General features: G+C 75.1%; 50 protein-coding genes and 3 pseudogenes (1 of these 53 cut by a window edge). 29 read left to right on the top strand and 24 right to left on the bottom strand.

The window, feature by feature from the left end; translation table 11 throughout:
• On the top strand, positions 1-254 hold the 3' portion of the coding sequence (locus tag ACFW6A_RS12040) for a LuxR C-terminal-related transcriptional regulator (RefSeq protein ID WP_386640226.1). 2,425 nt of this gene lie to the left of the window's left edge; the window shows 254 of its 2,679 coding nt (coding positions 2,426-2,679); its start codon lies off the left edge, out of view; its stop codon occupies positions 252-254.
• Positions 255-288: 34 nt separating this feature from the next.
• On the opposite strand, the gene ACFW6A_RS12035 is transcribed toward ACFW6A_RS12040, so the two are convergent.
• Positions 289-1,893 (bottom strand): CAP domain-containing protein, encoded by a 1,605-nt coding sequence (locus tag ACFW6A_RS12035; protein ID WP_386640224.1) that lies wholly within the window; start codon positions 1,891-1,893, stop codon positions 289-291.
• A 442-nt stretch (positions 1,894-2,335) separates the two neighbouring features.
• Positions 2,336-3,256 (bottom strand): NAD-dependent epimerase/dehydratase family protein, encoded by a 921-nt coding sequence (locus ACFW6A_RS12030; RefSeq protein WP_351856887.1) that lies wholly within the window; start codon positions 3,254-3,256, stop codon positions 2,336-2,338.
• Between the two features lie 235 nt (positions 3,257-3,491).
• Here ACFW6A_RS12030 and ACFW6A_RS12025 point away from each other — a divergent pair, with 235 nt between their 5' ends.
• The 5 genes and pseudogenes from ACFW6A_RS12025 to ACFW6A_RS12005 all read left to right on the top strand — a co-directional run bounded on the left by ACFW6A_RS12025 (position 3,492) and on the right by ACFW6A_RS12005 (position 7,980).
• Entirely contained in the window at positions 3,492-4,067 is a 576-nt protein-coding gene (locus tag ACFW6A_RS12025) for a TetR/AcrR family transcriptional regulator (RefSeq protein WP_386640221.1), read from the top strand.
• Positions 4,068-4,171: 104 nt separating this feature from the next.
• Positions 4,172-4,829: pseudogene (locus ACFW6A_RS12020) on the top strand (acetoacetate decarboxylase); the annotation flags it as partial.
• A 208-nt stretch (positions 4,830-5,037) separates the two neighbouring features.
• A complete protein-coding gene (locus ACFW6A_RS12015) occupies positions 5,038-5,748 on the top strand; it encodes a type 1 glutamine amidotransferase domain-containing protein (protein ID WP_386640218.1) in 711 nt (236 codons plus the stop codon).
• Positions 5,749-5,938: 190 nt separating this feature from the next.
• A complete protein-coding gene (locus ACFW6A_RS12010; RefSeq protein ID WP_386640215.1) occupies positions 5,939-6,880 on the top strand; it encodes a hypothetical protein in 942 nt (313 codons plus the stop codon).
• A 74-nt stretch (positions 6,881-6,954) separates the two neighbouring features.
• A complete protein-coding gene (locus ACFW6A_RS12005; protein WP_386640212.1) occupies positions 6,955-7,980 on the top strand; it encodes a serine hydrolase domain-containing protein in 1,026 nt (341 codons plus the stop codon).
• Positions 7,981-8,324: 344 nt separating this feature from the next.
• Here ACFW6A_RS12005 and ACFW6A_RS12000 read toward each other — a convergent pair.
• Both ACFW6A_RS12000 and ACFW6A_RS11995 read right to left on the bottom strand, forming a co-directional pair.
• Positions 8,325-9,263 (bottom strand): annotated as a pseudogene (locus tag ACFW6A_RS12000) (MFS transporter); the annotation flags it as partial.
• 80 nt (positions 9,264-9,343) lie between these two features.
• Positions 9,344-9,970 carry a hypothetical protein gene (locus ACFW6A_RS11995; protein WP_386640209.1) on the bottom strand — a complete coding sequence of 209 codons (627 nt, stop codon included), beginning with the start codon at positions 9,968-9,970 and terminating at the stop codon, positions 9,344-9,346.
• Between the two features lie 205 nt (positions 9,971-10,175).
• On the opposite strand from ACFW6A_RS11995, the gene ACFW6A_RS11990 reads away from it, so the two are divergent.
• Both ACFW6A_RS11990 and ACFW6A_RS11985 read left to right on the top strand, forming a co-directional pair.
• Positions 10,176-11,669, top strand: a complete 1,494-nt coding sequence (locus ACFW6A_RS11990) for a PQQ-binding-like beta-propeller repeat protein (protein ID WP_386640206.1) — start codon at positions 10,176-10,178, stop codon at positions 11,667-11,669.
• A gap of 96 nt (positions 11,670-11,765) precedes the next feature.
• Positions 11,766-12,797, top strand: a complete 1,032-nt coding sequence (locus ACFW6A_RS11985) for a LacI family DNA-binding transcriptional regulator (RefSeq protein WP_351856987.1) — start codon at positions 11,766-11,768, stop codon at positions 12,795-12,797.
• Positions 12,798-12,813: 16 nt separating this feature from the next.
• Here the strand turns inward: ACFW6A_RS11985 and ACFW6A_RS11980 are convergent, their stop codons facing one another.
• Positions 12,814-15,612 (bottom strand): glycosyl hydrolase, encoded by a 2,799-nt coding sequence (locus tag ACFW6A_RS11980; RefSeq protein WP_386640203.1) that lies wholly within the window; start codon positions 15,610-15,612, stop codon positions 12,814-12,816.
• A gap of 335 nt (positions 15,613-15,947) precedes the next feature.
• Here ACFW6A_RS11980 and ACFW6A_RS11975 point away from each other — a divergent pair, with 335 nt between their 5' ends.
• From ACFW6A_RS11975 to ACFW6A_RS11960, 4 genes are all read left to right on the top strand, one after another.
• A complete protein-coding gene (locus ACFW6A_RS11975) occupies positions 15,948-17,252 on the top strand; it encodes an extracellular solute-binding protein (RefSeq protein WP_351856991.1) in 1,305 nt (434 codons plus the stop codon).
• 442 nt (positions 17,253-17,694) lie between these two features.
• Positions 17,695-18,642 (top strand): carbohydrate ABC transporter permease, encoded by a 948-nt coding sequence (locus ACFW6A_RS11970; protein WP_386640201.1) that lies wholly within the window; start codon positions 17,695-17,697, stop codon positions 18,640-18,642.
• On the top strand, positions 18,639-19,550 hold the full coding sequence (locus ACFW6A_RS11965) for a carbohydrate ABC transporter permease (protein WP_351852671.1): 912 nt from the start codon (positions 18,639-18,641) through the stop codon (positions 19,548-19,550). The genes ACFW6A_RS11970 and ACFW6A_RS11965 overlap by 4 nt, the downstream gene beginning before the upstream one ends.
• A 96-nt stretch (positions 19,551-19,646) precedes the next feature.
• On the top strand, positions 19,647-21,047 hold the full coding sequence (locus tag ACFW6A_RS11960) for a GH1 family beta-glucosidase (protein ID WP_351852669.1): 1,401 nt from the start codon (positions 19,647-19,649) through the stop codon (positions 21,045-21,047).
• A gap of 27 nt (positions 21,048-21,074) precedes the next feature.
• On the opposite strand, the gene helR is transcribed toward ACFW6A_RS11960, so the two are convergent.
• The 3 genes from helR to ACFW6A_RS11945 all read right to left on the bottom strand — a co-directional run bounded on the left by helR (position 21,075) and on the right by ACFW6A_RS11945 (position 24,709).
• The gene (gene helR, locus ACFW6A_RS11955; protein WP_351852682.1) at positions 21,075-23,234 is read right to left on the bottom strand and encodes an RNA polymerase recycling motor ATPase HelR; all 2,160 of its coding nucleotides are present in this window, start codon (positions 23,232-23,234) and stop codon (positions 21,075-21,077) included.
• 221 nt (positions 23,235-23,455) lie between these two features.
• On the bottom strand, positions 23,456-23,737 hold the full coding sequence (locus ACFW6A_RS11950) for a hypothetical protein (RefSeq protein WP_351852679.1): 282 nt from the start codon (positions 23,735-23,737) through the stop codon (positions 23,456-23,458).
• Between the two features lie 375 nt (positions 23,738-24,112).
• Positions 24,113-24,709 carry an HD domain-containing protein gene (locus tag ACFW6A_RS11945; protein ID WP_386486107.1) on the bottom strand — a complete coding sequence of 199 codons (597 nt, stop codon included), beginning with the start codon at positions 24,707-24,709 and terminating at the stop codon, positions 24,113-24,115.
• A gap of 192 nt (positions 24,710-24,901) precedes the next feature.
• Here ACFW6A_RS11945 and ACFW6A_RS11940 point away from each other — a divergent pair, with 192 nt between their 5' ends.
• Positions 24,902-26,473: a phosphodiester glycosidase family protein gene (locus ACFW6A_RS11940; protein WP_386640197.1), complete on the top strand. Its 1,572-nt coding sequence runs from the start codon at positions 24,902-24,904 to the stop codon at positions 26,471-26,473.
• Positions 26,474-26,568: 95 nt separating this feature from the next.
• Entirely contained in the window at positions 26,569-28,611 is a 2,043-nt protein-coding gene (locus ACFW6A_RS11935) for a SpoIIE family protein phosphatase (RefSeq protein WP_386640194.1), read from the top strand.
• Positions 28,612-28,626: 15 nt separating this feature from the next.
• On the opposite strand, the gene ACFW6A_RS11930 is transcribed toward ACFW6A_RS11935, so the two are convergent.
• Positions 28,627-29,463 (bottom strand): hypothetical protein, encoded by an 837-nt coding sequence (locus tag ACFW6A_RS11930; RefSeq protein ID WP_386486454.1) that lies wholly within the window; start codon positions 29,461-29,463, stop codon positions 28,627-28,629.
• A 203-nt stretch (positions 29,464-29,666) separates the two neighbouring features.
• Between ACFW6A_RS11930 and ACFW6A_RS11925 the strand changes: the two genes are divergently transcribed.
• A complete protein-coding gene (locus ACFW6A_RS11925; RefSeq protein ID WP_386486456.1) occupies positions 29,667-30,032 on the top strand; it encodes a YrdB family protein in 366 nt (121 codons plus the stop codon).
• Between the two features lie 21 nt (positions 30,033-30,053).
• Here the strand turns inward: ACFW6A_RS11925 and secD are convergent, their stop codons facing one another.
• Both secD and ACFW6A_RS11915 read right to left on the bottom strand, forming a co-directional pair.
• Complete coding sequence (gene secD, locus ACFW6A_RS11920; RefSeq protein ID WP_386640191.1) at positions 30,054-32,363, bottom strand: protein translocase subunit SecD; 2,310 nt, start codon at positions 32,361-32,363, stop codon at positions 30,054-30,056.
• 129 nt (positions 32,364-32,492) lie between these two features.
• Positions 32,493-32,870, bottom strand: coding sequence for a hypothetical protein (locus tag ACFW6A_RS11915; RefSeq protein ID WP_351852650.1), 378 nt, complete (start codon positions 32,868-32,870; stop codon positions 32,493-32,495).
• 194 nt (positions 32,871-33,064) lie between these two features.
• Between ACFW6A_RS11915 and ACFW6A_RS11910 the strand changes: the two genes are divergently transcribed.
• The gene (locus tag ACFW6A_RS11910; protein WP_351852648.1) at positions 33,065-33,772 is read left to right on the top strand and encodes a lysophospholipid acyltransferase family protein; all 708 of its coding nucleotides are present in this window, start codon (positions 33,065-33,067) and stop codon (positions 33,770-33,772) included.
• On the opposite strand, the gene ACFW6A_RS11905 is transcribed toward ACFW6A_RS11910, so the two are convergent.
• On the bottom strand, positions 33,732-34,808 hold the full coding sequence (locus tag ACFW6A_RS11905) for an enoyl-CoA hydratase/isomerase family protein (RefSeq protein WP_386479939.1): 1,077 nt from the start codon (positions 34,806-34,808) through the stop codon (positions 33,732-33,734). The two genes, ACFW6A_RS11910 and ACFW6A_RS11905, sit on opposite strands and share 41 nt — an antisense overlap.
• A gap of 152 nt (positions 34,809-34,960) precedes the next feature.
• Between ACFW6A_RS11905 and ACFW6A_RS11900 the strand changes: the two genes are divergently transcribed.
• Positions 34,961-35,179 carry a CsbD family protein gene (locus ACFW6A_RS11900; RefSeq protein WP_351852645.1) on the top strand — a complete coding sequence of 73 codons (219 nt, stop codon included), beginning with the start codon at positions 34,961-34,963 and terminating at the stop codon, positions 35,177-35,179.
• 73 nt (positions 35,180-35,252) lie between these two features.
• Positions 35,253-35,909 carry a GAP family protein gene (locus ACFW6A_RS11895; protein ID WP_351852643.1) on the top strand — a complete coding sequence of 219 codons (657 nt, stop codon included), beginning with the start codon at positions 35,253-35,255 and terminating at the stop codon, positions 35,907-35,909.
• A gap of 36 nt (positions 35,910-35,945) precedes the next feature.
• Here the strand turns inward: ACFW6A_RS11895 and ACFW6A_RS11890 are convergent, their stop codons facing one another.
• From ACFW6A_RS11890 to ACFW6A_RS11875, 4 genes are all read right to left on the bottom strand, one after another.
• Positions 35,946-36,362 carry a hypothetical protein gene (locus tag ACFW6A_RS11890; RefSeq protein WP_351852642.1) on the bottom strand — a complete coding sequence of 139 codons (417 nt, stop codon included), beginning with the start codon at positions 36,360-36,362 and terminating at the stop codon, positions 35,946-35,948.
• A gap of 100 nt (positions 36,363-36,462) precedes the next feature.
• Complete coding sequence (locus ACFW6A_RS11885) at positions 36,463-37,794, bottom strand: cation:proton antiporter (RefSeq protein ID WP_386640188.1); 1,332 nt, start codon at positions 37,792-37,794, stop codon at positions 36,463-36,465.
• Between the two features lie 219 nt (positions 37,795-38,013).
• Positions 38,014-38,697 (bottom strand): GNAT family protein, encoded by a 684-nt coding sequence (locus ACFW6A_RS11880; protein WP_351852637.1) that lies wholly within the window; start codon positions 38,695-38,697, stop codon positions 38,014-38,016.
• 287 nt (positions 38,698-38,984) lie between these two features.
• On the bottom strand, positions 38,985-39,686 hold the full coding sequence (locus ACFW6A_RS11875; RefSeq protein WP_351852635.1) for a ribonuclease H: 702 nt from the start codon (positions 39,684-39,686) through the stop codon (positions 38,985-38,987).
• A gap of 177 nt (positions 39,687-39,863) precedes the next feature.
• On the opposite strand from ACFW6A_RS11875, the gene ACFW6A_RS11870 reads away from it, so the two are divergent.
• The 4 genes from ACFW6A_RS11870 (at position 39,864) to ACFW6A_RS11855 (ending at position 42,494) form a co-directional block, all read left to right on the top strand.
• A complete protein-coding gene (locus ACFW6A_RS11870) occupies positions 39,864-40,403 on the top strand; it encodes a hypothetical protein (RefSeq protein ID WP_386640185.1) in 540 nt (179 codons plus the stop codon).
• Between the two features lie 72 nt (positions 40,404-40,475).
• Positions 40,476-40,751 (top strand): DUF6980 family protein, encoded by a 276-nt coding sequence (locus ACFW6A_RS11865; protein WP_386640182.1) that lies wholly within the window; start codon positions 40,476-40,478, stop codon positions 40,749-40,751.
• Positions 40,748-41,125 carry a hypothetical protein gene (locus tag ACFW6A_RS11860; RefSeq protein ID WP_386479918.1) on the top strand — a complete coding sequence of 126 codons (378 nt, stop codon included), beginning with the start codon at positions 40,748-40,750 and terminating at the stop codon, positions 41,123-41,125. Before ACFW6A_RS11865 ends, ACFW6A_RS11860 begins: the two co-directional genes overlap by 4 nt.
• Before the next feature lie 178 nt (positions 41,126-41,303).
• On the top strand, positions 41,304-42,494 hold the full coding sequence (locus ACFW6A_RS11855; RefSeq protein ID WP_386640179.1) for a YncE family protein: 1,191 nt from the start codon (positions 41,304-41,306) through the stop codon (positions 42,492-42,494).
• Between the two features lie 379 nt (positions 42,495-42,873).
• Here the strand turns inward: ACFW6A_RS11855 and ACFW6A_RS11850 are convergent, their stop codons facing one another.
• Positions 42,874-43,224: a DoxX family protein gene (locus ACFW6A_RS11850; protein WP_386640176.1), complete on the bottom strand. Its 351-nt coding sequence runs from the start codon at positions 43,222-43,224 to the stop codon at positions 42,874-42,876.
• A 96-nt stretch (positions 43,225-43,320) separates the two neighbouring features.
• Here ACFW6A_RS11850 and ACFW6A_RS11845 point away from each other — a divergent pair, with 96 nt between their 5' ends.
• On the top strand, positions 43,321-43,752 hold the full coding sequence (locus ACFW6A_RS11845; RefSeq protein WP_386479910.1) for a winged helix-turn-helix transcriptional regulator: 432 nt from the start codon (positions 43,321-43,323) through the stop codon (positions 43,750-43,752).
• 748 nt (positions 43,753-44,500) lie between these two features.
• On the opposite strand, the gene ACFW6A_RS11840 is transcribed toward ACFW6A_RS11845, so the two are convergent.
• The 4 genes and pseudogenes from ACFW6A_RS11840 to ACFW6A_RS11825 all read right to left on the bottom strand — a co-directional run bounded on the left by ACFW6A_RS11840 (position 44,501) and on the right by ACFW6A_RS11825 (position 46,518).
• Positions 44,501-44,884, bottom strand: coding sequence for a hypothetical protein (locus tag ACFW6A_RS11840; protein WP_386479908.1), 384 nt, complete (start codon positions 44,882-44,884; stop codon positions 44,501-44,503).
• Positions 44,885-44,932: 48 nt separating this feature from the next.
• Complete coding sequence (locus ACFW6A_RS11835) at positions 44,933-45,100, bottom strand: hypothetical protein (protein ID WP_386479905.1); 168 nt, start codon at positions 45,098-45,100, stop codon at positions 44,933-44,935.
• A gap of 136 nt (positions 45,101-45,236) precedes the next feature.
• Positions 45,237-45,458, bottom strand: a pseudogene (locus ACFW6A_RS11830) (IS701 family transposase); the annotation flags it as partial.
• 217 nt (positions 45,459-45,675) lie between these two features.
• Positions 45,676-46,518, bottom strand: coding sequence for a class I SAM-dependent methyltransferase (locus ACFW6A_RS11825; protein WP_351852616.1), 843 nt, complete (start codon positions 46,516-46,518; stop codon positions 45,676-45,678).
• A gap of 144 nt (positions 46,519-46,662) precedes the next feature.
• Here ACFW6A_RS11825 and ACFW6A_RS11820 point away from each other — a divergent pair, with 144 nt between their 5' ends.
• Positions 46,663-47,253 (top strand): TetR family transcriptional regulator, encoded by a 591-nt coding sequence (locus ACFW6A_RS11820; protein WP_351852613.1) that lies wholly within the window; start codon positions 46,663-46,665, stop codon positions 47,251-47,253.
• 91 nt (positions 47,254-47,344) lie between these two features.
• Entirely contained in the window at positions 47,345-48,913 is a 1,569-nt protein-coding gene (locus ACFW6A_RS11815) for an NAD(P)/FAD-dependent oxidoreductase (RefSeq protein ID WP_351852611.1), read from the top strand.
• Here ACFW6A_RS11815 and ACFW6A_RS11810 read toward each other — a convergent pair.
• Entirely contained in the window at positions 48,876-49,445 is a 570-nt protein-coding gene (locus tag ACFW6A_RS11810; RefSeq protein ID WP_351852608.1) for an NADPH-dependent FMN reductase, read from the bottom strand. The two genes, ACFW6A_RS11815 and ACFW6A_RS11810, sit on opposite strands and share 38 nt — an antisense overlap.
• A 68-nt stretch (positions 49,446-49,513) precedes the next feature.
• Positions 49,514-51,100 (bottom strand): TrkA C-terminal domain-containing protein, encoded by a 1,587-nt coding sequence (locus tag ACFW6A_RS11805; RefSeq protein ID WP_351852606.1) that lies wholly within the window; start codon positions 51,098-51,100, stop codon positions 49,514-49,516.
• A gap of 58 nt (positions 51,101-51,158) precedes the next feature.
• Here ACFW6A_RS11805 and ACFW6A_RS11800 point away from each other — a divergent pair, with 58 nt between their 5' ends.
• Positions 51,159-52,526: an NAD(P)/FAD-dependent oxidoreductase gene (locus ACFW6A_RS11800; protein ID WP_386640172.1), complete on the top strand. Its 1,368-nt coding sequence runs from the start codon at positions 51,159-51,161 to the stop codon at positions 52,524-52,526.
• A gap of 39 nt (positions 52,527-52,565) precedes the next feature.
• Here ACFW6A_RS11800 and ACFW6A_RS11795 read toward each other — a convergent pair whose 3' ends face one another.
• Positions 52,566-53,336: a L,D-transpeptidase family protein gene (locus ACFW6A_RS11795; protein ID WP_351852602.1), complete on the bottom strand. Its 771-nt coding sequence runs from the start codon at positions 53,334-53,336 to the stop codon at positions 52,566-52,568.
• Positions 53,337-53,489: 153 nt separating this feature from the next.
• Between ACFW6A_RS11795 and ACFW6A_RS11790 the strand changes: the two genes are divergently transcribed.
• From ACFW6A_RS11790 to ACFW6A_RS11780, 3 genes are all read left to right on the top strand, one after another.
• Complete coding sequence (locus ACFW6A_RS11790) at positions 53,490-53,951, top strand: GNAT family N-acetyltransferase (RefSeq protein WP_351852600.1); 462 nt, start codon at positions 53,490-53,492, stop codon at positions 53,949-53,951.
• 90 nt (positions 53,952-54,041) lie between these two features.
• Positions 54,042-55,121, top strand: a complete 1,080-nt coding sequence (locus tag ACFW6A_RS11785; RefSeq protein WP_386479896.1) for a dihydrodipicolinate reductase — start codon at positions 54,042-54,044, stop codon at positions 55,119-55,121.
• A complete protein-coding gene (locus ACFW6A_RS11780; protein ID WP_351852595.1) occupies positions 55,118-55,606 on the top strand; it encodes a carboxymuconolactone decarboxylase family protein in 489 nt (162 codons plus the stop codon). Before ACFW6A_RS11785 ends, ACFW6A_RS11780 begins: the two co-directional genes overlap by 4 nt.
• Positions 55,607-55,675: the final 69 nt, after the last annotated feature.

The raw sequence follows: 55,675 nt of genomic DNA, 5'->3' as shown, positions 1-55,675 counted from the left end.
AACTCCGCGCGACGGGCGCGGCGGGCGGGCGCCCGGCGGAGCCCGCCGCGCTGGCCGGACTGACCCCGCAGCAGCAGCGGATCGCCCGGCTCGTCGCGGACGGCGCCACGAACCAGGAGGTCGCCGCCCGCCTGTCGCTGAGCCCGCGCACGGTCGACCACCATCTGCGCGGGGTGTACGCCCGGCTCCAGATCCGCTCGCGGGTGGAGCTGTCGGCCCTGATGGCGGGGGTGGGGGCGGAAGCGCGGGCGTGAGGCGTCCGGTGGGCCGGCGGGCCCTCGGGGCGGGTCAGCGGGCGCCGAACACCTGCGTCCAGTAGGGGCCGCCGTCGGTGGTGACGCCGACGCCGAGTTCCTTGAAGTCGCAGTTGAGGATGTTGGCGCGGTGGCCCGGGCTGTTCATCCACGCCTCCATGACCTGTTCGGGCGTGCTCTGTCCCATGGCGATGTTCTCGCCGTAGGTGGACCAGGGGTAGCCGGCGGCGGTGACCCGCTCCCCCGGGCCGTCGCCGTCGGGGTTGGTGTGGTCGAAGAAGTCCCGGGCGGCCATGTCGTCGGAGTGGCCCTGGGCGGCGCGCGCGAGGGTCGCGTTCGCGGTGAGCGCTCCGCAGCCCGCCTTGGCGCGTTCGGCGTTGACGAGGGCCAGCACCTGGTCGGCCGCCGAGGCCCGGCCGCTGTCGTGCTGCGCGCCGCCGCCGGGGTCCGGGTCGGTGCCGGAGGTCGGGGACGCGGTGGTCGGGGCGGGCTTCGGGGCGGCCGTGGGCGCGGCGGTCCTCTTCGGCGGGGTGGCCTTCGGGCTCGCGGTGGTGCGCTGCGGGGCGGGGGCGGCCGTGGTCGGCCGCGCGGTGGCGGGCTTCCTGCCCGTGGGGGTGGCGGAGGCGGTCGCCCGGCCCGGCGCCGTGGTGGACGCGGAGGGGGTCGCGGCGACGGTGGCGGGGGTGGACGACAGGGAGTCGGGGGCGTGGGTGAGGGGGGCGTCGGGGGCGGGGACGGCGGCACGGTTCGCCTCCAGGAGTTCCTCCTTGCCGTCCCGCCCGCCGTAGAGGGAGAACGCGCCGCCGGTCACCGCGACGACCGCGATCCCGGCCGCGACGGCGGCCCGTCGCCGGGTGCGCTCCTGCGCCTGCCGCCGTCGGCGGCGGTCCCCCCGCCCGGGGCCTCCCGCGGCGGCGGGCGCCGGGGCGAGTCCCCCGAGGTCGTAGGCGCGCGTGGCGTCCTCGGCCTCGGCGGCGGGCTCGGCCGGCACGGCGGCGGGCTCGGCCGCGGCGAAGACGGGGCCGGCCGTCGCGGGGGCCGGCGCCACTCCGGCGCAGGCGCCGCACCGGCCGGTGTGCGCGGCCAGGTGGTCGCGCCACCCGGCGCCGGGGTGCCCGCCCCATCCGGCGGTCAGCTCCTGGAGGCCGGGGCAGCGCGGCCGCCGTGCCAGGGCGGCGCCGACGGACCGGGCCGCCTCGACGCGCGTCCGGACCGTCCGCATGCGCAGTTCGGTCTCCTCCGGCGTCCACCGGAGCGCGGCGGCCGTCTCGTACCTCAGGAGCCACCCCTCGGCCTCCAGCGATCCGAGCGACGCCAGCACCGCGTCCTGCGCGTCCAGCCATCCCGCGGCCCCCTCGGGCCCGGAGGCGTGGGCGAGGGTGGTGTCGACGGCCAGGGCGACGAGCCAGGGCCGGAAGGCCTCCGGGTACGGCAGGGTGTGGAGCGAGCCGTGGGCGCGGCGCAGGACGTCGTGCACGACGGTGTCGGCGACGGCGGGACGGGCGTCGAGGGCGCGGGACACCAGGGCGTGGAGGAGCGGCCGGTGGGCGCCGAGGACCTGGTCGCACGCCCAGGGGTCCCCGTACTGCGCCGCCCGTATCCACTCGGTCATCTGGTCCGCTTCCATGGTCCGCTGCACGCCGTCCGTCCTTCTCTCGCCCGTTCCCGGAGTTTCCTGCGCCTGGGAGAGCCTCGGCCGAGCGGGGCGATAACGGAAAGAGGGAAAGCGGAATCCGTGACGTGGGTCACAGGGTGGGCGGGGGGCTCGCAGAAGACCGGGGCCTGCCCTGCCGGTCCCGCTCGGCGCGCGTCGTGAAGGCACGCGCTTCGCCGGAGCCGACCGGCGAGGCGGTCGCCCGGGGCTCCCGCGATGTCGGCCACCCGGACGGGTCGGAGTTCCGTCGGCGCTTCCGGCTCGCCATGGGCGTCACTGGCGTCATGGGCGTCACTGGCGTCACTGACGTCATGGGCGTCACTGACGTCATGGGCGTTACTGGCGTCATGGGCGTCACGCCGTCGGAGTACCGGCGCCTGTTCGGCATCGCGGCACGGATCAGCCGGCGGGAGGGCCTGTCGGCGGGTCAGCCGGCGAGGATCCGTTCCACTCCCTCCCGATAGCTCGTGACCGGAAAGCCGGGAAAGCGGGCCGCGAACTTCGAGCTGTCGAAGACGTTCTCGTCACGGTAGCGGGCGATCAGCTCGAACATCTCGTCGAGCGGCTTGACGAAGCGGCGCCCGAGGCGGAAGGCGGACATCGGCAGCACCGTGTAGCCGAGCTTGCGGCCGGTGACCTCGCCGGCGATCTCGATGAGCTGGGCGTAGGACCGCCGGTCCGGGTCGACCGGCAGGTGCCACGTCTGGCCGTAGGCGTCCGGCGTGTTGCCGAGCAGGGCGAGGGCGCGGCTCGCGTCGGGGGTCCAGATCAGGGAACGCCCGGCATGGGCGTCGACCGGGACGAGCGGCCGCTTGCCCGCCTTGATCCGGTCGAACACCAACGAGTTCGTGTAGCTCTTCGTCCGGCCGGGACCGTAGAACTCGGGCGCCCGGCCGATCAGGGCGTCGACCCTGCCGGCCCGCACGGCCTCCAGCAGCATGGTGGCGATCTCCGCGCGGACCCGTCCCTTGCGTCCGCCCGGCGCGAAGGCCGTCGACTCGGTCTGGGGCGTCGGCGTTCCGGGATACATGTAGGTGTTGTCGAAGAAGACGAGCTTGGTGCCGTGTTCGGCGCAGGCGTCGATGACGTTGCGCATGAGGGCGGGGAACCGGCGCTCCCACAGCTCCGAGTCCAGGGGCAGGCCGACGGTGAGGTAGGCGATGTCGCTGCCCGCGACGGCACGGCTGGTGGCGCCGGCGTCGGTGAGGTCCGCGGCGACGAGCTCGTCGGTGTCGTTCACCCTCGACGGCTTGCGGCTGACGAGGCGGATGTCCCGGGTGTGGTTGCGGTGGAGCTCGTTCACGAGCCCGTCGGCGATCGGCCCGCCGGCGCCGAGAACGGTCTGCATGGGTCTGGATCTCCTCGAGGTGTTCGGGTGCCCGATCGCCGGCGCGGTGCCCGCGCGCTCCGAGAGAGAGGCGGGGGGTGGGGTACGTGCCGGCCAGAGCGCCGGTGAAGCCGGTGGCGCCAAGGGCCACGACGGCGGAGTAGCACGCCTGCACGCGGGGGACATCGAGTTTCCGGCTCCCCGGACGTGCATAATGTTTGCAGTGCTAACAAAGTATAGGAGGGCGAAGTAAGCGATGTCAACATCAGGGAAGAGCAGCTACCACCACGGCGACCTGCGGGCGGCGCTGCTGTCTGTCGCGATGGAGATGCTGGAGGGCGGCGAGCCCTTCTCGCTGCGGGCCGTCGCGCGCCGGGCCGGCGTGTCGCCGACCGCGCCGTACCGCCACTTCAAGGACCGCGACGCCCTGGAATCCGCGCTGGCCGTCGAGGGCTTCCGGGACCTGCTGGCCGACCTGGACGGCGGGCGCGGCCTGCCCGCCTCGCTCCCGGACCTGGCCGAGTTCGCCGTCGCGTACGTCGCCTTCGCACTGCGGCGCCCGGCCCTTTTCCGCGTGATGTTCGGCAAGCCGTGCGACGACGCCGACGACGAGCGCGTCAAGGCCGCCGACGCCCTGCACGAGCTGCTGGCCGACGCGCTCGACCGCGTCTCCCCCGACGCGGACGCCTCGGCACTGGCGTCGGCCGGCTGGGGGCTCGCCCACGGGCTGGCCTGCCTGTACCTCGACGGCAAGCTGCAGGCCGCGTCGGACGAGGAGGTCGCCGACCGGGTGCGCGGCGCCTTCCTCGCCCTCACCTCGGTCGGCGCCTGACGCACGGCGCACACCGGGGGCCCGCCGGGAACCCGGTTGTTGACGGTGCTCACATGGCATGCCATCCTCGGTGTTAGCGGTGCTCACATCAGGGGAGAGGGCTCATGACAGCGACCCGCGAACCGACTGGCCGGACCGTGGGGGCCGACCTCGGAGGGCGTCCCGTCCCCGTCCCCGAAGGCGGCCTCTACGACCGGTTCCGCATGGACACCGATCTCGACGAGGTCGAGCGGGACCCGCGGGTCAGCAGCGTCGACTTCTTCCGCCGGATGCCCAAAAGCCGCGTGGACTCCCGCATCGGGCCCACGCTGACGCCGGACTTCTCCCACCGCGTCTCCACGACCCGGCTCACGATGCTCGCGCCGACCAAGGCGATCCGGGCCCGCCTGCCCCGGGAGCCCGACCCGCTCGGGATCGCCCCGGGACGCGGGATCGTCTCCGTGATGACCTTCCGCTGCGACGTGTGCGACATCGACTTCTCCGCCGAGGCCGCCGTCGGCATCGCCGTGAAGCCGGCGCGGCACGGCGGGCCGGGCCTGCTCGACCTGGCCACCGGGCCCAAGAACGACCCCCTGCGCTCCTCCGTCCTCTCGCTCCCGGTCAGCACCGAGATCGCGCGGGTCCGCGGTCACGACGGCTACGGGTTCCCCCAGTGGGTCGCCGGGCTCGACGTCGACATTGACACCGCGCACCTCCGCCAGGCTCGCCCACGACCGGGGCGGCAGGGGCGGCCCGGCCCCGGCCGCCGTCACGGCGCAGACGGGCCGCTCGAGCACACCGAGGCCCGGACCGTCGCCCGCCGGCGCCTCCAGGGCTTCACCCCGCCCGGCGCGGTGGCGTACGGGCAGGGGGCGCGGATCCCGGCCCGGGCGTTCAGGACGCCGCGTGCCCTCGGCGCCCGCCGACCGATCACCCGCCACGACGCGGCCCGCCGCCTCGCCGCCCCGGTCCCCGTGAAAGAAGATCAGCCATGACCAAGCGCGTCCTCAACGTCGTCACCAACGTCGGCCACTACGACGACCCGTCCCACGCCACCGGCCTGTGGCTCTCCGAGCTCACACACGCCTGGCACGTCTTCGAGGAGCACGGCTACGGGCAGACGCTCGTCAGCCCGGCCGGCGGCGCGGTGCCCCTCGAACCGCGCGCGCTGAAGTTCCCCCACCTCGACAGGACCGCCAAGGCCTGGCGCGCCGACCCAGGCAGGATGGCCCTGCTCGAGAACACGGCGAGCCCGGACCAGATCGACGCGTCCGAGTACGACGCGATCTACTTCACCGGCGGTCACGCGGTGATGTACGACTTCCCCGGCAGCGAGGGCCTACAGCGCATCACCCGCGAGATCCACGAGCGCGGCGGCATCGTCTCCTCGGTCTGCCACGGCTACTGCGGCCTGCTCGACACCCGGCTTTCCGACGGCTCGTACCTCATCGCCGGCCGCAGGATGACGGGTTTCGCCTGGACCGAGGAGGTCCTCGCCCGCGTCGACAAGCTGGTCCCCTACAACGCCGAGGAGGCGGCCAGGCAGCGCGGCGCGCTCTACGAGAAGGCGACGCTGCCGTTCGTCCCCTACGTCGTCACCGACGGCAACCTCGTCACCGGCCAGAACCCGGGCTCGGCCAGGGCCACGGCGAAGAAGGTCGTCGAAGCCGTCGAGGCCGACGCGCCGGGGAAGCGAGGCTGACCGGTCGTTTCGGAACGCGGTGCGCGGCCCTCTCAAGCGGACGACGGCACAGACCGGTTCGAGGAGTCCGGGGCGCAGGCGCGCTCCACGACCCGGCGGGTCCTGCCCGGGCCGGAACCGTGCGGGGGGGCGATCGATGTGACGGTGCCGGCCGTTCCCGCGCACCGGGCTTCGGCGGGATCATGGACCCATGGTGTCAAGCATCGTCGTCCAGTACACGGAGCTCCTGTGGTCGAGCTCCCACGACCTCTGGGTCCGGCTGCGGGAGCTCCTGAAGGGCCAGGGGCTCGATCCCGCCCGGACGACGGTCGTCGACCTCCTGCAGGGCGGCCTCGATCACGAGGACGGTCGGGTCATCTCCGACGACGACCGGGTCTACACGTTCCGCCTCCGCTACGACCAGACGGCAGAGCACGGCGCGCGCAGTGCCCGTCTGGAAGACTGGACGGATGTCACCGGGTCCTGGGGGACCGGATCCCTGGCGACTCGCACCGCGGGCGCCTTCGCCTGGAAGTCCGCGGCCCGGACCGGCGGGTGGCACCCTTCGGCCGTGCCCGAGCACTCCCCGGCCGGCTACACGCGCTGTGTCCACGTCACCGCCGACCCCGCCGACGCGTACCGCCGGGCCATGCGGCTGTGCGCGCTGATGGAACACCGCGGCGAGGAGGCGGAACTGCTGACGCACCTGGAGAGCGTCGGCGAGGTCCGCCGCATGGCGGCGGCACTGCCGAACGCCCGCTTCGCGCACCGCCCTTACCCCGGCGCCCCGCCCTCTTGCGGCGCCGGCGGCTGCGAACCGGACGTGCCGGCCATGGACGACCGCGCACTGGAGGCACACCTGCCGCTCGAGATGTCCGCACGGTTCCCCCGGGGGACGGCCGAGGACCGGGTCATCGAGGCACTGGGCGACGACGGCAACGCGGTCTTCCTCGTATGGCCGGGCCGCTGGCCGGACAGGCCCGAACACGGCCTGCGGGGCTTCGTCCACGACGCGGTACAGGTCGCCTTCCGCGGTGACCACTCCGACCCCGCGTCGCCGTCCGGCAGGCACGCGGTCCACGTCCACGTGTCCGAGGAGTCCGGCCGCCGCGGCGTCGAGTATCTGACCTCCCGGGCGGACGTCCACCCGTGACCGGCCCGGCATACGGCCCGTCAGCCGGCCGGGCATCGACCGCCCTCCGGCCGGCACTCCTCTGCCGACGGCCGATGAGGAGCACCCCCGGGACCGGTTGCGGAGCAACCCTTAGGCTGGGCCGCATGGACGGGGATCACGGGGACGAAGGGTTGGCGGGGCGGCTGCGGGCGCTGACGGGCGGGCGGTTCCCGGTCGCGGCGGCGGTGGTCGGTCCCGGAGGCGCGGCGACGGCCTCGGTGGGGGCCCCGCTCGGGGCCGACTACGAGATCGGGTCCGTGTCGAAGGGCGTGACCGGGCTGCTGTACGCGGACGCGCTGGCGCGCGGGGAGGTGACGGCGGGGACGGCGCTCGGGGAGCTGCTGCCGCTGGCGGACGTCCCGGTCGGCGGGGTGACGCTCGGGGCGCTGGCCACGCACCGCTCGGGGCTGCCGCGGGTGCCGGCGTCGGCCCGGCCGTGGCGGCGGACCTTCGCGCTGTGGCGGCACGGCACCAACCCGTACGGCGAGGACGTCGCCGAGCTGCTCGACCAGGCGCGGGCCGCGCGACCGGGGCCGCCGCGGCCCCGGTACTCCAACCTCGGCTTCGAGCTGCTGGGGCACGCCCTCGCGGCCGCCGCCGGAACGTCGTACGAGGAGCTGGTCGCCGACCGGATCGGGACGCCGCTCGGCCTGGAGCGCTTCTACCTGCCGGCGGGGCCCGGCGGTCTGCGGCCGGGCGCGCTGGCGGGGACGACCCGCCGCGGCAGGCCGCGCGAGCCGTGGACGGGCGAGGCGCTGGGGCCCGCGGGCGGGATCCGGGCCGACATCGGCAGCATGGCGCGGTTCACCGCCGCGCTGCTCGACGGCTCGGCGCCGGGCACGGCCGCGCTCGACCCGGTCGTCCCGTTCACGGCGGGGACGCGGATCGGCGCGGCCTGGATCACCCTGCGGGTCAGGGACCTGACGGTCACGATGCACAACGGCGGTACGGGCGGCTTCCGTTCCTGGCTCGGCCTGGACCGCGGGTCGGGCACCGGGGTGGTGGTGCTGGCCGCCGCGAGCGTCTCCGTCGACCGCTCCGGCTTCGCCCTCCTCACGGACGGCCGGCCGCGGAGCTGACGGCCGGCGGCCCGTCCGGGCGGGGCCGCGTCCGGGCCGGCCCGGCGGGCCGCCGGGCCGGTGGCGGCGCCGGCCAGCGCGAAGGCGCCGCCGAGCAGCAGCCAGCCTGCGGGACCGCCGCCGACGAGGAGGGTCGTGACGACGAGCGGCCCGAGCGTGCGGGCCACGGGGACGCCGGCGCCGTAGAAGCCCTGGTACTGGCCGACGCGGTCGGCGGGCGCGAGGCCGAGCCCGAGCTGCCAGGAACCGGCCGAGTGCCGCATCTCGGCGGCGACGAGGAGCACCGACCCGAGGACGAGGACGGCGGCGGCCGCGCCGGCGCCGAGCCCGGGGAGCGCGCTCGCCGCGAAGACGGCGCAGGCGGCGAACATGCCGGCGCCCGCGCCGCGCACCGCCCCGGCGGCCGAGTCCAGGTCGGTGACCGGACGGGCGGCCCTGACCTGGAAGAGGGTGACGGCCGCGGTGTTGAGGACGAACAGCGCCGAGACCGTCCAGCCCGGCGCCGCCGTCCGCTGCACGATCCACAGCGGCAGGGCGAGGCTCAGGAGCGGCATCCGCAGCAGCATCAGCGCGTTCAGGAGCGTGAGGACCACGTAGGGGCGGTCGCGCAGCACCGCCGTCGCGGGGGCGGCGGTCCCGGGGGCTGCCGCCGCGGCCGTCGCGGGGGCCGGGAGCCGGCCGAGCAGCAGGGCGCAGAACAGGAAGCCGCCCGCGTCGAGGGCGAACACGGCGAGGTACGCGCCGCGCGTGCCGGCGTGCAGGGCGACGCCGCCGAGGGCAGCGCCGACGGCGAGGCCGGCGTTGAGGACGGCCTGGAGCCGGGCGAGGACGGCGGTGCGGGCCTCGGGCGCGACCAGTCCGGCGAGCAGGGCCTGCCGGGCGGCGGCGAGGCCGCTCTGGGCGGAGGCGTACAGGGTGGCGGCGGCGAGGAAGGCGGGGAAGGAGCCGATGAGGAGGAAGGAGGCGACCGCCGCCGCCGTGACGAGCGCGAGGAGCACGGAGGTGCCGCGCGGCCCGCGCCGGTCGGCGAGCGTCCCGAGCGGCACCCCGGCCGCCGATCCGACCGCCCAGGCGACGGCGAGGCCTGCGCCGACCTGGGCGGCGGAGAGCCCGACGACGACGGTGAAGTAGAGCGCGGAGGTGACGTAGAAGGCGCCGTCGCCGACGGAGTTGCTCAGCTGGGCGAGGAGCAGGGCGCGGGGCGCGGGGGCGCGGCCGGTGCCCCCGGCGGCGGGGGCGGGGTCCGGGAGGGCGGTGGGGCGCGCCGGGGAGGTGTTCGCCATGGACACGACGGTACGGCGAGGTGGCCCGCCCGCCTTGGTCCATTGACGGGCCGTTGGGCTGGGCCACTTGGGCACCGCCGTCAGTTGCCGTACACGCTCCGGCAGAGCTCCGCGGCGCCCATCGGCGCGTCGATCCGCCGCGCCTCCCGGCACAGGCTCCGCATCTCGGGGACCTGCGCGGCCGCCGGGCGCGGGGCCGGGGCGCGGACGGGGGTGCGGGCGGCGGTGCGAGCGGGAGGACGGGCGGCGGTCGGCGCGGGAGCGGCGGCGCGGGGCCGTGGGGCGCGGGCTCCCGGCGCGCGGGGGTGCGACGCGCCGGCTTCCGGCACGCGGCCGGGAGCCGGCTCCGCCCCGCCGCCGCGCCGCACCTCCCCCGGACCGGCCTCCCCCGCTCCGGCCGGTCTCGGCGGTGCGGCCCCGTCCGCCCGGCGCCGGGCCGGAGCGGGCCCGTCCTCCGCCTCGCCCCCCTCCCCCGTCTCGCCCGGCTCCGCCTCGGCCAGTTCCTCCCGGGGCTCGGCCTGCACCAGGGGCGGCGGCCCGGCCGGCAGGGCCGAAGGGAGCCGCCGGGCAGCGGGTTCGGGCTCCGGGGGCGCGGCCCAGGGGGCGGGCGGGGCGGGCGGCGGGGACGGGTCGGGGAGGGCGACGCAGCCGCCGACCAGGAGGGCGGTGAGGAGCGGGAGCGCGGTGCGGCGGAGGCGGGCGTTCATGGCGGCCACGCTGCCGTACGGGAGGGCGGGCGGGCGCCGGTACGGGCCGCGACCACCGCCACGGGTGAACGGCGGACGCGGCTACCGCGCCGCCGGCCCGTCCCGCGAGCCGCGCCGTCGATCGGCGCCGCTATGCTACGGCCAAAACAGAATCTGGTTCTAGATTTTTCCTCTGGTCTGCTGGTGATCCACGGGGGGACTCCCGATGTCGTACACGCCGCCGTCCTGGTACCCGCCGGGACAGCCCCCCGCGCGGGGCCCGCGCTCCCGGCGCGACCGGGGGCTGACCGCACTCGCCGTCGGCCTCGCGCTGCTGGTCGTCGCGGTGGCGGGGGCGGGGTGGTACGGCTACGGCGCCGAGCGGGCGCGCCCCGCGACCGCGCGGGAGACCGCCGCGCCGCCCTCCGGGACGCCCTCGGCCCCGCCGGGCCTGCGCACCTCCGAACCCGTCCCCGCCCCCGGCACCCGGGAGCTCGCCGCCGCCCGCCGCCCGGGCGAGGCCGCCGCCTGGATCGCCTCCGACTCCACGGACCTGCCCCGGCGCAGCATCCCCGTCGACGGGCCCTGGATCGTCGGCGACACCGTCGTCCAGGCCCTGTACCGGGAGGTCACCGCCTACCGGCTCTCGGACGGCGCCGAGGTCTGGAACCTGACGCTGCCCACCCCGGTGTGCGAGGCGCCGGAGAACCCGACCCCGGACGGCCGGATCGTCCTCGTCCTCGCGACCAGCGGCTCCCAGCGGGGCGCGCGCTGCGACCGGTTCCAGATGATCGACCTGAGGACCGGGAGGACGGGCTGGAAGAAGGAGCTGCTGCGGGACCCCGCCCGGGACACCCCCGCCGTCATCGTCCACACGGCGATCAGCGGGGACACCCTCGCCGTCGCCGAGGGCCTGGGCGCCACCGCCTTCCGCGTCTCCGACGGCGCCCGGCTCTTCACCGTCCCGACCGAGAACCCCGGCCGCTGTCACCCCGACCGGGTGGCCGGTGGCAGCAGGCTCCTCGTCAGCGCCACCTGCGCGCTCGGCGTCGACCGCGGCAAGAGCCACTCCCAGCTCCGCGAACTCGATCCGCGCACCGGCGCCGTGCGCTGGCGCCACCGGACCCCGGCCGGCCGGAAGATCGAGCGGGTCGCCTCCGTCGACCCGGTGGTGTACACGTCGATCGACAACGACCGGCTCACCGAGGACTGGCGGATCGTCGCCCTCGGTCCGCGCGGCGAGGTCCGCCGCACGATCGACCCGCGCCCCAAGGGCTTCGAGCACTGCGCGCACGCCGGCATCGACGCGGACCTCCAGCCGTGTCCGGGCGTCGTCGTCGGGCAGGGGCTGGTCCACGTGGGCGGCACGGACCGGGTCGGCGCCTACGACCTGGCGACCGGGAAGCTCCTCTGGGGGGTCCAGGCGCACGACGGCAGGACGCTGACGCCGGTCGGCTCCCGCTCCGCGTCGGGGACCGTCGTGTACGAGTCGGCCACCCCGAGCCGCCCCGGCCGCACCTTCGTCCTCGGCAGCGGCGGGGCCGGCGAGGAGGAGGTGCTGATGAGGCATCCGCAGGCCGCCGCGGAGGCCGAGTACAGCACGATGGCGGGCCGCGTCCTCCACGTCGGCGGGCGGATCCTCGCGATGCCCACCGTCGTCAGCGGCGACGACGCCCGGCGGCAGCCCCGGCTCGTCTCCTTCGCCCCGGCCCGGGACTGACCCCGCGCCCCCCGGCACCGACTCCAGAGAGCGCTCTCAGCCCCTTCGCCGGTACGGATATCCTGACCCGGTCCGGAGCAGACGAAGGGGGCCGACGTGGCCGAGCAGACGACGGGCGCCCGTCCCACCCTGGAGGCCGTCGCGGCCCGCGCCGGGGTGTCGCGGGCCACGGTCTCGCGGGTCGTCAACGGCGGCGCGGGGGTCCGCGCCCCGCTGGCCGACAAGGTGCGGGAGGCGGTCGAGGAGCTGGGGTACGTCCCGAACCTCGCGGCCCGCACCCTGGTCACCCGGCGCAACGGCGCCGTGGCGGTGGTCATCGCGGAGCCGGAGTTCCGGATCTTCTCCGACCCCTTCTTCCAGGAGCAGGTGCGCGGCATCAGCCGCGAACTGACCGCGCACGACTCGCAGTTGGTGCTGCTGTGGGTGGAGGGGCCGGGCGATCACGACCGGATCGCCCGCTACCTCGGCGGCGGTCACGTCGACGGCGCGCTCGCCTTCTCCCTGCACGACGAGGACGAGCTGGCGGCGGTGCTGCGCCGGGCGAAGATCCCGACGGTGCTCGGCGGGCGGCCGACGGACGGGATCGGCCCGGACATGCCGTACGTCGACTGCGACAACCGCGGCGGGGCGCGCGAGGCCGTCCGGCTCCTGGTCGACCGGGGCTGCCGGACCGTCGCGCACCTGGCCGGCCCCCGGGACCAGACCTCGGCCGTGGACCGCGCCGACGGCTACCGCGACGCGCTCGGGGACCCGGATCCCGCCCTGTTCGGCCACGGCGACTTCACGTCCGAGAGCGGCGCCCGGGCGATGGCCGAACTCCTCGACCGGCGCCCGGACGTGGACGGGGTCTTCGCGGCCAACGACCTGATGGCCTCGGGCGCCCTGCGGGTGCTGCGGGAGCGGGGGCTGCGGGTGCCGGAGGACGTCGCCGTGGTCGGCTTCGACGACGTGGCGTCGATCGCCGAGCGCACGGACCCGCCGCTGACGACCGTCCGGCAGGACATCGAGGGCATGGGCCGGCTGATGGTCCGGCTGCTGATGCGCCTGCTGAACGAGCACGGGTCCGGGGCGCCCGCCCCGGACCCGCTGATCACGCCGACGACGCTGGTGCGCCGGGCCTCGGCCTGAGGCCCGGCGCCCCCCGTCAGTCGAAGGGGATGACCACGACGGAGTCCGCCGTCCCCGTCCTGACCGTCGCCGGTCCGTTGCCGATGGCGCTCCACAGCTCCACGCGGACGGTGCCGCCGCGCAGGTCACCGAGGGTGCCGGTGGCGGACTTCAGGCCGCGGGTCTGGTCGTAGCGCTCCCAGCCGGTCACCGGGTCGGTGGCGAAGTAGTGGTAGGTCTCGGTCCGTTCGAAGGTGCCGTCACCGGTCAGGTCGTAGCTGACGCGGACCTGCTGGCCGAGGCCGACGGTGGTGCCGGCGTCCACGGCGAGGCGGAAGGCGGTGGCGGCGCCCGGGGTGAGGGTGCCGGTGACGTTCCGCGCCTCGTAGACGAGCGGCTGGTACGGGGTGCCGTCGTGGTTGGCCCCGCCGGCCGAGGCGATCGTGTCGCTGCCGGCGGCGGTGTCGGTGGCGGTGGTCAGCTGGCCACCGCTCTTGAGACGGAAGGTGTCGCCGGTGCCCGGCTCGGGGCAGGCCGGTCCGCCCGGCTGGCCGCAGGGGATCGTGCCGGTGCCCTTGCCGGTGGCAGTGGAACGGGCGGGCACGGTCAGGGACTTGCCGTCGGAGAAGGTGACGGTGACCGGCGCGGAGCCGTAGTTGTGGGCGGCGTAGGTGCGTTCGGTGCCCTTGAGGAAGACGGCCGAGGTCGGGATGGAGCCGGTGACGCTCGCGTCGGGGGCGCCGAGGGCGTCCAGGGTGGTCAGCCAGTGGTAGGTGTGGGCGCGGGTCTCGCCGGCCTCGGGGGTGTAGTTCCCTCCGGTGGCGTCGAACCTGCCCTTGGCCCGGGCCGGTTCGGCGAGCGACTCGAACTCCCAGAGGATGTCGCGCCATTCGACGGCGGGGCCGCCGTTCTCGCGCTCCATCTCGGCCAGGTTGCGCCGGATCGCGCCCGGGTAGGCGCCCATGTGCAGCGCGTTCCCTGAGGTCACCGGGAGGGTGTTGATGCCGTGGATCTCCTCCGGGTTGGCGGTCCACCAGGTGGAGTACGCGCCGCCGCTGCCCCAGACCATGCCGACGGTGTCGTGCCCGAAGGAGCCGGGGAAGACCTGCTGGTCGGCGTCGAACCAGTACTGGCCGACGGCGTCGGACTCGGTGGCGAGGAGGTAGCCGCCGAGGTCCCGCAGGGAGGTGTCGCCGGTGGCGGAGCCCCACAGGACGAGGGCTGCGCTCAGGTTGGTGGACTCGGAGGAGGACTCCTGGTTGTTGCCGGCCGCGAAGCCGGAGTGGCCGGAGGCCCAGCTGTGCCCGGCGTAGACATCGAAGCCGCGCAGGAAGGGGAAGGCCGTGTCGGTGCGGCTGGGGTTGGCGACGTCGCGGACCAGGGTCTTCACCATGCCGCCCCAGGCCGAGTCGGCGGCCCACGCCTGGTCGTACTGGGCGACGATCGCGGCGGCGTACACGTAGTAGCCGTAGTGGAAGTGGTGGTCGTTGAGTTCGGTGTCGCTGCCGTAGGAGGCCGGGTAGCCGGTCAGGGTCTTCCAGGTGCGGTCGTACGAGAACTCGTTCGCGCCGCCCGCGGTGAACCAGTCCTGGAGCCGGCCCTTGATCAGTCCGAGGAGCCGGTCGCGCAGCGCGGTGTCGCCGAGCTGTTCGGCGAGCGGCACCAGCTGGGCGAGCTTGCCGAGCGCCTTGCCGGTCCAGTACGTGTCGGTGGCGCCGGAGAACGGGTCGGCGGAGTTCACCACCTCGTTGAGGTAGGTGCGCAGCCGGGCCTGGTCGACGGCGCCGGTGGCGGGCAGTCCGGGCAGGACGGCGGCCTGCTTGCGGCTGGTGGAGAAGGAGCGGCCCTCGCGGACCTTCATGGTGCCGCGCGGGGAGACGTAGGTGTACGGGGTGAGGGGGTCGGTGGAGTTCAGCCACTGGTGGCGGTAGAGGGCCTGGAGGGTGCCGGTCTCGGTGCCCTCCTTCGCCTCGGTGGTGAGGGTGTAGGTGGCGTTGGCCCTGCCGCCGGAGGAGGACCAGGCGACGCGGGAGCCGGTGACGAAGCTGTAGGCGTAGCGGCGGTAGGTGGCGAGGGCGTCGGTGGAGGGGAGGACGGCGACGGAGAAGTAGTCCTTGCCGCCGAGTCCGGCGGTGAGGGCGGTGCCGGAGACGTTCCAGTCGGTGCCGGTGGGTGCGAAGAGGGCGTAGTGGTGGCCGGCGACGGTGATGCCGAGGACGTTGCCCTGGTCGGCGAAGACGGTGGGCGCGGACGCGGTGGTGATCCGGGCGTCGCCTCCGCTGCCCTTGGCGTACACGAAGGGCAGGCCGTGGCCGATGGTGGTGCGCAGGGTGCGGGCGCCGTCGGACCAGTAGGGGGTGACGGTCCAGTCCGACCAGTCGTCGGCCTTGGCGTCGGGCGAGTTGAGGCCGGTGAGGCCGAGGGTGAGGTCGGCCTTGTGGGGGAACTCGTACTGGCGCCCGTCGCCGACGATCGCCGGGGTCGTGGGGTAGCCGATCTCCAGGCCGCCGGCGACGGCCTGGTAGGTGAGGGGGTGGCCGTACATGGGGGTCGAGTACGGGTTGTCGCCGTAGCGCTGGAAGGCGAGCGAGGACCACCAGTCGTTGGTGGGGACGGGCCGGTCCTTGGCGGCGGCGGTCACCTTGGGGGTGACCGGGGCGCCGGTGTTGGTGGTGGGCCCGGAGGTCCCGGCGGGGCGGGTGTCGGAGTATCCGCCGGCGCCCACGGGGACGGTGGCGGCGGAGGCGGGGCCGGCGGCGGCCGGTACGAGACCGGCGGCGGCCAGGGCGGAGACGAGGACCAGCGACGCGGCCGGTCGGGAGCGGGGAGCTGACACGTACAGCACCTCGTTGGCTCGGAGGAGGGGGGGTCGTGGGGGTTCGACCGTCGGTGCGACGGCTCTTGAGAGCGCTCTCAGCAGTGCGCAACGTAAAACTCTCGAAACCTGGGCGTCAAGAGAAGGGACACGAAGCGGAGTTGGGACGGGCGTTCCGCAGGAAGCCTTCGATTCCGAGACGTTACGTCTTCGAGTCTTGACGGGAGCGGGAGAGTCGGGGCACGCTCCAGACCGTTCTTGAGAGCGCTCTCAAGCGTTCTCGGGCCGCCCCGGGAAGACCCGGCGGCGCCCGCCCCACCTCCCCCGATCCGCCCCGACGCCAAGGGAGCCCGTCCATGCCCCTCACCCGAGCCGCCACCCAGGCCGCACTCCGCCTCGGAGCGGTCGCGCTCGCCGGTTCCCTGCTCGCCGCCTGCGGGTCCGGCGCCTCCGGCACCGCCTCCGACAAGCCGGGCGGCAAGGTCACGGTGACCGTCGACCTCTTCGGCTCCTTCGGCTACAAGGAGGCCGGGCTCTACGCCGAGTACGAGAAGCTCCACCCGAACGTCACCATCAAGCAGACCGACACCGAGGACGAGGCCGACTACTGGAAGTCGCTCCAGACCCGGCTCGCCGGCGGCGGCGGCCTCGCCGACGTGCAGGGCATCGAGGTCGGCCGGATCGCCTCCGTCACCCAGCAGCAGGCCGACCGCTTCGAGGACCTGCGGAAGTACGGCGCCGACGGCCTCAAGGACCAGTTCGCCGACGCCAAGTGGGCCGCCGCCACCGGCAAGGGCGGCGAGGTCCTCGGCCTCGGCACCGACGTCGGCCCCGAGGCGATGTGCTACCGCACCGACCTCTTCGAGCAGGCCGGACTCCCCACCGACCGCGCCGAACTCGCCAAGAAGTGGGCCACCTGGGACGGGTACCTGGAACTCGGCAAGCAGTACAAGGCCAAGGCCCCCGCCAAGAGCGCCTGGCTGGACAGCGTCGGCAGCCTCTTCTCGATCATGATCGGCCAGGAGAAGGAGCGCTACTACGACGCCTCCGGCGCGCTGATCTGGGAGACCAACCCCGCCCTGAAGACCGCCTGGGAGACCTCCGTCGAGGCGAGCGGCGCCGGGCTCAGCGCCAAGCTCGACCAGTGGTCCCCGCAGTGGAACCAGGCGTTCGCCGCCGGCTCCTTCGCCACCATCCCCTGCCCCGCCTGGATGCTCGGCTACATCAAGGGCCAGGCCGGCGAGACCGGCAAGGGCAAGTGGGACATCGCCGCGCTGCCCGGCGGCGCCGGCAACTGGGGCGGCTCCTACCTCGCGGTGCCGCGTGCCGCCAAGAACAAGAAGGAGGCGTACGAGCTGATCAAGTGGCTCACCGCCCCCGAGCAGCAGGCCAAGATCTTCGCCAAGCAGGGCAACTTCCCCTCCTCGACCGGCGCCATCGCCGAGGTCGCGGACACCACGGACCCGTACTTCTCCGGCGCGCCCATCGGGCAGATCTTCGGCGACGCGGCCAAGGCGGCCCCGGTGCAGGTCCTCGGCGTGCACGACCAGAACATCAACCAGCAGATCACCAACGCGCTGAGCGAGGTCGAGCGCAAGGGCCTCGCCCCCGAGAAGGCCTGGGAGAACGCCAAGAAGGGCGTCGCGAACACCCTCGGCTGACCCCCTCTGGCCGGCCCGGCCGGTCGGGGCCGACCGGGCCGCTCCGGGGCGCCCCGGCCGCTCCGGGACGACCCGGCCCCTGGCCGGTCGGGGGCCGGCCGCTTCGGCCGACCCCCGGCGCGGCCGACCACCGGCTCGGCCGGTCGCCCTCCGAAGCGGCCGCCCCCCCATCAGCCGGCTGCCTTCCGGGGTGGCCGGCCCCCGACCTGCCGCCTTCCCGGGTAGCCGGCCCCGGCCGGCCGCCTTCCCGGGTGGCCGGCCCCCGACCTGCCGCCTTTCCGGGTAGGCGATCCCCGACCGGGCACCCCCGAGGTGGCCGGCCCCCGACCGGCCTGTCGCCTTTCGGGGCGGCCGGTCTCCGGCCCGGCCGGGGCGGCTCCCCCCGCCCCGGCCCTCCTCCCGCGCTCCCCTCCTCCGTGACCACCTCCCGAAGGGCCGCACCGTGACCCTCACCGCACCGGCGAAAGCCGTCACCGCGCCCCGCCCGCCGGCCCTCCGGCGGGCCTGGCGCGCGGTGTCGCCGTACACCTACGTCGCCCCGTTCTTCACCCTCTTCGCCGCCTTCGGGCTCTTCCCGCTGATCTACACCGCGTACGTGTCCCTCTACCGGGTCGAGCTTCAGACACCCGGTGACATGCAGTGGCGCGGGCTCGGCAACTACACCGCCCTGTTCGGTGACGAGTTCTTCTGGACCGCGCTGCGCAACACCTTCACCATCGGCGTGCTGTCGACCGTGCCGCAGCTGGTGATGGCCCTCGGACTCGCGCACCTGCTCAACTACCACCTGCGCGGCCGGACGTTCCTGCGGACGGCGATGCTACTGCCGTACGCCACCTCCGTCGCCGCCGCGACCCTCGTCTTCGCCCAGCTCTTCGGCCGTGACTTCGGGCTCTTCAACTACGTCCTCGGGCTCGTCGGCGTCGGACCGGTCGACTGGCAGAACGGCACCCTCACCTCGCAGATCGCGGTCTCCACGATCGTGGTCTGGCGGTGGACCGGCTACAACGCGCTGATCTATCTCGCCGGCATGCAGTCCATCCCGTCCGAGCTGTACGAGGCGGCCGAGATGGACGGCGCCTCGCGGTGGCGGCAGTTCTTCCACGTGACGCTGCCGGGGCTGCGTCCCACGATCCTCTTCACGGTCGTGGTCTCGACGATCGGCGCGACCCAGCTCTTCGGCGAGCCGCTGCTCTTCGAGGGCTCCATGTCGGGCGGCATCTCGCACCAGTACCAGACCCTCGGCCTGTACATGTACGAGCAGGGCTGGGGCTTCTTCCACCTGGGCCGGGCCGCCGCGATCGCCTGGGTGATGTTCCTGCTGATCCTGGTGCTGGTCGGGGTCAACGCCCTGATCGCGCGCCGCCGTTCCCGCAAGGAGGCCGGCCGATGACCGCACTCGCCGACCCGCCCGCACCGCCCGCGCCGGTCGTTCCGGCCGCCCCCCTGGCCCCCGCCCGCCGCCGCAGGTCGGGCGCCGGACGGACCCTGAAGGCCGGACCGCTCGCGTACGCCGTGCTGATCCTGGCCGTGCTCGTCTCGGCCTTCCCCTTCTACTGGACGATCGTCGCGGCCAGCCGCACCAACGCCGACCTCGCCCAGGTGCCGCCCTCGCTGGTGCCGGGCCCGCACCTGATCCGCAACTTCGAGGCGGTCCTCGCCGAGGCCGACATCGGCAAGGCGCTGCTCAACTCGCTGATCGTGTCCGGCTCGATCACCGTGGGCACGGTGCTGTGCTGCACCCTCGCCGGCTTCGCCTTCGCCAAGCTGCGCTTCCGCGGCCGGGGCGCGCTGCTGGCGATCACGGTCGGGACGATGATGATCCCGCCGCAGCTCGGCGTCATCCCGCTCTTCATGCTGATCGCCGAGCTGCAGTGGGTGAACCAGCTCCAGTCGGTGATCCTGCCCGGTCTGGTCTCCGCCTTCGGCGTCTTCTTCATGCGCCAGTACCTGGTGCAGTCGCTGCCCGACGAGCTGATCGAGGCGGCCCGGGTGGACGGCGCGTCCACCGCCCGGATCTTCTGGTCGATCGTGGTGCCGATCGCCCGCCCCGGCATGGCCGTCCTCGGCCTGCTCACCTTCATGGCCGCGTGGAACGACTTCTTCTGGCCGATCGTGGCGCTCTCCTCGCAGGAGCCGACGGTCCAGGTGGCGCTCCGCCAGCTCGGCGGCGGCTACGTCCACGACCAGTCCGTGATCATGGCCGGCACCCTGCTGGGCACGCTGCCCGTGCTGCTGGTCTTCGGCCTGCTCGGCCGTCAGATCGTCGGCGGCATCATGCAGGGCGCGGTCAAGGGCTGAGCCCCGCCCCCCGCCCCGCCCCTTCCTCCCTTCCTCCTCTCCTCCCCTCCCCCTTCTTCTCTCTTCCCTCTCCCCTCTTCCTGGAGTTGCCTGCTCATGACCGCCGTCGACGCACGCCCCGAGTCCTCCGCGACGCTCCGCTTCCCGGAGGGCTTCCGGTGGGGCACCGCCACCGCCGCTTACCAGATCGAGGGCGCGGCCACGGAGGACGGCCGGACACCGTCCATCTGGGACACCTTCAGCCGGACGCCGGGCAAGGTCCGCAACGGCGACACCGGTGACATCGCCGCCGACCACTACCACCGGGTCCGCGAGGACGTGGCCCTCATGCGCGAACTGGGCGTGACGGACTACCGGTTCTCCGTGGCGTGGCCGCGCGTCCAGCCGACCGGGCGCGGGCCGGCCCTGCAGAAGGGCCTGGACTTCTACCGGCGGCTCTGCGACGAGCTGCGCGAGTCCGGCATCCGGCCGGTGGCCACGCTCTACCACTGGGACCTGCCGCAGGAGCTGGAGGACGCGGGCGGCTGGCCGCGCCGGGAGACGGCCGAGCGGTTCGCCGAGTACGCCGGGATCGTGGCCGGGGGCCTCGGCGACCGGGTCGCGACCTGGACCACGCTGAACGAGCCGTGGTGCGCCGCCTTCCTCGGGTACGGCAACGGCGTGCACGCCCCGGGCCGGACCGCCGACGCGGACGCGCTGCGCGCGGCGCACCACCTGAACCTGGCGCACGGCCTGGCGGTCGCGGCGCTGCGGGAGGGGCTGCCGGCCGGGGCCGAGGTGTCGCTGACGCTCAACCTGCACGTGGTGCGGGCGCTGACGGAGTCGGCGGAGGACCGGGACGCGGCGCGCCGGATCGACGCGGTGGCGAACCGGATCTTCCTGGACCCGGTCTTCCGGGGCCGGCTGCCGGAGGACCTGGTGCGGGACACCGCCGGGGTGACGGACTGGGGGTTCGTACGGGACGGGGACCTGGCGGCGATCTCGGCGCCGATCGACTCGCTCGGGCTGAACTACTACTCCCCCACGGTGGTCGCCGCGGGGTCCTCTGAGTCGCCGTCTCCGTGGGCGGGTGCGGAGCGGCACGTGCGCTTCCTGCCGGCGCCGGGGCCCCGGACGGCGATGGACTGGCCGGTGGACGCGGACGGGCTGTACGAGCTGCTGACGCGGCTGCGCGACGAGCTGCCGGACGTGCCGCTGGTGATCACCGAGAACGGTGCCGCGTACGACGACTACGCGGACCCGTCCGGGCAGGTGCGCGACCCGGAGCGGGTCGCGTACCTGCACGGGCACCTGGCGGCGGTGCGCCGGGCCATCGAGGACGGCGCGGACGTGCGGGGCTACTTCCTGTGGTCGCTGCTGGACAACTTCGAGTGGGCCTTCGGGTACAGCAAGCGGTTCGGGATCGTGCACGTGGACTTCGCGAGCCAGCGGCGGACGCCCAAGGACAGTGCCCGCTGGTACGCGGAGGTGATCGCGCGGGGCGGGCTGCCGTCCTGAGCGTCCGGCACGCCGCCGCGCTTCCGGTCAGGGGGTGGTGAGGACGGCGAGGCGCTGGGTGGCGCGGGTCATCGCCACGTACCGGTCGACCGCGCCCTCGATGCCCTCGCCGTACTCCTCCGGGTCGAGGAGGACGACGAGGTCGAACTCCAGGCCCTTGGAGAGGCTCGGGGTGAGCGCCCTGACCCGGGGGCGGTCGCCCAGCTCGGGCAGGTGTCCCTCGGCGGCGATGACGCAGGCGACGCCGTCGGGGTGCTCGGCGCTCCAGGAGTCGAGGAGGTCGTCGAGTTCCGCGGTGGTGCCGTGGTGGACGGGGATGCCGGAGGAGCGGACCGAGGTCGGCACGTTGGCGTCCGGGAGGGCGGCGCGGATGACGGGCTCCGCCTCGGTCATGACCTCTTCCGGGGTGCGGTAGTTGATGCCGAGCGAGGCCATCTCGACGCGGTCGAGGCCGGCCCGCTCCAGGCGCTCCCGCCAGGTCTCGGTGAAGCCGTGGCGGGCCTGGGCGCGGTCGCCGACGATGGTGAAGCTGCGCGAGGGGCAGCGGGAGATCAGCATCTGCCATTCGGCGTCGGTGAGTTCCTGGGCCTCGTCGACGACGACGTGGGCGAAGGGGCCGGCCAGCGGGTCGCCGGCGGTGGCGGGCAGGCCGCCGTCGTCGACGAGGCTGTCCTGGAGGTCCTTGCCGAGGAGCATGGTGACGGCGCCCTCGCCGTCGTCGTCGGACCGCACGATGTTGTCGATGACGCCGGCCATCCGCTCCTTGCGGGCGGCCAGGGTGGCCTTCTCGCGGCGCTTGCGGGCGCTGGAGCGGGGGTCGCCGAGGCGCTGCCGGGCCGCGTCGAGGAACGGCAGGTCGGACTCGGTCCAGGCCTGGGCGTCGGCGCGCTGGAGGGCGCGCACCTCGTCCCGGTCGAGCCAGGGCGCGCAGAGGCGCAGATAGGCGGGGACGGTCCACAGGTCGCCGACGAGGTCGGTGGGCTCCAGCATGGGCCAGGCGCGGTTCAGGGTGCCGACCAGGTCGCGGTCGTGCCGCAGGGCGCGCTCGAAGAGGACCTCCGGGACCGCGTCGCCCGCCTTCTCCTTCAGGAGGGCGACCAGCTCCTCCCAGATCAGTTCGCGGGCCTCGTTGTGCGGGGTGGTGGGGCCGGGCGCGTCGAAGACCTCGGCCCAGTCCTCGGCGGTGACCGTCAGGTCGCCCCAGTCGGTGGTGACGCGGGTGGTCTCGGCCGGCGGCTCCTCGTAGAAGCGGACGGCCTTCTCGATGCCCCGGACCAGCGCGCCGGAGGACTTGAGCCGGGCGACCCCGGGGTCCTTCTCCGGGCGGACGGCCGCCCCTTCGGGGACGAGGTCGCGGACGGTGCAGGTGCGCACGCCCTCCTCGCCGAGGCTGGGCAGCACGTCGGAGACGTACGCGAGGTAGGGCTGGTGGGGGCCGACGAAGAGGACGCCGCCCCGGCGGTGCCCGAGGCGGGGGTCGGAGTAGAGGAGGTAGGCGGCGCGGTGGAGGGCGACGACGGTCTTGCCCGTGCCGGGGCCGCCGTCGACGACGAGGGCGCCGCGCGAGCCGGCGCGGACGATGGCGTCCTGGTCGGCCTGGATGGTGGAGAGGACGTCGCGCATCCGCTCCGAGCGGTTGGTGCCGAGGCTGGCGATGAAGGCCGACTGGTCGTCGAGGGCCGCGTGCTCGTCGAGTCCGCCCTCGGTGAAGACCTCGTCCCAGTAGTCGGTGATCCGGCCGCCGTTCCAGCGGTAGCGGCGGCGGCTGGCCAGGCCCATGGGGTGGGCGTGGGTGGCGGCGAAGAAGGGCTCGGCGGCGGGTGAGCGCCAGTCGACGAGCAGCCGGTTGCCGTCGCCGTCGGTGAGGCCGAGCCGTCCGATGTAGAGGGGTTCGGTGTCGTCGGCGGAGACGATCCGTCCGAGGCAGAGGTCCAGGCCGAAGCGGCGCAGGGCACGCAGCCGGCCGGAGAGGCGGTGGACCTCCAGGTCGCGCTCCATGGCCTCGCGGCCCGCGCCGCCGGGTTCGCGGAGCACCGCGTCGAGCCGGTCGGAGAGTTCGGCCACGGCCTGTTCGAGGCTCTCCGCGACGGCCGCGAAGTGCTTCTCGTCGTCGGCGATCAGCGCCGGGGCGGCCTTGGCGGCGAGACGGTCGGGAAGCTCGAAGGGGCCGGTGGTCCGCAGAGGCATGGGCACGCGCGCAATCTCGTTTCGGCAGGTGACGGGGGTTCGGTGTGCGATTGTGCGGCATGCGGGGGGCCTTGCCGCAAGGCCCCCCTTGCGCTATACCTTGAACATGGCGGGAGAAGTTTCCCGCCATTCGTATGTCCGGCGCGTGTCCGGCGCGTGTTCGGAGTGCGTCCGGGGGCCGCCGTGCGCGCCGCGCCCGCTCCTCCGGCCTCCCCGGCCCGTCAGCGGGTGTCGCCGGTCCAGTCGAAGTGCGCCGGGTCGCCTTCCCGCGGACCGTACACGGCCTTTCCCCCCGATCCGTAGCGACTCAGCTCCGTCTCCAGGACGGCGCCGGCGCGTATCTGCCCGGCGGTCCATCCGGTGACGTCGAGCAGCAGCCCGTCGAGGGGGCCGCCGACCAGCTCCGCGTAGACGTGCCCGGGCCGCGGTCCGGGTCTGGGGTCGTCGTGGTCCTGGCCGTAGACCCGGCCCCTCAGCAGCTCCTCGTCACGGTCCCCGCCCATGCCGCCGCCCTTCCCCCCGTCCCCGGGACTCCCGCTCTGCCTGTCCATGACCCCAGGGTGGCAGCCGCCACTGACAACGGCTCGCCGGCCGGCTCCGGGCGAACACATTTCGGGGGAACCGAACGGGCCGTCGGGCCGTCCTCCCGGGCGAGGCCGGGTGATCATGCTGCGGTCGCCCCCGCCGGAAGGACGCCGATGACGGTCACGCTCGCCGAGGAGCTCGCGCCGCTGTCCCTGGACGACGGGTCCGGGGAGACGGAGGGCCCGCGGGCCGGGAAGGGCGTGCGGGAGGCGATCCGCCACGCGCGGGGGGCGACGGGCCGCCGTGACGGTGGCCACGGTCGTCGCGGCCACCCGTTGACGCCGGCCGGTCGCTCAGGTCACCGCGTGCCCGTACGCGGCGGCCAGGGCGTCGAGTTCGGGGTCGCCGTACAGGCGGCGCAGGGACCGGAAGACGGCGGCCTTCTCCTGGCCGAAGCGGCCGATCCGCGCCTCGAAGGTGTCCGGGGAGACGAACCGCGGCGGGGTGCTCTTGCTGTGGAACTTGTCGGCGTACATGACCATCCGCTCCTCCGGCGTGACGGGCACGTAGTCGGCGGGCGGGAGGGGCAGGCCCTGCGCGAGGACGTCCTCCCGGGTGAGGCCGACGCCGGTGTGGCAGGAGCAGAAGCGGCAGAGGGTCTCGGGCAGGCCCTCCTCCGCGAGCAGCCGGTGGCCGAGGACGCCGTGGGTCACGTAGGAGGCCCCGTCGATGCGGCCGGCGGAGTCGTACAGCCGGTAGACGCCGATGTCGTGGAGCAGGCAGCCGGCGCGGACCAGGTCCGCGTCGGCGCCCCGTCCGGAGCGGGAGAGCAGCTGGTCGGCGAGGGCGGCGACGATCTCGCAGTGGGTGAAGACGAGTTCGAAGGCCGCGTCGCTGGGGGCGTGCTTCCGGTGCAGTGCCCGGATCTCGTCATATGAGGGGATCTCCACACCGGCAGGATAACGGGGCGGGACTCCGCCCCCCGCCGGGGCGCGGCGGGGGCGGGACGGCCGGGCGCCGTCGGCAGGAGGGGAACCGAACCTTCCCCCGTGCTGCCACCGCAGTCGAACTCCCCGTCACCGTCCGGTAACTGACGGCACGTTCCCTGGATATCCAGGCAGTTCCCCCTCGGAAGGACTCCCATGCAGCGCAGGCCCCTCCTCCTCCTGGCGGCCGCGGTGGTCATGTCGGCCGGTTCGGTGCCCCTCGCGCAGGCCCGCCCCGACGGCCCCTCGATCGCGACGGGCCACGCCCTCCACGGAGCCGTCCGCGTCACCGGGACGCCGGCCCCGGGCGTGACGCTCACCACCCTCACGTACGGACACCGGGACGCCGACGACGTCTGGACCGTCCAGGTGAACCTCCCCCCGCGCCCCGGCGGCCCCACGGCCGGGGCGACGCTCGCCCTCGGCCCGCAGGACACCGCGCTGGGGGTCGCGCAGGCCCTGCGCGCGGCCGGCTTCACGCCGCGCGTGGAGCGGGTGAGCACCCCGGCGTACGCGGACCGGCGGGCGGGGGTGCTCGGCTGGACGGTGCGGACCGGCCGCTTCGCGGACGAGGCCGGGGCCACGGCCCTCGTCGGCCGGCTGAAGGACGCCGGCTTCGCCGCCCGCACCCGCTACACGGCGCAGGACGGCACGGCCGACGACGCGCCCCAGCGCGTCCACGTCCTCCGGGTCGACCTCGCCGCCTTCGGCGGCCGGCTGGAGGCGGAGCACGGCCCCGCCCTCAAGGGCACCGAGAAGCTGACCGACCTCATCGGCGCCACCGGCGCCGTCGCCGGGATCAACGGCCAGTGGTTCTACAACGACGCGCCCGGCGGCCTGTATGTCAAGGACGGCAAGCTCCTCGGCTCCGCCACCCAGGGCCGGGCCGGCATACGGCTGGAGGGCGGCGGCCGCTCCTTCGCCGTCGACACCTTCACGGCCCGGGTGACCGTGACGGCCGGCGGCGAGACCGCTGAGGTCGACGGGGTCAACCGGCTCCCCGGCGAGGTGTGGAACTGCGGCGGCGTCGGCGGCGACCTGCCGACGGAGCGCCCCCAGCACGACGTCAAGTGCACCGACCCCGGCGAGCTCGTCCGCTTCACCCCCGAGTGGGGCGCTCCCCCGGCCGGCCCCGGCGCCGAGGCCGTGCTCGACGCCGAGGGCCGGGTGACGGCCGTCCGCGCCGTGCGCGGCGCGGCCGTCCCGCCCGGCGGCTCGACGCTCCAGGCCATCGGCGACAGCGCCGCCTGGCTGCTGCGCACGGCGCGGGTCGGCGCGACCCTGACCTTCGACGAACGGGTGCGGGACGGTGCCGGCCGCCCGGTCGCGCTCCGGCCCGACACGACGATCCTCCAGGTGGGCCCGTCCCTGGTCCGCGGGGGCCGGGTCGTGGTGAACGCGGTGGCCGACGGCATCGTCCGCGAGGGCGCCGACCAGTCCTTCACCTACGACTGGACGGTCCGCGCCAACCCCCGGTCCATGATCGGCCGGGACGCCGAGGGCCGGCTGCTGCTGGTCGTCGCCGACGGGCGCCGCCCCGGCGTCAGCGAGGGCCTGAGCATCGACGGGGCGGCCCGTCTGATGCGCGCGCTGGGCGCCCGCGAGGCGCTCAACCTCGACGGCGGCGGTTCGAGCGTCCTCGCGACGGCCGCCGGCGTCGTCAACCGGCCCTCGGACGCCACCGGCGAGCGCTCCCTCGGCACCGGGCTGCTCCTGCTGCCCCGGTGACCCGCGTCCGCCGGTGAGCGGCGCCGCGACAGGCGGAGGCCGCCCGGAGCGGCGAGACTGGGCCTGGACCCGGTGTCGACCGCAGGCAGGTGCACATGTTCGAGGACGTCCCGCCCCCGTCCGCCGAGGAGGGGGCGGCGCCCGCACGCACCGGTGTGGCGGTGTCCGTCCTCGACCGCGCCGTCCTCGACACCGTGTTCCGGCAGGCCTCGATCGGTGTGCACGTCCTCGACCGGGACCTGCGGCTGGTCCGGGTCACCGGCGCGGTGCTCGCCGTGCGGGGCGTCGCGGAGGAGGACGTGCTCGGGCGGCCGGCGGCGGAGGCGTACCGGACCTTCGGCGTCGAGGTGAAGGAGGACGTGCTCCGCGGCGTCCTCGACGGCGGACCGCCGGTCCGGGACCTCCTCGTGCCGGCCCGTCCGCCGGACGCCTCGGGCCGCGAGCGGGTCTACTCCGTGTCCGTCTACCCGCTGCGCCACCCGGGGCCGGACGGCGCGGACCGGCCGGCCATCGGGCTGGTCGCCACCGTCACGGACGTCACCGAACGCGTCCGCGCCCAGCAGCGGCTCGGACTGCTGTACGAGGTGCGGGAGCGGATCGGGCGGACCCTGGACGTCGAGCGGACCGCCCGCGAGCTGGTCGAGGTGACCGTGCCCGGCTTCGCCGGCTCCGTGGTGGTCGCGCTGACCGACGCGGTGCTGCGCGGCAAGCCGCCGGAGCTGCGCCGCGCGGGCGAGACGCCGCTGCTGCGGTGCACCGCCGTGGGCGGCTCCGGGACCTGCCGGGCGGACGGGCCGCTGCCGGAGGCCGGGGCGGTGCTGCTGCCCGGGCTGTTCGGCGAGCGGCTGCCCGACGGGCCGGAACTCGTGACGAAGGACGGGGAGGTGCGGCTGATCGCGCCGCTCTCGGTCCGCGGGCAGCTCCTCGGGGCCGTGGCCTTCCGTCGGCCGCCCGGGGCCGACGCGTACACCGAGGACGACCTCGCGCTCGTCGAGGGGATCACCGCGCACACCGCGACCTGCCTGGAGAACGCGCTCCGCTTCACCCGCGAGCACATCGTCATGACGGCCCTCCAGTCCTGGCCGCTGCGCCCCGAGGGCGAGACCCGGCACGCCGTCGAGCTCGCCCAGCGGCACCGGCCGGGCGGCACGGGGGCGGGGTCCTGGTTCGACGTCATCCCGCTGCCGGGCGCGCGGGTGGCGCTGGTGGTCGGGCAGGTGGAGCGGCCGGGGCTGAGCGCGGTGGCGACGATGGGCCGGCTGCGGACGGCCGTCTACAGCCTGGCGACGCTCGACCTGTCCCCGCACGAACTGCTGGCCCGGCTGCACACGGTGACCCAGCGCCTCGCCCGGGAGCAGGCGTCGGCGCACGACGTCGACGAGCCCGCCGCGAGCTGCACGATCGCCGTGCACGATCCGGTGACCGGGCGGCTGGAGCTCGCCCGCGCGGGCGGCTCGCTGTGCGCCGCCGTCCGGCCGGACGGCTCCCTCGACACGGAGCTGGTGGAGGAGGGTCCGCTGCTGGGCGGTGAGGGGCCGCCGTTCGCCTGCTCCTCGCACCTCCTGCCGGAGGGCACCACCCTCTGTCTGGCCTCCTCGGCGCGTGCCGACGGGGGCCCGTCGCGGGCCCGGGTGGCGGCGGCGCTGGCCGCCCCCGACCGCGGCCCGCACGCCATGGCCGACGACCTGGCGGCCCTGCTGGTGCCCGAGCGGGTCCTCCTGGTGGCGCGCACCCTGCGGTTCCCGGCCACGGACGTCGCCGAGTGGGACGTGCCGGCCGAGCTGTCCGGGGTGGCGCCGGTCCGCCACGCGGCGGAGGAGCAAGTCCGGGAGTGGGACCTCGGGGTGGACCCGCTCACCGTCGAACTGATCGTCAGCGAACTGGTCACCAACGCGGTCCGGCACGGTGCCCCGCCCGTCGTCCTCCGGCTGCTCCGGGGCGAGTCCACCCTCACCCTGGAGGTCCGCGACGGCGCGGTCACCGCCCCGCACCTGCGGCACGCCAAGGCGGGCGACGAGGGCGGGCGCGGCCTGCACATCTGCTCGACGCTCGCGGACGCGTGGGGCGTGCGCTACGAGGCGGAGGGCAAGACGGTGTGGGCGGAGATCGCGCTGGACGGGGCGGATCCCCCGGTCTGAGGCGGCCCCGCCGGGTCAGGCGAGGGCGTACGACCGGGGGGTGAGCGGGGCGGCGGCCCGCGGGGCCAGGGCGAGCCCGAAGCCGTGGTTGGCGGCGACGGCGCGGATGTGGTCGGCGGAGAGCGAGCCCTGCCGTTCCAGGACGAGGGCGGGCAGGCCGGAGCGGGTGTGTCCGGCGGTGCGGTGGAAGGACAGGATGCTGACGGACGTCGGCCGGTGGAAGGGGTGGCGCCGGCGGGCGGCTCCCTCGTCCCCGTGGGCCAGGATCCGGACTCCGGGCTCGTCGCCGAACTCCTCGGCGAGGCCTTCGGCCCGCCAGTGCGGGGGTTCGTGGTCGTGGCCGGCGGGGCGGCGGGAGCGGTGGGCGGAGGTGACGGCCAGGAAGTCGCCGCCGGTGAGTCCGAGCGCCGCGCCGAGGAAGGCGTGCGAGGGGCAGCGGGTGCCGGGCACGACGACCTGCGCCGTCGGCACGCCCCCGTCGTCGCCGACGAGCGCGGCCGGGACCCGGCCGGCCGCCGGGCCGCGCAGGCCGATGGGGCCGAGGCCGAGCAGCTCGTCGGTCAGCGACCTGACCTGCTGCCAGGGCACGCCGTCGGGGAGGCGGGTCCAGTCGAACGCGGCCGGGACGCGCTCGGGGACGGTGGTCAGGCTCGCGGGCCGCCCGGCCTGGCGGCCCTTCATCCGGTTGACGCGCTCGACGGTCTCCCGGTCGGGGCGGAAGGTCAGCGCGTAGAAGTTGCCGAAGCCGTGCGCGACGGCCCGCCCCCCGGCGAGCGCCGCCGCCGCGTCCCGTACGTCCTCCGGGTTGTCGAGCACCAGGGTCCCCACCGCCGTGACCTGCTGAACGCTCACGGAAACCACCTCCGTGTCTTCGCCGTGTGATCGTCTGACGCGTGCAACGACCCAATCCACCCCGAGTCACCCGAACCGCCCCTTCGGCCCACCCGCCGGACGTCCGGCCGGCCGGGCGGATAGCATCCCGGGTCCGGCCCTGGCCGTGCGGCCAGGGGGTGTTCCCGGTGTCCCTCGGGGGCCGGGCGTGGAGGGGGTGGCCCGTGAAGGGTGTGGTGGGCGTGTTCGGCGATCTGCTGGCGTTCGTGCTGGAGGTGGCGGCGCTCGGGTTCCTGGCCTGGTGGGGGTGGAGCGCGGCCGAACCGGTGGTGCTGCGGGGGCTGCTGGCCGTGGGGGTGCCCGCCGCGGCGGCGACGGCGTGGGGGCTGTTCGCGGCGCCGAAGGCCCGGATACGGGTGCCGTTGGCGGGGGTCCTGGTGGTGAAGGCGCTGGTCTTCGGGGCCGCGGCGCTGGCGCTGGCCGGGCTGGGGCACGGGACGGGCGCGGTGGTGTTCGCCGTCGTGGCCGCCGTGAACACGGCGATGGTGACGGTGAGCCGGCGGGCCGCCGGACACCGGGAGCCCTCCTAGCCACGGTGTCCGGCGGGGGCGTCAGACGACCGCGCCGGTGGGGTTGGCCGTCCGGGGCCTCACCGGGGCGGCGGGGGGCGGGGTGCGGGTCTCCAGGGTGACGGTGAGGGGGAGGGCGGTGAAGACCGTGGAGGCCATGCCCAGGACCACGCCGGCCAGGAGCGCCACGGAGAAGTCCGTGAGGGTGTCCCCGCCGAGGACGGCCAGGGCGGCGAGGACGAAGAGGGCGCCCATGCCGGTGTTGACCGTGCGCGGCAGGGTCTGGGCGACCGCCCGGTCGGCCAGGTCCGCGAGCGGGAGGCGGGAGCCCGTGCGGCGCAGTTCCCGCAGCCGGTCGAGGACGACGACCGAGTCGTTGACCGAGTAGCCGACGACGGTCAGCAGCGCCGCCAGGAAGACGCTGTCCACCGGCTTGCCGAGCCAGGCGAAGAGGCCGACGACGAGCAGCACGTCCTGGACCATCGCGGCGACGGCCGCCGCCGCGTACGTCCAGCGGAAGCGGACCGAGAGGTAGACCAGCTGGGCGGCGACGGCGAGGCCGAGCGCGAGGAGCGCGTGGGTGCGGAGTTCGCCGCCCAGGCTGGGGCCGACGAGGTCGTCGCGTTCGACCGTGACGGGGCCCGCCGCCTCCGTGAGGGCCTCGGTGATGCGGGCGTGGGCGGCGTCGCCGGTCTCCCCCACCCGGACGGTGACGTCCCGGCCGTCGTCGCCGGTGGTCTGGACGACGGCGTCGGGGAAGCCGGCCGCGGCGACCGCGGCGCGGGCCGCGTCGGCGTCGACCGGGCTCGCCGCGGTGTACTGGACGTCCCGGCCGCCGGTGAACTCGACGCCCAGCTGCACGCCCCGCACGCCGATCCCGGCCAGCGCGAGCAGCAGCAGCGCGGTGCTGACGGTGAACCAGCGGCGCCGGCGGGCCATCAGCCGGGGGGCGCGGCGGTTCAGCCGGGTCCGCAGCCGGCCGAGGCCGGCCATGCCGGTGAGGGCGGGCCTGCGGCGCACGGCGGGCAGGGCGAGGGCCGCGTCGGCGAGCAGCCGGGTGATCACCATGGCGGTGACCATCGAGGCGAGGACGCCGATGGCGAGGGTCACGCCGAAGCCCTTCACGGGTCCGGTCGCGAAGGCGAAGAGGAGGCCGGCGGCGAGGAGCGTGGTGACGTTCGAGTCGGCGACGGCGCTCCACGCCTTGCCGAAGGCGGCGGCGAGCGGGCGGCGCGGATCGCGGGTGACGGCGGCGCGGCCGAGGGCCGCGTACTCCTCCCTGGCCCGTTCGAAGACGAGGACGTTGGCGTCGACGGCGATGCCGACCGCGAGGACGAAGCCGGCGAGGCCGGGGAGGGTGAGGGTGGCGCCGAGCGCGACGACGGCCGCGTAGGAGATCAGTCCGTACAGGAGCAGGGCGATCGTGGCGAGGAGGCCGAGGAGCCGGTAGACGGCGATGACGAAGAGGCCCGTGCAGGCGAGGCCGATGACGGCGGCCAGCGCGCTGGCGCGGATGGCCTCGGCGCCGAGGGTCGGGCCGACGGTGCTCTGTTCGACGGTGGTGACGGGGACGGGCAGCGCGCCGCCCTCGACGAGGGCGGCGAGGTCGCGGGCCTCCGCCGCGGAGAAGCCGCCGGTGATCTGGGTGGCGCCGCCGGTGATGCCGATGCCGCAGGGCACGCCGGTCTGCATGGCGGGGGCGGAGACGATCCGGTCGTCGAGGACGATCGCGACGCGCCGGGCGTGGTCGCCGGGCGGGGCGCAGGCGGCTGCGCCGGTGAGGCGGGCCCAGTCGGCGGCGGCGCCGTCGCGGAAGGCGAGGTCGACGGTCCAGCCGCGGCCGGTGGCGGTGTCGAGGACGGCGTCGGCGCTCTTCACGCCGTCGCCGGTGAGGGCGGGCGCGGCGAGGGCGAGGAAGCCGCCGGAGCCGGGGGCGGCGTCCGGGTCGGCGAGGACGCGGGTGCCGTCGGCGGCGGGGCCGTCGGATGCCGCGGCGGCCGCGCCGGTGACGGCGTGGACGGTGAGCTGGGCGGTGCGGCCGATGACCTCGGCGGCCTCGCGCGGGTCGCGCAGGCCGGGGAGTTCGACGACGATCCGGTTCTCGCCGGAGCGGGCGAGCGAGGGTTCGGCCACGCCGAGGCCGTCGACCCGCTTGCGGAGCACTTCGAGGGCGCGGTCGGTGGCCTCCGCGTCGGCGCGGAGCCCGGGGGCGTCCCGGGTCTCCAGGACGATCCGGGTGCCGCCCCGGAGGTCGAGTCCGAGGCGGGGCGAGGTGGTGAGGGCGGTCCAGAGGGCGAGTGCGACGACGGCGAGCGCGAGGAGCGCGCGCCGGAGCACGGCGGACGGGGGCATGGGTCCTCCACGGGCGGTGCACGGACGTGCGCGACGGGCGGGCGGTCCGTGCCGGAACGGCTGGGGTACGCGCGCGTGGCCGGGTTGCGGGCATGCCGGGGGCCCGGACGGCGGCGCGGTGGAACGGCGTCAGCTGTGCCGGGTGGAGGGTGGGCCCCGGGGGGCCCTGGGGTGGTACGGGAGGCCGGGCGGCGCGCGTTCGCGGCGCGGGTCCCCGGCCACGCGCCCGCGTGCGGGGGCGGGGTCCGGAGTCCGTACGGCCGGGGGCGCGACGGGCGGTGCCGGGAAGCGCACGGACTGCTCGACGACGGCGGCCGGTTCGGCCGTCTCGGTGGCCGACACGTGGGTGTCGGGCGCGGCGTGCCCCGCCGCGGGCCCGGCGACGACGGCCGTCGGGGAGACGGCGGTGCCCGGCGCGGGCGCCACGAGGAACGCGCAGAGCGCGTAGAGGAGCACCGGGAGGAGCCGCGCGAGCGCGCGGGCGGGGACCGGCCGCGTGACGTGCACCGTCCACCCCCGCTCTCCGTCGTGACACCGCGTCGGGCCAGCCTAGACGGGGGACGGCGGGGGCGGGACACCAGGTGGGCGGGGCGGGCGGATTGAGTACCGGGTGAGTACGGGCGCCCATGCCGGAGGCGGTGGCTCCGGCCGACGATGGGCGGGCTCCCGTCGTCCGGTTCCCGAAGGTGGAGGATCCGCCCGTGCTCAGTCGTCTCGCCTCGCGTCTCGTACCGCTCTTCGGACGGCTGACCGTGACCGCGGACCCCGGCGCCCGGATCGAGCCGGGCACCATCATCGTCGTCAACCACACCTCGCTCGCCGACCCGGCGCTGGTGCTCGCCGCGCTGCGGCGGCGGCTGGCCGTGGAGCCGGTGCTGCTCGCGGCGGCCGGCCTGTGGCGGGTGCCGGGGCTCGGGCGGGCGCTGTCGCGGGACGGGTACGTGCCCGTGCACCGGAACACCGCGCACGCCTCGGCCGCGCTCGACCGGGCGGCGGTGGCGCTCGCCTCGGGGCGTCCCGTGATGCTCTACGCGGAGGGGCGGATCCCGCCGCGCCGGGAGTCCTCGGAGGCGCCGCCGGAGGAGTTCCGCACCGGGCTGGCGCGGCTCGCGGGGGCGACGGGCGCGCCCGTGGTGCCGGTCGGGCAGGCGGGGGCGCGGCGGATCACCTCGGGCGGGACGGCGAAGCAGATCGCGGGGGTGCTGACGGCCCCGCTGCGGCGCCCGTGCCTGCACGTGCACATCGGGGCGCCGCTGCGGCTTCCGGCGGACGTGCCGGCCGCGACGGCGCTGGCGCACGGGGCCGTCACGGAGGCGTGGCGGACGGCGGCGCTGGCGCTGGGCGAGCCGGCCGCCGGGGCGGAGCCGGTCAGCCGGCGAGGCCGAGGTCGCCGCCGGGCGGGGGCGTGAGGTAGCGGGCCACGTCGGCGTCGGTGACGGCGGCGAGGGCGGCCGGCTCCCAGCGCGGGTTGCGGTCCTTGTCGACGACCTGGGCGCGGATGCCCTCGACGAGGTCGTGGCTGGTGAGGGCGGCGCAGGAGGCGCGGTACTCCAGGTCGAGGGCGGCTTCGAGGCCGTCGAGGGCGCGGGCCGCGCGCAGCACGGCGAGGGTGGCCTTGAGGGCGGTCGGCGACTTGGCGAGGAGGGTGGTGGCGGTCTCCTTGGCGGCGGGGACGCCGGTGTCGAAGAGCCGGTCGACGATCTCCTCGACGGTGGGGGCGGCGTAGCAGGCGTCGATCCACGCGCGCTGCTCGGCGAGGACGCCGGGGGCGGGGGCGGTGGCGTGCCGGGCCAGGGCCTCGTCGGCGGGGAGGCGGGTGAGGTCGGCGGCGAGGGCGTCGAGCGCTGCGGCGGGGACGTGGTGGTCGGCGAGGCCGGTGAGGAGGGCGTCGGCGGCGCCGATCCGGCCGCCGGTGAGGGCGAGGTGGGTGCCGAGTTCGCCGGGGGCGCGGCCGAGGAGCCAGGTGCCGCCGACGTCGGGGACGAAGCCGATGCCGGTCTCGGGCATCGCGATCAGGGAGCGTTCGGTGACGACGCGGACGGAGCCGTGGGCGGAGACGCCGACGCCGCCGCCCATGACGATGCCGTCCATGAAGGCGACGTACGGCTTGGGGTAGCGGGCGATCCGGGCGTTGAGGCGGTACTCGTCGCGCCAGAAGGCGGCGGTGGCGGTGCCGCCGGCGCGGGCGTCGTCGTGGATGGCGCGGATGTCGCCGCCGGCGCACAGGCCCCGCTCCCCCGCGCCGCGCAGGACGACGGTGGTGACGGCCGGGTCGTGCTCCCAGGCGGTGAGGGCGGCGTCGAGGGCGCGGACCATGGGGTGGGTGAGCGCGTTGATCGCCCGGGGCCGGTCGAGGGTGAGGAACCCGGCCCGGCCTTCGACGCGGCGCAGGACGTCCGTGTCCGGGGCGGCGGGGGCGGCGTCGGCGGGGTGTTCGGCGGGCACGGCGATCACTCGGTCCTTCCCTGGCACGGCACTGTGTCGCCGCCCACGCTACCGGCGGGGCTCCCGGCTTCCGGGTCCGGGGCCGACGGGCGCGGGGGGCGGCTCCGGCCTAGCGTGGAGGACGGGGCCGGTGTCGAGGAGGGAGCGCGGGCATGAGCGGCGGCGTCGACAGGGCCAGGGAGAAGGCCAGGCACGAGGTCGAGAGGGCCAGGGGCCGGGCCAAGGAGCTCGCCGGGAGGCTGACCGGCGACGAGCGGCTGGAGGCCGAGGGCAGGACCGACCAGGCGAGGGCGAAGGTGCGCGGGGCGGTGAGGAGCCTCCGTGAACGCGCCCGTGGCGTCAGGGACTCGCTCGGCCGGCACCGTTCCTGACGGCCGCCGCCGTGCGTGGGTACGGAGGAACCGGGCCGGGGACGGCCGGCGAGCGGGGACGGGTGGTGTCGCGATGGCGCTTGACCTGCTGCTGATCGGACTGGCGGTGACCTTGTTCCCGCTGCCCGTCATGGCCTTCGCGCTGGTGCTGGCCTCGCCGCGCGGCGTGCGCAAGGGGCTGGTCTTCATCCTGGCCTGGGTGGCGTGCCTGGTGCTGGTGATCACGCTGGTGCTCCTGCTCACCGGAGGCGAGCCGCCCGCGCCGCGCTCCCCGCCGTCCGTCGCGGCGCTCTGGGCCTCGCTGGTCATCGGGGCCGGTCTGGTGGTCTACGGCGTGCTCCGCTGGCGCCGGTTCCGGCGGGGCGGGAACGGTGCGAAGCGGCCGGAGGAGGCGCCGGCGTCCGCGCGGCAGGGCGCCTCCCTCTGGTCCGCGGCGGCCCTCGCCGTGCTCCTCCAGCCGTGGGGGATGGTCGGCGCCGCGGCCGCCACCGTCGTGCAGGCCGATCTCTCCGACACGGCCTCCGTGGTGGCCCTGGCGGGCTTCTGCCTGGTGGCGACGTCCAGTCTGCTGACGATGGAGCTGTCCATGGTCTTCGCGCCCGAGCCGTCCGGGAGGGCCCTGATGGGCCTGCACGGATGGCTGCGGCGGCACAAGGAGCCCGCCGTCGTCGGCCTCTGCCTGCTGCTGGGGCTGTGGCTGGTCAGCCGCAGTCTCTACCAGCTGGCGTAGGCGGCGGGGCGGGCTCCTCGCACGGACGCCGGGCGGCTAGACGTCGTCGGGCCTGACGACGCACAGGGCCCAGATGACGAAGCCGGACATGGCGATCATCAGGATCGACCAGGCCGGGTAGTAGGGCAGGGACAGGAAGTTGACGACGATGACGAGGGCGGCGATGGCCACGCCGGCCACCCGCGCCCACGTCGACACCTTGTACAGGCCGAAGCTCACGACGAGCGCCACGGCTCCGGCGACGAGGTGGACCCAGCCCCATCCGGTCAGGTCCCACTGGAAGACGTAGTTGGGCGTCGTGAGGAACACCTCGTCCTCCGCGATCGCCATGATGCCCCGGAAGACGCCGACGAGGCCGGTGATGCCCAGCATGACGGCGGCGAAGACGGTCAGTCCTCCCGCCCACAGCCGGCTCGTGCCGTCCGTCCGGTGGGGGGTGTGCGTGGTGGCCATGCCGGTCCTCGCTTTCGCTCGGCCGGGTTCCGGACCCGCCCGGTACCCGCGCTTGCCTCCATGGTCGTCCCGACGGCCGGACGGCGCAGCGGGGACGGGGTCAGGAGGCGGGGTCGCCGTGGTGGCCCCGCCGGCGCCGGCCGCCTCCCGCGGGGACCTCGCCGGACTCCTGGAAGCCCTCGTGGGAGGCGGCGGCCCTGCGGTACCAGGCGCCGTACGCGCCCGCGAGGGCCGGGGCGGAGGCGCCGTGCAGGAGGACGCTGAACGCGACGGTGACGGCGACGACGCGGCCGATCAGCTCGGTGCCGGCGACGTGTTCCTCCGCCACGAGGAGGCCGAGGACGACCGAGGCGAGGCCGCGGGGCCCGAACCAGCCGACGTACAGGACCGTCGGGGCGCGCAGGCCGCTGCCGAGCAGGGAGAGGGCGACGGGGAGGAGCCGGACGGCGGTGAGGCTGAGCAGGGCGTAGAGGACGATCTGCCAGGTGAGGTGCTCCAGGGCGGGGCCGAGCAGGACGGCGCCGAAGAGGAGCAGGCCGACCGAGGCGAGGAGGCCGCCGAGGTCCTCGGCGAGTTCGGGGGTGGTGTCCGGGTCCTCGCCGCGGGCCGCCGCGGGGGTGCCGGGCGGGGTCGCGGGGACGTTGCGGAGCGCGTGTCCGAAGGCGAACCCGGCGACCCAGGCGGCGATGAAGCCGCTGCCGTCGGCGACGACGGCCAGTTCGTAGGAGGCGGCGGCGACGGCGAGGACGTAGACGTGGCGCCACTCCCGGGTGACCCAGCCGCGGGCGCGGGCCGCCTGGAGCAGCCGGCCGGCGACGCCGCCGACGAGCAGGCCGAGGACGGTGCTCAGCAGCAGGGAGCGCCAGAAGGTGCCGGCCACGCCCTCGGCGGCGTACGAGGTGCCGGGGACGGCGGCGAGCAGGACGACGAAGAACGGCAGCACCATGCCGTCGTTGAGGCCGCTCTCCACGTTCAGGCCCTGCCGGACGAGCGGCGGGACGCGCGGGTCGGAGATGGCCGTCTTGCCCAGGGCGGCGTCGGTGGGCGCCAGGACGACGCCGACCAGTGCGAGTTCCCAGACGGTGAGTCCGGGCAGCAGCGGCCAGGCCAGCAGCCAGCCGGCCGCGATGCTGAGCAGGAGTCCGATGCCGAGCAGGCGCCGGGGCAGGAACCCGCCCCGGGTGAGGTCGCGGCGGCGGACGGTCATGGCGTCGGTGAACAGCACCAGCGTCAGGGCCGCTTCCAGCAGGGCCGTGATCGGTCCCGCCTCGTCGAGGCCGATCACGCCGAGGGCGACGGGGCCGAGGAGGACGCCGCAGCCGGTGAAGACGAGCGCGGACGAGACGGGCGTGGACGCCAGGCGCCGCGAGCCGAGGGCGTACGCGGCGGTGACGCCCGCCACGGCCAGCACCGTCCACGCGCCACCGCTCATCGGACCGCCTCCCTCGCCCGCCCCGGCGTCACCGCCGGCGGACGGGCCGACGGGGCCGAAGGAGGGGGCGGGAAGGACTCACCCGCTTCTCGCGGATCCTGATTGCACGGTGCGCGGCCCTCGGGGACCGCTACTCCGTGTCCTCACGCGGAGTCCTTCCCGTCACTTCCATGGAACCACCGCGGGGCGCCGCCCGCAGGTCAGGCGGCGCCGGGCGGTTCAGGCCGGGAGGAGGTCCTGGAGGACCCGGCTCCGGCGGGGGGTGCTCAGGCGCAGCTCGATGATGTCCCGGACGGTGGGCCACTCCTCGTCGAGGATCGAGTAGAAGGCCGTGTCCCGGACGGCGCCGTCGAGGCCGCGCGAGTGCGCCCTGCGGATGCCCTCGCAGGTGGCGCCGAGGCGTTCGATGGCGACGCGCGAGCGGGTGTTGCGGGCGTCGGCGCGGAGGGTGATCCGGCGGACGCCCCAGGTGTCGAAGGCGTGGCGGAGCATGAGCAGCTTCGCCTCGGTGTTGATGCCGGTGCCCCGGGCGTCGCCCGAGATCCAGGTGTTCCCGATCTCGGCGGCGTCGGGGATCGCGGTGAGCGGATCCCCGTGGGGGTGGCCGGGGGTCGGGGGCCAGACGAGCGGCCCCCGCCAGTAGTCGAGTTCCAGGAAGCGGGTGGAGCCGATCACCCGGTCGTCGGCAGTACTGACGAGGGCGAAGGGCAGACTGCGCCCGGCGGCCTGTTCGGCCAGGGCGCGGGCGATGTAGTCGAGTGCGGATTCCAGGCCGTTCGGCACGGGAGTGAAGGCATAGGCCGATCGGTCCGCCTCGCCGGCCCGCGCAAGGGCTTCGGCGTGCCGCATCGCCAGCGGCTCCAGGCGCACGGAGCGCCCGGTCAGGAGAACAGGTACTGGCACGGAACCTCGGGTCTTTCACGGGCAGGGGTCACTTCCGTCACGACGCTGTGCGCCGGAAGTGAAGGGGGGAGTCTCGCCGGGTGCCGAGTCACGTCGAAAGACGTCGGATGAGCAGGCAAAACGGTTCGTCACCGGGTGCGAGGAGGAACAGTATGCAGCCACAACAGCTCTGAGAACAGAACCCCGGGAGAACCCGGATCCACGGGCGGGTGAAGCCTGCCGGAGGAGCCGGAGAAGCGGTCTCAGGGGGCGGACAGCGGTGCCCGCCCCTCGGACTGCCTCCGTGCTCAGACGCAGGTGGGATGCCCCCAGCCCTCCGCGTTCTTGCTGATGCTCTCCCCCTTGTCATAGGCACGCCCGCAGCGGCAGCGGCCCGGAAACTTGGCCTTCAGCGTGCCGCCGGACGGGCGACTCCTGCGGGCACCTGACCCGGCGGCCCCGCCCGGCGCGGAGGAGCGCGTCCGGGGCGTGCGGGGGGCGGAGGCGCGCGCGGTGGCGGGCTCGGGGTCGGGGAGGGCGGAGCCGGCCTCCGAGCCCAGGGGCTCCTGGGTCCGGGCGCTGTGGCTGGCGGCCCGGTCGGCGGCGTCGTTGAGGGGGTCGCCGTCGGTCCGGTGCGCGGGGGTGTAGACGAAGTCGACGTCCCGGCCGGTGAGCAGGGCGTCGATCCGGACGACGAGGTCCTTGTTGGCGACCGGGGTCCCGGCGGCGGTCTTCCAGCCCTTGCGGCGCCAGCCCGGGAGCCAGGTGGTGACGGCCTTCATGGCGTACTGCGAGTCCATCCGGATCTCCGCGGGGACCGCGGGGTCCAGGGTCTCCAGGAGCCGTTCCAGGGCAGTGAGTTCGGCCACGTTGTTGGTGGCGCGGCCGAGCGGGCCCGCCTCCCAGCGCTCGACCGTGCCGTCCTCCCGGCCGATGACCCAGGCCCAGGCGGCGGGGCCGGGATTTCCCTTGGACGCGCCGTCGCAGGCGGCGATGATCTTCTCCAGCATCCTTCGATCCTGACACGGGCGGGGGTGTGCTCCGGGCCGCCGGAGGGCCTGCCGGGGGGTCCCCCGGCCGGGTGGCGGCACGCTCCCCGCGCCACGGGGTGTCGGTGGTTCCCCGTAGACTCGCCGTCTGCCCGCCGGTGGCGGCACCGACCCAGCTGACAGGAAGCGACGGACTCCATGAACCACGCGGACGGCACCGCACCGATCTACGCCCAGCTCATACGGGAGCGAGGGGACGTGCCCGGTGACGTGCGCCAGACCGCGGAGGAGGTGCTGCGGGACCTGAGCCGTTACATCAAGCTTCCCGCGCCCGCGCCGCAGCAGCCGATGGGGGTCGGAGCGCCGACGGGCATGCAGGGCCAGCCGCCGATGGGCCGGCCCGGGATGCCGGGCCAGCCGATGCAGGGTCAGCCGGGGATGCTCGGTCAGCCCGGGATGCAGGGCCAGCCGGGCATGCAGGGCCGGCCGCCGATGGGGCAGCCCGGGATGCAGGGGCAGCCGGGCATGGCGCCCCAGGGCCAGGGCCAGCCGGGGATGCCGGGGCAGGGCCTGCCGGCGCTGCCCGGGCAGCCGATGCCCGGCCAGCCCGGCATGGCGGGTCCCGCCGCGCTGCCCGGTCCGGCGGGCCTCCAGGGCCCCGGTCCGGTCCCCGGCCAGGGCGGCCCGGGCGGGCACGCCGGCATCGTCGCGATGCGCTCGCTGCCGCAGGGCGGCTGAGCCGGTTCCCGAGGAGGGAGGGGTCCGACGGCGAGCCACTGCCACGAGGCGACGCGCGCGGGTGGAGCACCAGTGCCGTGTGCACGCCGACGCGTAGGAGTGTCCGGGCGCGCTCGTCGTCCCAGGTCCCAGCTTCCAGGAGCACGCCTCGTCGTCCAGGGCGGCGGCCGGCCGGGCGCCGGCACCGCCCACCGCCCGTGGCGCGGCGGGCGGCTCCCCGCGTCGCAGCGCGACCGGTGGTGCGAGGAGACCGAGCGGCTCGGCCCGGACCCGTGGGAGGACGACGTGCCGTCCGCGCACGAGGACGGTTGCCGGGGCGCGGGGACCGGGGCAGGGAGCCGCGCGTGACCGAGGGCCCGTACGCGTCCTTCGACGTCTTCGTCGACGCGCCCGACCCGCAGACCGTCGCCGGCCGGCTCCGGACGGCCCTGGGCGGCGTCGAGGGCCCCGTCACCGCGCGGCACGATCTGATCGTCGGCCCGCTCTGGATGACGGGCGTGGACAACGGCCCTCGGACGGGGGACCGTGCCGACCCGTACGACTTCCTCCGGTGGCCGGCCGTCCTCGAAGGCGAGACGTCCCTCCGCGCGACGCCCGCCGAGGTGGTCGAGGCGGTGGCGACGGTGCTGCGGGCCCTGTGGAGCATGGGGTACCGGGCCGCCGTCAGGTGCGGCTTCGAGGACGAGCTGCCCGACGCCGGCGGCAGGACCCGGTACCGCTGACGGCCCCGCCCGCGCCTCGGGTCATCCGATCGGTGGACCCCCGGGTCCACCGGAGGGGGCGGGGGCGGTGGACGGGCGGGCGAGGGGGTCGCGGGCCCGGAGGCCGGAGGATCGGGGGTACGGGAGGGGCCGGGTCCGCGCGGTGCCCTCCTCCTGTCCCGTAGCCGAGGAGCCCGAGATGACGAAGATCCGCCGCACGTCCCGTACCGCTCGCGTCCTGTTGCCCGCGGCCGTCGCCGGGGTCCTGCTGTCCGGATGCGCCCAGGCGGCCGACGGGGCTCCCGCCGCCGCGCCGGACCGGTCCGCGGGCACGGCTCCCGCCCCCGCCGTCACCGTCACTCCCCCGCCCTCCGCCGGGACGGCGGATCCCGGCGGAGAGTCCGCCGCGAAGCCCGCGGCCGGGACCCTGCTCGTCAGCGACTTCGGGTCGGACACGGTGACCTTCGTCGATCCCGCGCGCGGAGCGACCGGCTCCGTGAAGGTGGGCACCGCGCCGTACGGGCTCGCGCTCGGGAAGGACGGGCGGGCCTGGGTCGCGACCGCCGAGGGCGTCGCCGTCGTCGACACGGCCGCCCGCGAGCGCGTGGCCCTCGTCCCGTACCGGACGGACACCGGCCCGGTGACGACCGGCGAGTACCGGGGCGGCGGCATGGGCATCGCACTGTCGCCCGACGGGAAGCGGGTGTACGTGGGGGTGAACGTGCCCGGCGGGAACGGCACCCTGGAGGTGATCGACACCGCGTCCGCGAAGGTCGTGGACGCGGTCGGCGTGGGGCGCCGCCCGTTCGACGTGGACGTGAGCCGGGACGGCTCCGCCGTGTACGCGACGAACCACGACTCCTTCGACGTGACCGTCGTCGACGCGGGCTCGCTGGACACCCGGCGCGTCGAGGTCGCCCCGTACGGCACCGAGGGCGGGCTCGGGTCCTGGCTGAAGCCGCACTACACCGCCGTGCGCCCCTCGGACGGGAAGCTGCTGCTGCCCTTCGAGGGCGAGCGGCTCGCCGTCGTGGACCCGGCCACCGGCCGGGTCGAGATCGAGGACATGACGGCGAACACCCACCAGCACGGGGCCGCGGTGACCGCGGACGGGACTCTGTACGCCGTCGGCACCGGGCCGATCGACCCGAGCGAGGACCGGGGGCCGTCGCTGACCGTCCGGTCGCCCGAGGGCGTCGAGCGGGTCTACCCGCTCGACGGGCCGCACGAGGACGTCGCCGTGTCGGAGGACGGCCGGACCGCCTACGTGACGGGCGGCTTCACCCGGGACGGGTACTGGGACGGCATCAGCGTCGTCGACCTCGACTCGGGCGAGGTGAAGCGCCTCGCGGCGGGCTCGCGGCCGCTGGGCGTCGTCGTCTTCCCCTGACGGGCTCGTGCACGGTGAGCGGTGAGACGCCGAGGCGCTCGGCGGGGCTCGGTCATCGCACCTGCCGTGCACGAACTCGCCAGGACCCGCGGGATGCAGAGGCGGCGGTCGACGGCGGCGTGCCCGGCGGTCGTCCAGCAGTCCTTCCCCGGCGGGTCCGCGAGCAGCCCCGGCACGAACACCCTTGCGCGGCGGCGGGGTTCCCCCCGGGCGAACCGGCCCGCCGCCTTGCCCGTCAGGCCCTCGCGCACCGGTGGCCACCGATGGCCACCGAGCAGGATCCACACCGTGCCCCACGGCCACCGGCTGATCTTCGTTTGTCGACGCACCTCACGATGATCAACGGTGGCCGTCCTCATCGGAGACCGGCTGCCCGCCGTCAGAGGGTGGCAGTACGCAGCACGAGGAGGGCGACGGAGGCCATGGTGAGGATCACCGCCGGAGACGCGCCCTTGTGGTCGCCGACGCGCAGGTGGAAGGCGACCGCCCCGGCGAAATAGAGCGTCAGGCCGATCGCGGCGGCGATTCCGACGGGCCCCCACCAGAGTCCGGCTATCACACCGGCAGCGCCCGCGATCTGAGCCCCGATCAGGAAAGCCATCATGCTCTGCGGCACTCCGAGGGTGGACATCTGCTCGGTGATGTGCCGCGTGCGCAGCGACTTGGCTCCGGCCGACACCAGGAGCAGCGCCGACATGAACACGGTGACGACGGCGAGGGAGACGAACATGGCTGAAACCTCAATCGTGCGAGATGCGAGTAGGGAGGCGTGCGCACCTCGACGACGATAGGCGGCCACCAGGTACCTCCAGGTAACCTTCGGGGCATGAGCCTGCGACCCGGGATCGCCTTCCTCGCCGACTGTCCCGCTCTCCTGGCCATGGAGATCATCGCCAGCAAGTGGTCCATGGTCACGCTCTTCGCGCTGACCGAAGGCCCGTTGCGCCACGGCGAGCTGGTCGAGCTGAGCGGCGGCATTTCGCGCAAGGTACTGACCCAGACGTTGCGCCGCCTCCAGGCCAACGGGCTCGTCGAGCGGCACGCGTACGCAGAGGCGCCGCCGCGCGTGGAGTACGGCCTGACCGATCTCGGGCGAACCCTGGAGGAGCCCATCAGGATGCTCACCGCATGGGCGCGGGAGAACGGCGAGGCTGTCCTCACCTTCCGGGAAGCGGCCGAGGCGGCCAGGGCCATCGAGGCGGACCGGGCGACCCCGGTGAAGGCCCCTCGTGCGGGTGAGAATCCGAGCCGTTTCTGATCAGCAGAAGGCGATCGCGGCCGGCCTTCGGGTCACCGTGCGGTCGGTGGAGCGGTGGCACCGCGCCTGGCGCCAGAGAGGTTCGGCTGCCTTGGGGTCGAAGGGACCGCAGTCGCTGCCTCGGCTCAGCGAACGGCAGTCCGGCCGGCTGGAAAGGGAGGGGGAGGAGGACCGCTCGATCACGCGGACGAGCAGATCACAGCCTCTCTGCTGTCCGGCCGGTCTCGGGTTGGGGGAGGCTGTCGTCCGTGACTTGTCCTCGAAGGGGCCGTGCCTCGTAGACCACCGGCTTCGCTTCGGCCTCGGGGGCGCGGCCGGCGTAGCCCCTGGTTGCGGTATCGCGATGTCCCGGGCCTGTCGGGAGCGGCGAACGCGGCCATCCACGTGTTCGAACGGGAGCGATCGTGTCCGGGCATCGTGGCGGCGGCGCTGAGCGTGTGGTCCGTGTGCGTCCACGGCACGAGGCGCCGGTGGAGGCCGTGGGAGGAGGAGTTCACCTGCTTCTGCCGCGGCGGGGGTTGGGCCCGGGACAAGCTGCAGGACGCTCTGTTCACGCTTCCGCCGAGGGCCGCCGGCGAGCTTCGGGTACGGGTCGAGCGCCTGGACGCGGTGCTCCTCGGGCGCACGCATCACGAGCCGGCGGAAGACCCGGAGTCGGCGTGGTGGCATCGCAGGTGCTGACCGCACCCATCCCGCCCACTGCTTCGTCGGCCCCTGCGTGACCAGAGCCTGTCCGGGCGATCTCTTCTCATGGTTCCTCGTGGCCGAGAGCGCCGATGAAGCGGTCCAGCCGTGAGACGACTTGCCGCAGTACGTCGACGGATCCCGTGGCGTCGTCCGCGAGTTCCAGTGCGTGATCCGCTGAGGGAACTTCCAGGACGTCATGTCGCAGGGACTCGGCGATCCGTGAGTCCCACAGCTTGTCGGCGCTGCCGCCGATGAGGAGGGTCGGCGCTTGGGCTCGCCGGAGGGCACGGGCCACATGGTCGACGGTCAGGACAGGAGTGAGCCAGGCCGCTGCGATGTTCCGCTCGGCTGCGATGCCGCTGGCGAGAGAGCCCAAGGACTTGCCGACAAGGAGGCGGCAGGCCCCTCCCTCGGCGTCGACGGCCGGGGTGACCTGACGCTCCACCCAGGCGATCCGGTCGGCCTCGGTGAACTGCGAGAAGTCGTCCGGGATCTACCACCACAGCTCCTGAACCGTCCATCCGTGCTGGAGGAGCACGCCACGAGCGAAGTGCAGCAGCGGCCTGGCGGGCGAGTAGCCGACGCCTGGAACGACGACTGCGACACGGTCGGGGGCGCCGTCGAAGCGGGTGGGCAGGGCGAAGGGGACGGGATCGGGCATGGCCGCAGGCTACTGGTAGTGCTTCGTCGGGCTCTTCGCCCGGTTCTGTTGCGGGGTAGGGGTGGGCCGCAGGTGGTACGGGTGCCGGTCCGGCACTGCGGGAGGTCCTGGGGGGTGTCGATGACCTGGTGGGGGGTCAGGCCGGCGTGTGGGCTCGGGGAACGAGACGCCGCAGGGTGAGGAAGGCCTGGGCGGCGGTGCCGAGGGGGACGTGGTGGTGCCGACCGCGCCGGGTGCGGCCCCCGAAAGGGTCCGGCCCGAGGCCGTGCTTGAGCTCGCGGCAGTCGTGCTCGATCCGCCGGCGCGTCCTCGCCGAGCGGACCAGGTCGGCGACCGGTGTGGTGGCGGGCGGGTCCGAGTTCCCGGGAGCTCCGCGGTACTGCCGGGCCGCCCCGACCGAAGCGGTGCCGCGCTGGGGGAACGACCCGTCGTCGGTCGCCCGCCCCTCCGGCCCGATCGCCTCGCCCCGGAGCCGTTCCACCTCCCCCGGCCTCACGACCGGAAGATGTCCACCACCAGGCAGGATCGCCCCACGTGACGAAGCCCTGCCGGCGCCCGGTCCGGTCCGGCGGGGGTCAGCGGGTCGCCGTCACCAGCCAGGCCGTGCTGAGCAGGCGGACCGTGCCGTCGGGCGTTTCGTGGGGGCGGAGGTGGTCGGTGAGGGCGGTGCGGGCCCGGGTCCTGGTGGGGGCGTCGGCCCGCTCCATCAGGTGGCGGCCGGGGCCGGTGGCGAGCAGGAAGTCGGCCGCGTCGTCGGCGTCCCGGCCCCAGGTGCCGTGGGCGCGCACCTCTTCGACGGCGATCCGCGTGAACCCGGCGGCGGTGAGGACGGCGCGGACGCGGTCGGGTGCGGCGAGGGAGAACATGCCGGGGAGGCCCGGGCGGCCGAAGTCGCCGACGGGGAGGATGCCGCGCAGGGAGGTCAGGGCGGTCACCCAGTCGTTGAGCGCGGGGTCGGACGGGCAGACGAGGGCGAGCCGGCCGCCGGGGCGCAGGGCGCGGCGGATGTTGCCGAAGGCCGCCTCGGGGTCGGTGAAGAACATGGCGCCGTAGCGGCTGATCGCCGCGTCGTGGGCGCCTTCCCCGAAGGGGTGCGTCTGGGCGTCGCCCCGGGTGAAGACGGCGTTGCCGACGCCTTCGGCGGCCGCCCGGGCGCGGGCCTCGGCGAGCATGGGGGCCGAGAGGTCGAGGCCGAGCGCGTGTCCGTGCGGGGCGCGGAGCGCGGCGAGCCGGGTGGTCCGCCCGGCGCCGCAGCCGACGTCGAGGGTGCGGTGGGCCCCGCCGATGCCGGCGGCGTCGAGGAGCGGGGTGTTGAAGCCGTCGTTGACGGCGTTCCAGCGGTCCTGGTGACGGGCCCAGTGGGTGCCCTCGGGGCCGTTCCAGGCCTGGTCCTGCTCGGTGTTGACGATGACCGTCACGGTCGCCTCCCTGGCGGCGGGCGAGAATGGGCGGGTGCCCATTCCCGTGCGCCCCACAGTATGGGCGTACGCCCATTCCGGCAATCCCGTTTACGATCCAGGCAGTCGGATGCCGGGACGGACGAGGAAAGGGGCGACGGGCTCATGTCACCGCGCGGAGTGGCGACGCCGGACGTGCGCGAACTGCTGTTCGCTGCGGCCGAGCGGGTCGTGGAGAGGGACGGGCCGGGGGCGCTCACCAGCCGGGCCGTGACGACCGAGGCGGGCTGCGCCAAGGGGCTGCTGCACGCGCACTTCGCGGGCTTCGACGAGTTCGTGGCCGAGCTGTGCCTCGACCGCTTCGCCCGTACGGCGGCGAAGGCGGGGGCCCTGGCCGGGCTCGTCGGGCAGGGCACGGTCGCCGGGAACCTCGACGCCGTCGTCCTGGCCCTCTTCGACTCCGGTGGCCCCGCGGTCTCCGGTCTCGCCCTGGCCCGCCCCGCCGCCGCGCTCCGCGTCCGCGAGGCCCTGGCGGCCGGGGCGCCGGGCTTCGCCGCGATCGAGGAGGCCGTCGCCGCCTACCTGGAGGCCGAACGCCGCCTCGGCCGCGCCCCCGCCGCCCTGGACCCCGCCGCCGCGGCCCTCGCCCTCGTCGGCGCCGGCCACCACCTCCTGATGACCGCCTGGCCCGGCTCCCCCGACCCCCGCCCGGCGGTCCGCCGCCTGGTGACCGCCCTGGTGGGGCCGGAAGGCTGAGGCGATGTGTGGGGCGTCCTGCGCCGGCGCCCCGTCTTTGTGTCGCCTTCCGCACTGGCGTGCGGGGGGCGGCTTCGCGGAGGGTTGCGGAATGATCTCCTCACTTCCGGCGGCGGCCGGACCGGCGGCCGGCGCCGAGCACGTGGACGTCCTCGTCGTGGGCGCCGGGATCTCCGGCATCGGCATCGCCTGTCACCTGCGCAGGGAGCTGCCGGGCAAGAGCTTCGCGGTGCTGGAGGCACGGGCCGGTCTCGGCGGCACCTGGGACCTGTTCCGCTACCCCGGGGTCCGGTCCGATTCGGACCCGCACACCCTCGGCTACGCGTTCAAGCCGTGGCGGGACGGCCGGGCCCTCGCCGACGGGTCCCTGATCCGCGACTACCTGCGGGAGGCGGCGGCCGAGCACGGGCTGGAGGAGGCCATCCGCTACCGGCACCGGGTGCGGTCCGCCTCCTGGTCGAGCGAGCGGGCCCGCTGGACCGTCGAGGCGGAGCGGACCGACACGGGCGAGCGGGTCACGCTGACGTGCGGCTGGCTGTTCGCCGCGAGCGGCTACTACCGGTACGACGAGGGCCACACCCCCCGCTTCGAGGGCCGCGAGCGGTTCCGCGGCACGGTCGTGCACCCGCAGCACTGGCCGGACGACCTCGACCACGCGGGCAGGAGGGTGCTGGTGATCGGCAGCGGCGCCACCGCCGTCACCCTGGTGCCGGCGCTGGCCGGCTCGGCCGCGCACGTGACGATGGTGCAGCGCACGCCGACGTACGTCCTGCCGGTGAACAGGCGCGACGCGATCGCCGGCGCCCTGCGCGCGTGCTTCGGCGACGCGCGCGGGCACGCGCTGGTCCGGTGGAAGAACATCCGCCTGCAGACCGCCTTCTTCCGGTTCTGCCGGCGGTGGCCGGGGGCGGCCCGCCGGCTGATCCGGTGGCTCAACGCACGGCAGCTGCCGCCCGGCTACCCGGTCCACGAACACTTCGCCCCGCCGTACGACCCCTGGGACCAGCGCCTGTGCACCGCGCCCGACGGGGACCTGTTCCGGGCGGTCCGGGAGGGCAGGGCGACGGTGGTGACCGACCGGATCGCCGCCTTCACCGAGACCGGCGTGGCCCTCGGGTCGGGCCGTCACGTCGAGGCGGACGTCATCGTCACGGCCACCGGCCTGGACGTCCAGGTCCTGGGTGGCATCGATCTCACCGTCGACGGAACCCCGGTGCGCCCGGCGGACACCGTCGCCTTCAAGGGGCTGCTGCTGTCCGGGGTACCGAACCTGGCCTTCGCCCTCGGCTACACCCACGCGTCCTGGACGCTGAAGGTCGGCCTGGTCGGCGAGCACTTCTGCCGGCTGCTCCGGCACATGGACGCCCACGGCCTGGACCTCTGCCGTCCCGAGCCGGCGGACCCCGCCATGCCGACCCGCCCGCTCCTCGACTTCGGGGCGGGCTACGTCCGGCGCGCCGCCGACCGGCTCCCCCGCCAGGGCGACCGGGGGCCCTGGCGGACCTCGGCGGACTACCGCGCCGACGTCAGGCTGCTGCGCGCGGGCGGCGTCGTCGATCCGGAGCTGCGCTTCGGCCGCGCCACCGCCCGCGCGGCCCGGCCGGGGACGCGAGGAGGACGGTCTAGCTCCGGGGCAGGACCGTCAGGACGCGCTCGATGAAGGACTTGAAGTCCTCCATGAAGTCCGAGAGGAACTGCTGGGTCGTCGGGTCGGTGACCTCGCCGTCGTCCGAGAAGAGGCCCGGCGTGAACTGGATGTACGCCTCGGGGGCGTTCATCTGCGGGGAGTTACAGAAGCTGAGGACGGAGCGGAGGCTCTGCTGGGCCACCGCGGTGCCGATCTTGCCGGGCGAGGCGCCGATGACCGCGGACGGCTTGTGGGTGAAGGAGTTGGTGCCCCAGGGGCGGCTGGCCCAGTCGATGGCGTTCTTCAGGCCGCCGGGGATGGAGCGGTTGTACTCCGGGGTGACGAAGAGGACGGCGTCCACCGAGGCGATGGCCTCCTTGAGGGCCCTGCCCTCCGGCGGGTAGTCGGCGTCGAAGTCGTGGTTGTAGAGCGGGAGGTCCTTGATGGGGATCTCCCGGAACTCGAGCCCCGGCGGGGCGACCCTGATGAGGGCCCGGGAGAGGATCCGGTTGATGGACTTCGTCGAGAGACTGCCGACGAAGTAGCCGACCTGGTACGTGGTCATGGGTGCGTGCCGCCTTCCGTGCGGGGTCCTCGGGCAACGTAACCCGGGTCCGGCCCGGCCGCCCGGTGTCAGAGGCCGACGATCAGCTGGATGCAGACGATCTTCACCAGGATGGCGAGGGCGAAGAGGGTGGCGTAGCCGGTGTTCACCCGGTCGTCGGAGACGCGGCCGTTGGCGTACGCGGTGATGGCGGGGTTGCCGACGTAGCCGGCGAGCAGGCCCATCGTGCGGGGGCGGCTCTGGCCAAGGAGGCGGCAGACCAGGACCATCAGGGCGTAGCTGAGGACCGCGGCGCCCGCGAGCACGGCGAGGAGCTTGAGGCCGAAGACCGAGAAGGCGTCGCGGCGGAAGGCGTAGCCGGAGGTGAGGCCGACGCAGGCGAGGAAGACGAGCAGGCCGATCTGGCGCAGGGTCAGGTTGGCGCGGGTCGGCAGGACCCAGACGAGGGGGCCGGTGCGGCGGAGCCTGCCGAGGACCATGGCCATGACGAGGGGGCCGGCGGCGGTGCCGAGGGAGAGGACCGTGGAGCCGATCGTGAGCCGGGGGATGCCGAGGAGGAAGCCGGCGGCGAGGCCGAGGCCCATGCTGACGGCGCTGACCTCGCTGACCCGGGCCTCGGTGTCGCCGAGGTAGGCGGTGACCTCGGCGGTGCGCTCGCGGGGCATGGCGACGCGGACCCGGTCGTCGAGCTGGAGCAGCAGGTCGTCGTGGGCGAGGAGGTCCTGGTCGCCCCGGCGGACCCGGGTGGCGCGGGCGCCGTAGCGCTCGCCGAGGCCGAGTTCGGCGACGGTGCGGGCGGCGAGGTCGGGGTTGGTGAGGAGGATGCGGCGGTAGTCGACGACGTCGCGGTGGTAGAGCAGGTGCTCGGGCGCCTCGGTGCCGAGGGCGGCGATGCCGGCGGCGACCGCCTCGGGGCCGCCGACGAGCACGAGCCGGTCGCCGGGGGCCAGCGGTCCGGGGTCGTCGCCGGTGACGATGCGGACGGTGGAGCCGACGGGCCGGTGGGCGCTGGCGAGGAGCTGCCCGGAGGCGGTGCCGGGGACGTCGGCCCAGCGTGCGGGGCGGGTGACGTCGACCGTACGGCTGACGAGCCGGTCGGGGAGGCCGGTGCCGGGGTCGCGGCGGCCGGGCCAGTTCCGTGCGGCGGCGACGGCCGCGACGAAAAGGATGGTGAGAACGACGGCCAGGGGGTAGCCGATGGCATAGCCGGTGGCCGCCTGGGTGGGGTCGTCGGACGCGGCCTGGGCGGCGGCCAGGCCGGGAGTGGTGGTGCCGATGCCCGCGTAACCGCCGGCGAGGAAGGGGCCGGGGATGTCGAGGATCCCGTTGCCGACGAGACCGATGGCGAGGGCGGTGAGGACGAGTGCGGCGACCGCGCCGAGCATCACGGCGACCTGGGGCCGCAGCTCGCGGAAGAAGGCCGGTCCCGCCTCCAGGCCCACCGTGTAGACGTACAGCGCGAGGCCGAACACGGAGAGGCCCGCGGGGACGGCCGGACCCACGTCCGGGTCCAGGGCTCCGACCAGGAGTCCGGCGAAGAGGACCCCGGCCGCGCCGAGCTTCACGGGCCCGAAGCGGACCATGCCGAGGAGCGAGCCCACCGCAATGACGATAAAAAGGGTGAACCACGGATAATCAGCGAAAAATTGCCACATGGCCCTATGCAGACACAACGGAGGGCACTTTGCACGCTCATACGGAAGGGCGGACGACGTGACGCGACCGAGGATCCTCGTGGTGGGCGCCGGTTTCGCCGGCGTGGGCTGTGTGAAGCGGCTCGAACGGCGGCTGACGGAGCGGGAGGCGCAGATCACGCTGCTCTCGCCCTTCTCGTACCAGCTCTACCTCCCCCTCCTCCCCCAGGTGGCGGCCGGCGTCCTGACGCCGCAGTCGGTGGCCCTGTCCCTGCGGCGCAGCCAGAAGCACCGCACGCGGATCGTGCCGGGCGGCGCGGTGGGCGTGGACACGGCGGCCAAGGCGGTGGTGCTCCGGACCATCTCCGGGGAGTACGAGGTGGAGCCCTACGACCATCTGGTGCTCGCGCCCGGCAGCGTGACGCGCACCTTCGACATCCCGGGGCTGGCCGACCACGCGCGGGGCATGAAGACCCTGGCGGAGGCGGTCTACGTCCGGGACCACGTGATCGCCCAGCTCGACCTCGCGGACGCCAGCGACGACGATGCCGAGCGGGAGGCCCGGCTCCAGTTCGTGGTGGTCGGCGGCGGCTACGCGGGCACCGAGACGGCGGCCTGCCTCCAGCTGCTCACCCACAACGCGGTCAAGCGCTACCCCCGGCTCGACCCGGCCCTGATCAAGTGGCACCTGGTGGACATCGCGCCCCGGCTGATGCCCGAGCTGGGCGACAAGCTGGGCGCGGCCGCGATGGACATCCTGACCAAGCGGGGCATCCAGGTCTCGCTGGGGGTGTCGGTGGCCTCGGTGGACGACGAGACGGTCACCCTGACGGACGGCCGGGTGCTGCCGTGCCGCACCCTGATCTGGACGGCCGGCGTGGCGGCGAGCCCGCTGGTCGGCACGGTCGGCGCGGAGACCGTGCGCGGCCGGCTGGTGGCGACGCCGGAGATGAACGTGCCGGGCCTCGACGGGGTGTGGGCGCTGGGCGACGCGGCGGCCGTGCCGGACCTGGCGAAGGGCGAGGAGGGCGCGATCTGCCCGCCGACGGCGCAGCACGCGATGCGGCAGGGCAGGGCGCTCGCCGACAACCTGGTGGCGACCCTGCGCGGCGAGTCCCTGCGGCCGTACACCCACAAGGACCTGGGTCTGGTGGTGGACCTGGGCGGGATGGACGGGGTGTCGAAGCCGCTGGGCGTGGAGCTGCACGGGCCCGCGGCGCAGGCGGTGGCGCGCGGCTACCACTGGGCGGCGCTGCGGACGAACGTGGCGAAGACCCGGGTGATGACGAACTGGCTGCTGAACGCGGTGGCCGGGGACGACTACGTGCGGACCGGCTTCCTGGCCTCGAAGGCGGGGACGCTGCGGGACTTCGAGTACACGGACGCGTACCTGACGCAGGAGCAGACCCGGCTGCACACCGGGGCGTTCCGTGGAGCGGTCGGCTGAGTCCGCTCCACGGGCCCGGACCGGCCCCCGGCTCCCCGCTCAGCGGGCGAGTTCGGGGGCCGGTCCCATGACGACGACGGGTTCGGCGGCCGGGTCGAGGGCGAGGAGCAGGGCGCGCAGGTCGTCGCGGTGGAGGGCGACGCACGCCTGGGTGGGGCCGCCGTGGTCGACGTGGATCCAGACGCCGCCGCCCCGCTCCGTGCCGAGCGGGCGCTCCTTGTCGAGCGGGGTGCGGCCGGGGACGCGGTTGTAGTCGATGGCGATGACGTGGTCGAAGGAGCCTTCGAGGGGTTCGCCGCGGAAGCCGGTGCCGCTGATGGCGAACTCGGGGTCCTCGTCGTAGGGGAGGCGGGCGCCGGGGTCGGGGAGCCGGCCGCCGGCGTCGCCGATGCGGTAGACGCCGGTGGGGGTGCGCAGGTCGCCGGCCCAGTGGTCGGCGGTCCAGCCCTTGAGGGCGTTGTGGGCGGGCCAGGGGCCGCCGGCCTCGTACCAGCGGCTGTCGGGGGCGCGCCGGTGGAGGACGGCGGTGGCGGTGTTGCTGTCGGCGGTGGGTCCGCTGACGACGAGCGCCTGGGTGGTGCCGTCGGGGACGCGGGCCTGGGTGAGGGGGCCGATGCCGGGGATGCGCGGGGCGGGGCGGGGGCGGGCGTCGGCGGTCTCGCCTGCGGGGCTCTTCGCGGCGGGGGCCGCGGCGGGGGCGGTCGGCGGGACGGTGGGGGCGGGGTGCGCGCAGGCGGCGAGCAGCAGGGCCGCGCACAGGGTGCCGGCGCCGAGCAGCGCGGGGGCGCCCTTGCGGACGAAGGCGGGCATGGGAAGACATCCTCCTGGCCGGGGGCAGTGGAGCGATCCGTACCCGTTCGGCGGGCGGCGGCGCGCGGGGCTGCGGCGGCCCACCCGTACGGCGCAGCGGACGGGTCCGGAATGCGGTTGACCGGCGGCCGGCGGGTGGGGTGGGGTGTCGGGATGAGCGATGTCGAGGGGTACGGGGAGCCGCTGCGGGTGGTCGCGGCGGAGGGCGGGCGGGAGCTGGCCGACTGGCGGGCGGTCCACAACGCGATCATCCCGACGGCGGTGCTGTCGGAGGACGAGGTGCGGGAGCGGGCGGGGCGCAACCGGCTGGAGGTGGCGTACCTGGGCGGGGTGGCGGTGGGCTGTTCGACGGTCCGGCCGCCGGACGGGGAGACGCCGGCGGCGACGGTGATCGCGCGGATCCTGCCGGAGTACCGGCGGCGGGGGTTCGGGACGGCGCTGTACGAGCGGGGGCTGGCGCACGCGCGGACGCTGAGCGAGGAGGGGGTGGAGACGGTGGTGCTGGCGTCGAACGGGGAGGGGCTGCGGTTCGCGCTGGCGCGGGGGTTCACGGAGGTGGAGCGGTACGTCCTGCCGGGCGACACGATCCCGTTCGTGGCCCTGCGGCTGGCCTGACCTCCCGTACGGGAGAAGTGATCTGACGTCGCGTCAGATCGTGCTGCCGCGGGTCTGGGAACCTCGGTCCCCCGGCGCTACCCTCCGCGCATGATACGGACGGTGGTGTGGGGAACCGGAAATGTCGGGCGGGCGGCCATCCGGGCCGTGGACGCCCATCCCGGGCTCGAACTGGCGGCGGTCCTCGTCTCCGACCCGGCGAAGGTCGGCCGGGACGCGGGGGCGCTCGCCGGGCTCGGGCACGACCTCGGCGTGGCCGCGACGGACGACGTCGGGGCCGTGCTCGGGGCCCGGCCGGGGGCCGTGGTGTACGCGGCCTCCGGCGACGTGCGGCCCGACGGGGCCCTGGAGGACGTGGTGCGGGCGGTCGCGGCGGGCGCGGTGGTGGTGACGCCGTCGCTCTACCCGCTGTACGACCCGCGGAACGCGCCTCCGGAGTTCCGCGACCCGGTGCTCGCGGCGGTGGCCGAGGGCGGCGGGTCGCTCTTCGCGTCCGGGGTGGACCCGGGCTGGGGCAACGACGTGCTGCCGCTGCTCGTCAGCGGCCTGGGCACGACCGTGGACGCGGTCCGCTGCCAGGAGGTCTTCGACTACTCGACGTACGAGCAGGAGTTCTCCGTGCGCGAGCTGATCGGGATGGGCAAGCCGCTCGACCACGAGCCGCCGATGCTCTTCCCGTCCGTCCCGACGATGGTGTGGGGCGGGCAGATTCGGCTGATGGCGCGGGCGCTCGGCGCCGAGGTGGAGGAGATCCGCGAGACGGTGGACCGCCGTCCGCTGGAGACGACGGTGAAGACCCGGACGATGGGCGTCTTCGAGGCGGGCACGCAGGGCGCGGTCCGCTTCGAGGTCCAGGGGATCGTCGGCGGCGAACCGCGGATCGTGATCGAGCACGTGACCCGGATCCATCCGTCCTGCGCGCCGGACTGGCCGGTGCCGCCGGACGGCGCCGGGGCGCACCGGGTGATCGTCGAGGGCCGGCCGCGCATCGAGGTGACGGTGACCGCCACCGACGAGGACGAGAACCGCGCGGCCGGCGGGAACGCGACGGCGGTCGGGCGCCTGGTCGGGGCGATCGACTGGCTGGCGGCGGCGGAGCCGGGGCTGTACGACGCGCTGGACGTGCCGATGCGCCCGGCGGTGGGCAGGCTGGGAAGGAGCGCACGGTGATCATCGACATTCCCGAGGGGCAGGAGCCGATCGGGTACGTGTGGGGCGACATGGTCCCGGAGATCGGGACGGCGGCGGCGAACTTCTCGCTGTCGGTCTACGCCCACACGACCCTGGGGCTGCGCGAGTTCGAGGCGGCGCGGCTGCGGATCGCGCAGATCAACGGCTGCGGCTTCTGCCTGGACTGGCGCACGGACCGGGACGGCGTGAAGGTCGAGGAGGGCTTCGACGAGGTGGTCGCCGCCTGGCGGACCACGGAGGTCTCGGACTCCTTCGACGTCCGGACCCGGCTGGCGGCGGAGTACGCGGAGCGGTACGCGCTCGACCACCACGGCCTGGACGAGGAGTTCTGGGCGCGGATGACGGCGCACTACAGCCAGGCGGAGATCGTGGAGCTGACGATGAGCCTGGGGTCGTGGCTGGCCTTCGGGCGGCTGAACCGGGTGCTCGGGCTCGACGAGGTGTGCGTGCTGCCGACGGGCTGAGCCCGGGCGCGGGGGGCGGGGCCGCGCGCGGGGGACACCCCCCCGCCCCCGCCCCCCCGGGGCGCGGCC

Origin of the sequence: Streptomyces sp. NPDC058758, assembly GCF_042746075.1 — a bacterium.
GTDB lineage: Bacteria > Actinomycetota > Actinomycetes > Streptomycetales > Streptomycetaceae > Streptomyces.
The sequence above is the reverse complement of the archived record's forward strand: the minus strand, read 5'-3'. Positions and strand labels throughout refer to the sequence as shown.

Excerpts from the sequence above, each read along its gene's own strand:
- ACFW6A_RS12030 (WP_351856887.1), bottom strand. The coding sequence starts at position 3,256 with ATGCAGACCGTTCTCGGCGCCGGCGGGCCGATCGCCGACGGGCTCGTG.
- ACFW6A_RS12025 (WP_386640221.1), top strand. The coding sequence starts at position 3,492 with ATGTCAACATCAGGGAAGAGCAGCTACCACCACGGCGACCTGCGGGCG.
- ACFW6A_RS12015 (WP_386640218.1), top strand. The coding sequence starts at position 5,038 with ATGACCAAGCGCGTCCTCAACGTCGTCACCAACGTCGGCCACTACGAC.
- ACFW6A_RS12010 (WP_386640215.1), top strand. The coding sequence starts at position 5,939 with ATGGTGTCAAGCATCGTCGTCCAGTACACGGAGCTCCTGTGGTCGAGC.
- ACFW6A_RS12005 (WP_386640212.1), top strand. The coding sequence starts at position 6,955 with ATGAGGAGCACCCCCGGGACCGGTTGCGGAGCAACCCTTAGGCTGGGC.
- ACFW6A_RS11995 (WP_386640209.1), bottom strand. The coding sequence starts at position 9,970 with ATGAACGCCCGCCTCCGCCGCACCGCGCTCCCGCTCCTCACCGCCCTC.
- ACFW6A_RS11990 (WP_386640206.1), top strand. The coding sequence starts at position 10,176 with ATGTCGTACACGCCGCCGTCCTGGTACCCGCCGGGACAGCCCCCCGCG.
- ACFW6A_RS11975 (WP_351856991.1), top strand. The coding sequence starts at position 15,948 with ATGCCCCTCACCCGAGCCGCCACCCAGGCCGCACTCCGCCTCGGAGCG.
- ACFW6A_RS11965 (WP_351852671.1), top strand. The coding sequence starts at position 18,639 with ATGACCGCACTCGCCGACCCGCCCGCACCGCCCGCGCCGGTCGTTCCG.
- ACFW6A_RS11960 (WP_351852669.1), top strand. The coding sequence starts at position 19,647 with ATGACCGCCGTCGACGCACGCCCCGAGTCCTCCGCGACGCTCCGCTTC.
- helR (WP_351852682.1), bottom strand. The coding sequence starts at position 23,234 with ATGCCTCTGCGGACCACCGGCCCCTTCGAGCTTCCCGACCGTCTCGCC.
- ACFW6A_RS11950 (WP_351852679.1), bottom strand. The coding sequence starts at position 23,737 with ATGGGCGGGGACCGTGACGAGGAGCTGCTGAGGGGCCGGGTCTACGGC.
- ACFW6A_RS11940 (WP_386640197.1), top strand. The coding sequence starts at position 24,902 with ATGCAGCGCAGGCCCCTCCTCCTCCTGGCGGCCGCGGTGGTCATGTCG.
- ACFW6A_RS11935 (WP_386640194.1), top strand. The coding sequence starts at position 26,569 with ATGTTCGAGGACGTCCCGCCCCCGTCCGCCGAGGAGGGGGCGGCGCCC.
- secD (WP_386640191.1), bottom strand. The coding sequence starts at position 32,363 with ATGCCCCCGTCCGCCGTGCTCCGGCGCGCGCTCCTCGCGCTCGCCGTC.
- ACFW6A_RS11900 (WP_351852645.1), top strand. The coding sequence starts at position 34,961 with ATGAGCGGCGGCGTCGACAGGGCCAGGGAGAAGGCCAGGCACGAGGTC.
- ACFW6A_RS11895 (WP_351852643.1), top strand. The coding sequence starts at position 35,253 with ATGGCGCTTGACCTGCTGCTGATCGGACTGGCGGTGACCTTGTTCCCG.
- ACFW6A_RS11890 (WP_351852642.1), bottom strand. The coding sequence starts at position 36,362 with ATGGCCACCACGCACACCCCCCACCGGACGGACGGCACGAGCCGGCTG.
- ACFW6A_RS11885 (WP_386640188.1), bottom strand. The coding sequence starts at position 37,794 with ATGAGCGGTGGCGCGTGGACGGTGCTGGCCGTGGCGGGCGTCACCGCC.
- ACFW6A_RS11875 (WP_351852635.1), bottom strand. The coding sequence starts at position 39,686 with ATGCTGGAGAAGATCATCGCCGCCTGCGACGGCGCGTCCAAGGGAAAT.
- ACFW6A_RS11870 (WP_386640185.1), top strand. The coding sequence starts at position 39,864 with ATGAACCACGCGGACGGCACCGCACCGATCTACGCCCAGCTCATACGG.
- ACFW6A_RS11855 (WP_386640179.1), top strand. The coding sequence starts at position 41,304 with ATGACGAAGATCCGCCGCACGTCCCGTACCGCTCGCGTCCTGTTGCCC.
- ACFW6A_RS11850 (WP_386640176.1), bottom strand. The coding sequence starts at position 43,224 with ATGTTCGTCTCCCTCGCCGTCGTCACCGTGTTCATGTCGGCGCTGCTC.
- ACFW6A_RS11845 (WP_386479910.1), top strand. The coding sequence starts at position 43,321 with ATGAGCCTGCGACCCGGGATCGCCTTCCTCGCCGACTGTCCCGCTCTC.
- ACFW6A_RS11835 (WP_386479905.1), bottom strand. The coding sequence starts at position 45,100 with ATGCCCGATCCCGTCCCCTTCGCCCTGCCCACCCGCTTCGACGGCGCC.
- ACFW6A_RS11820 (WP_351852613.1), top strand. The coding sequence starts at position 46,663 with ATGTCACCGCGCGGAGTGGCGACGCCGGACGTGCGCGAACTGCTGTTC.
- ACFW6A_RS11815 (WP_351852611.1), top strand. The coding sequence starts at position 47,345 with ATGATCTCCTCACTTCCGGCGGCGGCCGGACCGGCGGCCGGCGCCGAG.
- ACFW6A_RS11810 (WP_351852608.1), bottom strand. The coding sequence starts at position 49,445 with ATGACCACGTACCAGGTCGGCTACTTCGTCGGCAGTCTCTCGACGAAG.
- ACFW6A_RS11805 (WP_351852606.1), bottom strand. The coding sequence starts at position 51,100 with ATGTGGCAATTTTTCGCTGATTATCCGTGGTTCACCCTTTTTATCGTC.
- ACFW6A_RS11795 (WP_351852602.1), bottom strand. The coding sequence starts at position 53,336 with ATGCCCGCCTTCGTCCGCAAGGGCGCCCCCGCGCTGCTCGGCGCCGGC.
- ACFW6A_RS11790 (WP_351852600.1), top strand. The coding sequence starts at position 53,490 with ATGAGCGATGTCGAGGGGTACGGGGAGCCGCTGCGGGTGGTCGCGGCG.
- ACFW6A_RS11785 (WP_386479896.1), top strand. The coding sequence starts at position 54,042 with ATGATACGGACGGTGGTGTGGGGAACCGGAAATGTCGGGCGGGCGGCC.